The sequence below is a fragment of the Mycobacterium sp. 050272 genome, from assembly GCF_039023525.1.
In the GTDB taxonomy this organism is placed as follows: Bacteria; Actinomycetota; Actinomycetes; order Mycobacteriales; family Mycobacteriaceae; genus Mycobacterium.
On the sequence record NZ_JBCHKV010000001.1, the window covers coordinates 400,417 to 455,687 of the forward strand.

The 55,271-nt window shown below is 66.8% G+C and carries 61 protein-coding genes and 1 riboswitch (2 of these 62 only partly in view); of the genes, 36 read left to right on the forward strand and 25 right to left on the reverse strand.

Translation table 11 applies throughout. The features are described from left to right. The 5 genes from AAHS21_RS01990 to AAHS21_RS02010 form a co-directional block, all read left to right on the forward strand. On the forward strand, positions 1-1,043 hold the 3' portion of the coding sequence (locus AAHS21_RS01990) for a prolyl oligopeptidase family protein (RefSeq protein ID WP_342926036.1). The gene continues 994 nt to the left of window position 1, outside the view; only the last 1,043 of its 2,037 coding nucleotides appear in the window; its start codon lies off the left edge, out of view; it ends in the stop codon at positions 1,041-1,043. Then, positions 1,040-1,366 (forward strand): hypothetical protein, encoded by a 327-nt coding sequence (locus AAHS21_RS01995; RefSeq protein ID WP_342926037.1) that lies wholly within the window; start codon positions 1,040-1,042, stop codon positions 1,364-1,366. Before AAHS21_RS01990 ends, AAHS21_RS01995 begins: the two co-directional genes overlap by 4 nt. A 15-nt stretch (positions 1,367-1,381) precedes the next feature. Beyond that, the gene (locus tag AAHS21_RS02000; RefSeq protein WP_342926038.1) at positions 1,382-2,305 is read left to right on the forward strand and encodes a crotonase/enoyl-CoA hydratase family protein; all 924 of its coding nucleotides are present in this window, start codon (positions 1,382-1,384) and stop codon (positions 2,303-2,305) included. Positions 2,306-2,370: 65 nt separating this feature from the next. Then, positions 2,371-2,823, forward strand: coding sequence for a DUF5078 domain-containing protein (locus tag AAHS21_RS02005; protein WP_096284423.1), 453 nt, complete (start codon positions 2,371-2,373; stop codon positions 2,821-2,823). Positions 2,824-2,964: 141 nt separating this feature from the next. Next, entirely contained in the window at positions 2,965-3,243 is a 279-nt protein-coding gene (locus AAHS21_RS02010) for a hypothetical protein (RefSeq protein WP_342926039.1), read from the forward strand. Positions 3,244-3,247: 4 nt separating this feature from the next. Here the strand turns inward: AAHS21_RS02010 and AAHS21_RS02015 are convergent, their stop codons facing one another. From AAHS21_RS02015 to AAHS21_RS02025, 3 genes are all read right to left on the reverse strand, one after another. Continuing rightward, the gene (locus tag AAHS21_RS02015) at positions 3,248-6,202 is read right to left on the reverse strand and encodes an MMPL family transporter (protein WP_342926040.1); all 2,955 of its coding nucleotides are present in this window, start codon (positions 6,200-6,202) and stop codon (positions 3,248-3,250) included. After that, positions 6,199-6,642, reverse strand: a complete 444-nt coding sequence (locus AAHS21_RS02020; protein WP_342926041.1) for an MmpS family transport accessory protein — start codon at positions 6,640-6,642, stop codon at positions 6,199-6,201. Before AAHS21_RS02020 ends, AAHS21_RS02015 begins: the two co-directional genes overlap by 4 nt. A 66-nt stretch (positions 6,643-6,708) precedes the next feature. Beyond that, a complete protein-coding gene (locus AAHS21_RS02025) occupies positions 6,709-7,398 on the reverse strand; it encodes a TetR family transcriptional regulator (protein WP_342926042.1) in 690 nt (229 codons plus the stop codon). A 110-nt stretch (positions 7,399-7,508) separates the two neighbouring features. On the opposite strand from AAHS21_RS02025, the gene AAHS21_RS02030 reads away from it, so the two are divergent. The 7 genes from AAHS21_RS02030 to AAHS21_RS02060 are packed head-to-tail and all read left to right on the forward strand — an operon-like array spanning position 7,509 to position 14,678. Then, entirely contained in the window at positions 7,509-9,254 is a 1,746-nt protein-coding gene (locus AAHS21_RS02030; RefSeq protein WP_342926043.1) for a cytochrome c biogenesis protein DipZ, read from the forward strand. A gap of 47 nt (positions 9,255-9,301) precedes the next feature. Then, on the forward strand, positions 9,302-10,612 hold the full coding sequence (locus tag AAHS21_RS02035; RefSeq protein ID WP_342926044.1) for an FAD-dependent oxidoreductase: 1,311 nt from the start codon (positions 9,302-9,304) through the stop codon (positions 10,610-10,612). Further along, entirely contained in the window at positions 10,606-11,304 is a 699-nt protein-coding gene (locus AAHS21_RS02040) for a DUF1365 family protein (RefSeq protein WP_342926045.1), read from the forward strand. Before AAHS21_RS02035 ends, AAHS21_RS02040 begins: the two co-directional genes overlap by 7 nt. After that, entirely contained in the window at positions 11,301-12,569 is a 1,269-nt protein-coding gene (locus AAHS21_RS02045) for a class I SAM-dependent methyltransferase (RefSeq protein ID WP_342926046.1), read from the forward strand. Before AAHS21_RS02040 ends, AAHS21_RS02045 begins: the two co-directional genes overlap by 4 nt. Beyond that, a complete protein-coding gene (locus AAHS21_RS02050) occupies positions 12,569-13,372 on the forward strand; it encodes a DUF1295 domain-containing protein (protein ID WP_342926047.1) in 804 nt (267 codons plus the stop codon). Before AAHS21_RS02045 ends, AAHS21_RS02050 begins: the two co-directional genes overlap by 1 nt. A 44-nt stretch (positions 13,373-13,416) precedes the next feature. Further along, a complete protein-coding gene (locus AAHS21_RS02055; protein WP_342926048.1) occupies positions 13,417-13,980 on the forward strand; it encodes a sigma-70 family RNA polymerase sigma factor in 564 nt (187 codons plus the stop codon). After that, positions 13,977-14,678 carry an anti-sigma factor gene (locus tag AAHS21_RS02060; RefSeq protein ID WP_342926049.1) on the forward strand — a complete coding sequence of 234 codons (702 nt, stop codon included), beginning with the start codon at positions 13,977-13,979 and terminating at the stop codon, positions 14,676-14,678. Before AAHS21_RS02055 ends, AAHS21_RS02060 begins: the two co-directional genes overlap by 4 nt. Here AAHS21_RS02060 and AAHS21_RS02065 read toward each other — a convergent pair. Continuing rightward, complete coding sequence (locus AAHS21_RS02065; protein ID WP_342926050.1) at positions 14,675-15,520, reverse strand: hypothetical protein; 846 nt, start codon at positions 15,518-15,520, stop codon at positions 14,675-14,677. The genes AAHS21_RS02060 and AAHS21_RS02065 overlap by 4 nt on opposite strands. Before the next feature lie 9 nt (positions 15,521-15,529). Continuing rightward, complete coding sequence (locus AAHS21_RS02070; protein ID WP_342926051.1) at positions 15,530-16,045, reverse strand: mycothiol transferase; 516 nt, start codon at positions 16,043-16,045, stop codon at positions 15,530-15,532. Positions 16,046-16,177: 132 nt separating this feature from the next. Here AAHS21_RS02070 and AAHS21_RS02075 point away from each other — a divergent pair, with 132 nt between their 5' ends. From AAHS21_RS02075 to AAHS21_RS02085, 3 genes are read left to right on the forward strand one after another with little or no spacing between them, the layout of a single operon-like run. Beyond that, the gene (locus AAHS21_RS02075) at positions 16,178-17,908 is read left to right on the forward strand and encodes an amidohydrolase family protein (protein WP_342926052.1); all 1,731 of its coding nucleotides are present in this window, start codon (positions 16,178-16,180) and stop codon (positions 17,906-17,908) included. Positions 17,909-17,946: 38 nt separating this feature from the next. Further along, complete coding sequence (locus tag AAHS21_RS02080; RefSeq protein WP_096284400.1) at positions 17,947-18,786, forward strand: PPE family protein; 840 nt, start codon at positions 17,947-17,949, stop codon at positions 18,784-18,786. 31 nt (positions 18,787-18,817) lie between these two features. Next, positions 18,818-19,237, forward strand: coding sequence for a pyridoxamine 5'-phosphate oxidase family protein (locus tag AAHS21_RS02085; RefSeq protein ID WP_342926053.1), 420 nt, complete (start codon positions 18,818-18,820; stop codon positions 19,235-19,237). Here AAHS21_RS02085 and AAHS21_RS02090 read toward each other — a convergent pair. The 3 genes from AAHS21_RS02090 to AAHS21_RS02100 form a co-directional block, all read right to left on the reverse strand. Beyond that, positions 19,218-19,592: a heme-binding protein gene (locus AAHS21_RS02090; protein WP_342926054.1), complete on the reverse strand. Its 375-nt coding sequence runs from the start codon at positions 19,590-19,592 to the stop codon at positions 19,218-19,220. The genes AAHS21_RS02085 and AAHS21_RS02090 overlap by 20 nt on opposite strands. A 259-nt stretch (positions 19,593-19,851) precedes the next feature. Beyond that, the gene (gene groL, locus AAHS21_RS02095) at positions 19,852-21,477 is read right to left on the reverse strand and encodes a chaperonin GroEL (RefSeq protein WP_096284390.1); all 1,626 of its coding nucleotides are present in this window, start codon (positions 21,475-21,477) and stop codon (positions 19,852-19,854) included. A 209-nt stretch (positions 21,478-21,686) separates the two neighbouring features. Continuing rightward, on the reverse strand, positions 21,687-22,253 hold the full coding sequence (locus tag AAHS21_RS02100) for a helix-turn-helix domain-containing protein (RefSeq protein ID WP_342926055.1): 567 nt from the start codon (positions 22,251-22,253) through the stop codon (positions 21,687-21,689). A gap of 102 nt (positions 22,254-22,355) precedes the next feature. Between AAHS21_RS02100 and AAHS21_RS02105 the strand changes: the two genes are divergently transcribed. The 3 genes from AAHS21_RS02105 to AAHS21_RS02115 all read left to right on the forward strand — a co-directional run bounded on the left by AAHS21_RS02105 (position 22,356) and on the right by AAHS21_RS02115 (position 25,741). Beyond that, entirely contained in the window at positions 22,356-23,270 is a 915-nt protein-coding gene (locus tag AAHS21_RS02105) for an SDR family NAD(P)-dependent oxidoreductase (protein ID WP_342926056.1), read from the forward strand. 96 nt (positions 23,271-23,366) lie between these two features. Further along, positions 23,367-23,858: a cupin domain-containing protein gene (locus AAHS21_RS02110; RefSeq protein ID WP_342926057.1), complete on the forward strand. Its 492-nt coding sequence runs from the start codon at positions 23,367-23,369 to the stop codon at positions 23,856-23,858. A gap of 128 nt (positions 23,859-23,986) precedes the next feature. Beyond that, positions 23,987-25,741, forward strand: coding sequence for a CocE/NonD family hydrolase (locus AAHS21_RS02115; protein WP_342926058.1), 1,755 nt, complete (start codon positions 23,987-23,989; stop codon positions 25,739-25,741). Between the two features lies 1 nt (position 25,742). Here the strand turns inward: AAHS21_RS02115 and AAHS21_RS02120 are convergent, their stop codons facing one another. Together AAHS21_RS02120 and AAHS21_RS02125 are read right to left on the reverse strand one after the other, a co-directional pair. After that, a complete protein-coding gene (locus tag AAHS21_RS02120; RefSeq protein ID WP_342926059.1) occupies positions 25,743-27,185 on the reverse strand; it encodes an NAD(P)/FAD-dependent oxidoreductase in 1,443 nt (480 codons plus the stop codon). Continuing rightward, positions 27,176-27,655: a VOC family protein gene (locus tag AAHS21_RS02125; protein WP_342926060.1), complete on the reverse strand. Its 480-nt coding sequence runs from the start codon at positions 27,653-27,655 to the stop codon at positions 27,176-27,178. The genes AAHS21_RS02120 and AAHS21_RS02125 overlap by 10 nt, the downstream gene beginning before the upstream one ends. 75 nt (positions 27,656-27,730) lie before the next feature. On the opposite strand from AAHS21_RS02125, the gene glp reads away from it, so the two are divergent. Beyond that, positions 27,731-28,954 carry a gephyrin-like molybdotransferase Glp gene (glp, locus tag AAHS21_RS02130; protein ID WP_342926061.1) on the forward strand — a complete coding sequence of 408 codons (1,224 nt, stop codon included), beginning with the start codon at positions 27,731-27,733 and terminating at the stop codon, positions 28,952-28,954. Here glp and AAHS21_RS02135 read toward each other — a convergent pair. Continuing rightward, entirely contained in the window at positions 28,951-30,108 is a 1,158-nt protein-coding gene (locus tag AAHS21_RS02135) for an MFS transporter (protein ID WP_342926541.1), read from the reverse strand. The two genes, glp and AAHS21_RS02135, sit on opposite strands and share 4 nt — an antisense overlap. Positions 30,109-30,241: 133 nt before the next feature. On the opposite strand from AAHS21_RS02135, the gene AAHS21_RS02140 reads away from it, so the two are divergent. Genes AAHS21_RS02140 through AAHS21_RS02150 form a run of 3 tightly spaced genes read left to right on the forward strand, consistent with a single transcriptional unit; the run spans position 30,242 to position 34,037 of the window. Next, positions 30,242-30,973 carry a phosphatidylserine decarboxylase gene (locus AAHS21_RS02140; protein ID WP_342926062.1) on the forward strand — a complete coding sequence of 244 codons (732 nt, stop codon included), beginning with the start codon at positions 30,242-30,244 and terminating at the stop codon, positions 30,971-30,973. Beyond that, positions 30,970-31,863, forward strand: a complete 894-nt coding sequence (gene pssA, locus AAHS21_RS02145; protein WP_342926063.1) for a CDP-diacylglycerol--serine O-phosphatidyltransferase — start codon at positions 30,970-30,972, stop codon at positions 31,861-31,863. Before AAHS21_RS02140 ends, pssA begins: the two co-directional genes overlap by 4 nt. Next, positions 31,860-34,037, forward strand: a complete 2,178-nt coding sequence (locus AAHS21_RS02150) for an AAA family ATPase (RefSeq protein ID WP_342926064.1) — start codon at positions 31,860-31,862, stop codon at positions 34,035-34,037. Before pssA ends, AAHS21_RS02150 begins: the two co-directional genes overlap by 4 nt. Here the strand turns inward: AAHS21_RS02150 and AAHS21_RS02155 are convergent. Continuing rightward, positions 34,011-34,607: a helix-turn-helix domain-containing protein gene (locus AAHS21_RS02155; RefSeq protein ID WP_342926065.1), complete on the reverse strand. Its 597-nt coding sequence runs from the start codon at positions 34,605-34,607 to the stop codon at positions 34,011-34,013. The genes AAHS21_RS02150 and AAHS21_RS02155 overlap by 27 nt on opposite strands. Before the next feature lie 21 nt (positions 34,608-34,628). On the opposite strand from AAHS21_RS02155, the gene AAHS21_RS02160 reads away from it, so the two are divergent. Genes AAHS21_RS02160 through AAHS21_RS02170 form a run of 3 tightly spaced genes read left to right on the forward strand, consistent with a single transcriptional unit; the run spans position 34,629 to position 38,026 of the window. Continuing rightward, positions 34,629-35,450: a DUF2867 domain-containing protein gene (locus tag AAHS21_RS02160; protein WP_342926066.1), complete on the forward strand. Its 822-nt coding sequence runs from the start codon at positions 34,629-34,631 to the stop codon at positions 35,448-35,450. Between the two features lie 51 nt (positions 35,451-35,501). Continuing rightward, the gene (locus tag AAHS21_RS02165; RefSeq protein WP_342926067.1) at positions 35,502-37,040 is read left to right on the forward strand and encodes an MFS transporter; all 1,539 of its coding nucleotides are present in this window, start codon (positions 35,502-35,504) and stop codon (positions 37,038-37,040) included. Between the two features lie 53 nt (positions 37,041-37,093). Further along, positions 37,094-38,026 carry an SDR family NAD(P)-dependent oxidoreductase gene (locus AAHS21_RS02170; RefSeq protein WP_342926542.1) on the forward strand — a complete coding sequence of 311 codons (933 nt, stop codon included), beginning with the start codon at positions 37,094-37,096 and terminating at the stop codon, positions 38,024-38,026. Between the two features lie 25 nt (positions 38,027-38,051). On the opposite strand, the gene AAHS21_RS02175 is transcribed toward AAHS21_RS02170, so the two are convergent. From AAHS21_RS02175 to AAHS21_RS02205, 7 genes are read right to left on the reverse strand one after another with little or no spacing between them, the layout of a single operon-like run. Further along, positions 38,052-38,870: an enoyl-CoA hydratase-related protein gene (locus tag AAHS21_RS02175; RefSeq protein ID WP_342926068.1), complete on the reverse strand. Its 819-nt coding sequence runs from the start codon at positions 38,868-38,870 to the stop codon at positions 38,052-38,054. Then, positions 38,867-39,889 (reverse strand): TIGR03617 family F420-dependent LLM class oxidoreductase, encoded by a 1,023-nt coding sequence (locus tag AAHS21_RS02180; protein WP_342926069.1) that lies wholly within the window; start codon positions 39,887-39,889, stop codon positions 38,867-38,869. The genes AAHS21_RS02175 and AAHS21_RS02180 overlap by 4 nt, the downstream gene beginning before the upstream one ends. Before the next feature lie 47 nt (positions 39,890-39,936). After that, the gene (locus AAHS21_RS02185; RefSeq protein WP_342926070.1) at positions 39,937-40,560 is read right to left on the reverse strand and encodes an LON peptidase substrate-binding domain-containing protein; all 624 of its coding nucleotides are present in this window, start codon (positions 40,558-40,560) and stop codon (positions 39,937-39,939) included. Further along, positions 40,560-41,690, reverse strand: coding sequence for a glutamate--cysteine ligase (locus tag AAHS21_RS02190; RefSeq protein WP_342926071.1), 1,131 nt, complete (start codon positions 41,688-41,690; stop codon positions 40,560-40,562). Before AAHS21_RS02190 ends, AAHS21_RS02185 begins: the two co-directional genes overlap by 1 nt. Then, on the reverse strand, positions 41,680-42,375 hold the full coding sequence (locus tag AAHS21_RS02195) for a superoxide dismutase family protein (protein WP_342926072.1): 696 nt from the start codon (positions 42,373-42,375) through the stop codon (positions 41,680-41,682). Before AAHS21_RS02195 ends, AAHS21_RS02190 begins: the two co-directional genes overlap by 11 nt. 32 nt (positions 42,376-42,407) lie before the next feature. Beyond that, positions 42,408-42,890, reverse strand: a complete 483-nt coding sequence (locus AAHS21_RS02200; protein ID WP_342926073.1) for a LytR C-terminal domain-containing protein — start codon at positions 42,888-42,890, stop codon at positions 42,408-42,410. A 19-nt stretch (positions 42,891-42,909) separates the two neighbouring features. Continuing rightward, the gene (locus AAHS21_RS02205; protein WP_205876226.1) at positions 42,910-43,218 is read right to left on the reverse strand and encodes a DUF3263 domain-containing protein; all 309 of its coding nucleotides are present in this window, start codon (positions 43,216-43,218) and stop codon (positions 42,910-42,912) included. A gap of 233 nt (positions 43,219-43,451) precedes the next feature. Between AAHS21_RS02205 and AAHS21_RS02210 the strand changes: the two genes are divergently transcribed. The 4 genes from AAHS21_RS02210 to AAHS21_RS02225 all read left to right on the forward strand — a co-directional run bounded on the left by AAHS21_RS02210 (position 43,452) and on the right by AAHS21_RS02225 (position 46,231). Continuing rightward, on the forward strand, positions 43,452-44,045 hold the full coding sequence (locus tag AAHS21_RS02210; protein WP_342926074.1) for a peptide deformylase: 594 nt from the start codon (positions 43,452-43,454) through the stop codon (positions 44,043-44,045). After that, positions 44,045-44,815 carry a GNAT family N-acetyltransferase gene (locus tag AAHS21_RS02215; RefSeq protein ID WP_342926075.1) on the forward strand — a complete coding sequence of 257 codons (771 nt, stop codon included), beginning with the start codon at positions 44,045-44,047 and terminating at the stop codon, positions 44,813-44,815. The genes AAHS21_RS02210 and AAHS21_RS02215 overlap by 1 nt, the downstream gene beginning before the upstream one ends. Positions 44,816-44,817: 2 nt before the next feature. After that, a complete protein-coding gene (locus tag AAHS21_RS02220; RefSeq protein WP_342926076.1) occupies positions 44,818-45,624 on the forward strand; it encodes an exodeoxyribonuclease III in 807 nt (268 codons plus the stop codon). A 169-nt stretch (positions 45,625-45,793) separates the two neighbouring features. Then, positions 45,794-46,231 (forward strand): hypothetical protein, encoded by a 438-nt coding sequence (locus tag AAHS21_RS02225; protein WP_342926077.1) that lies wholly within the window; start codon positions 45,794-45,796, stop codon positions 46,229-46,231. Positions 46,232-46,241: 10 nt separating this feature from the next. On the opposite strand, the gene AAHS21_RS02230 is transcribed toward AAHS21_RS02225, so the two are convergent. Next, on the reverse strand, positions 46,242-46,496 hold the full coding sequence (locus AAHS21_RS02230) for an Rv1535 domain-containing protein (RefSeq protein WP_342926078.1): 255 nt from the start codon (positions 46,494-46,496) through the stop codon (positions 46,242-46,244). A 62-nt stretch (positions 46,497-46,558) separates the two neighbouring features. Between AAHS21_RS02230 and AAHS21_RS02235 the strand changes: the two genes are divergently transcribed. After that, complete coding sequence (locus AAHS21_RS02235; RefSeq protein ID WP_342926543.1) at positions 46,559-46,834, forward strand: hypothetical protein; 276 nt, start codon at positions 46,559-46,561, stop codon at positions 46,832-46,834. Here AAHS21_RS02235 and AAHS21_RS02240 read toward each other — a convergent pair. Next, on the reverse strand, positions 46,831-47,496 hold the full coding sequence (locus tag AAHS21_RS02240) for a PAS and ANTAR domain-containing protein (protein WP_342926544.1): 666 nt from the start codon (positions 47,494-47,496) through the stop codon (positions 46,831-46,833). The two genes, AAHS21_RS02235 and AAHS21_RS02240, sit on opposite strands and share 4 nt — an antisense overlap. Before the next feature lie 233 nt (positions 47,497-47,729). Beyond that, positions 47,730-47,840: riboswitch (TPP riboswitch) on the forward strand. Between AAHS21_RS02240 and thiC the strand changes: the two genes are divergently transcribed. The 3 genes from thiC to AAHS21_RS02255 all read left to right on the forward strand — a co-directional run bounded on the left by thiC (position 47,833) and on the right by AAHS21_RS02255 (position 50,964). Continuing rightward, the gene (thiC, locus tag AAHS21_RS02245) at positions 47,833-49,470 is read left to right on the forward strand and encodes a phosphomethylpyrimidine synthase ThiC (RefSeq protein ID WP_342926079.1); all 1,638 of its coding nucleotides are present in this window, start codon (positions 47,833-47,835) and stop codon (positions 49,468-49,470) included. (Overlaps the previous riboswitch by 8 nt.) A gap of 37 nt (positions 49,471-49,507) precedes the next feature. Further along, positions 49,508-50,347 carry a bifunctional hydroxymethylpyrimidine kinase/phosphomethylpyrimidine kinase gene (thiD, locus tag AAHS21_RS02250; RefSeq protein ID WP_342926080.1) on the forward strand — a complete coding sequence of 280 codons (840 nt, stop codon included), beginning with the start codon at positions 49,508-49,510 and terminating at the stop codon, positions 50,345-50,347. Beyond that, positions 50,344-50,964, forward strand: a complete 621-nt coding sequence (locus AAHS21_RS02255) for an alpha/beta family hydrolase (protein WP_342926081.1) — start codon at positions 50,344-50,346, stop codon at positions 50,962-50,964. The genes thiD and AAHS21_RS02255 overlap by 4 nt, the downstream gene beginning before the upstream one ends. 4 nt (positions 50,965-50,968) lie before the next feature. Here AAHS21_RS02255 and AAHS21_RS02260 read toward each other — a convergent pair whose 3' ends face one another. Beyond that, complete coding sequence (locus AAHS21_RS02260) at positions 50,969-51,247, reverse strand: hypothetical protein (protein ID WP_342926082.1); 279 nt, start codon at positions 51,245-51,247, stop codon at positions 50,969-50,971. 41 nt (positions 51,248-51,288) lie between these two features. On the opposite strand from AAHS21_RS02260, the gene AAHS21_RS02265 reads away from it, so the two are divergent. The 3 genes from AAHS21_RS02265 (at position 51,289) to AAHS21_RS02275 (ending at position 52,912) form a co-directional block, all read left to right on the forward strand. Beyond that, on the forward strand, positions 51,289-51,513 hold the full coding sequence (locus tag AAHS21_RS02265; RefSeq protein ID WP_342926083.1) for a hypothetical protein: 225 nt from the start codon (positions 51,289-51,291) through the stop codon (positions 51,511-51,513). A gap of 72 nt (positions 51,514-51,585) precedes the next feature. Further along, positions 51,586-52,023, forward strand: a complete 438-nt coding sequence (locus AAHS21_RS02270; protein ID WP_342926084.1) for a MarR family transcriptional regulator — start codon at positions 51,586-51,588, stop codon at positions 52,021-52,023. 16 nt (positions 52,024-52,039) lie between these two features. Further along, positions 52,040-52,912, forward strand: coding sequence for an LLM class F420-dependent oxidoreductase (locus AAHS21_RS02275; RefSeq protein WP_342926545.1), 873 nt, complete (start codon positions 52,040-52,042; stop codon positions 52,910-52,912). A gap of 12 nt (positions 52,913-52,924) precedes the next feature. Here the strand turns inward: AAHS21_RS02275 and AAHS21_RS02280 are convergent, their stop codons facing one another. The 3 genes from AAHS21_RS02280 to AAHS21_RS02290 form a co-directional block, all read right to left on the reverse strand. Then, positions 52,925-53,431 (reverse strand): DUF4190 domain-containing protein, encoded by a 507-nt coding sequence (locus AAHS21_RS02280; RefSeq protein ID WP_342926085.1) that lies wholly within the window; start codon positions 53,429-53,431, stop codon positions 52,925-52,927. A gap of 42 nt (positions 53,432-53,473) precedes the next feature. Continuing rightward, positions 53,474-54,970: a peptidase gene (locus AAHS21_RS02285; protein WP_342926086.1), complete on the reverse strand. Its 1,497-nt coding sequence runs from the start codon at positions 54,968-54,970 to the stop codon at positions 53,474-53,476. A 103-nt stretch (positions 54,971-55,073) separates the two neighbouring features. Continuing rightward, positions 55,074-55,271, reverse strand: the 3' end of a protein-coding gene (locus AAHS21_RS02290) for a M28 family peptidase (protein ID WP_342926087.1). Its footprint extends 1,272 nt past the window's final position; 198 of the gene's 1,470 nt are visible here — the last part of the coding sequence; the start codon falls outside the window, past its right edge — the gene reads right to left on this strand; its stop codon occupies positions 55,074-55,076.

The window sequence follows — 55,271 nt, forward strand, 5'->3', positions numbered from 1 at the left end:
GCGACCGGCTGTTGCTGGTCACGTTGGCCGACGTCGCCAGCCGGGTCGAAATCGTCACACCCGGCAGCTGGCGGCGCGAAGCGATCGCCGGAATCCCGCCGGCGACCAACACCGTGATCGCGGCCGCCGACGACACCGGCGACGAATTCTTCTTGGATTCAAGTGGGTTCGATATGCCTTCGCGGTTGCTGCGTGGCACCGGCGAAGGGCAACTCGAGCAGATCAAGTCCGCGCCGGCATTCTTCGATGCCGAAAACCTGGACGTGCAGCAGTATTTCGTGCCATCGAACGACGGGACAAGGATCCCGTACTTCGTGGTGCGGTCGCGCGCGATCGAAGGCCCCGGTCCCACCCTGCTCAGCGGTTACGGCGGTTTCGAATCCTCCAGGACGCCCGGGTACAGCGGGGTGTTGGGCCGGCTGTGGCTGGCTCGTGGCGGCACCTACGTGATGGCCAACATTCGCGGCGGCGGCGAGTACGGGCCGCGCTGGCACACCCAGGCGATGCGCGAGAACCGGCACAAGGTCGATGAGGATTTCGCCGCGGTGGCAGACGATTTGGTGAACCGCGGCATCACCAGTGTCGCGCAGCTGGGCGCCCAGGGCGGCAGCAACGGCGGCCTGCTGATGGGCATCATGCTGACCAAGTACCCGGAGAAATTCGGCGCGTTGGTCTGCGATGTGCCGCTGCTGGACATGTTGCGCTACCACCTGCTGCTGGCCGGCGCGTCATGGGTGGCCGAGTACGGCGATCCCGACAACTCCGACGACTGGGAATTCATCTCCAAATACTCTCCGTACCAGAATATTTCGGCGACACGCCGTTACCCTCAGGTGCTGTTCACCACGTCGACGCGTGACGACCGGGTGCATCCCGGCCACGCCCGCAAGATGGTCGCGGCACTGCAGGCCGCGGGTCACCAGGTTTGGTTGTACGAGAACATCGAGGGCGGGCACGCCGGTGCGGCGGACAATGAGCAAGCCGCCTTCAAATCGGCCCTGAGTTATTCGTTCCTATGGCGCACGCTGGGAGGCCAACCGTGAAGATCCTCGACATCATCGAATTCGGCATGGTCATTGCCGGTCTGATCCTGATCATCGCGGGGTGGGCGCAGGCACGATTTCGCTTCATCTCGCAACGCCGCAAGGCCCGATACTTCTACTGGGGGACCTCGGCTCTGGGCATCGTCCTTTTCGGCTTCGGGACCGGACAGCTGTGGCCGAACGCCGTCATCACGACACTGATCTTCTCCACACTCGTGCTGAGCACCGCCTATTTCACCACGCCCTACCTGAAGATCGGCGACCAGATCTACGCGTCGACTCCGGAAAACTGCGAACCCGACCCGCCCGTCGAGGACCGCTAGCCCACACTGGGGCCTATGTCAGATACCAAGCCCGACTTCGAGACCTTGCTGTACAGGACCTCCGGTCCGGTCGCGACCATCACGCTGAACCGCCCCGAGCACCTCAACACGATCGTGCCGCCGCCGATGCCCGACGAGATCGAGGCTGCCATCGGCCTCGCCGAGCGGGATGCGGGCGTCAAGGTCATCGTGCTGCGCGGCGCCGGCCGGGCGTTCTCCGGCGGCTACGACTTCGGTGGCGGATTCCAGCACTGGGGCGAGTCGATGATGACCGACGGGAAGTGGGATCCGGGTAAGGACTTCGCGATGGTCAGCGCCCGTGCGACCGGGCCCACAAGTAAGTTCATGGCGATCTGGCGGGCATCCAAGCCGGTGATCGCTCAGGTGCACGGCTGGTGTGTGGGCGGGGCCAGCGACTACGCGTTGTGCGCCGACATCATCATCGCCAGTGAAGACGCCGTCATCGGCACTCCCTACAGCCGGATGTGGGGGGCGTACCTGACCGGCATGTGGCTCTACCGCCTGAGCCTGGCCAAGGCCAAGTGGCATTCGCTGACCGGCCGACCGCTGTCCGGCGTCCAGGCCGCCGAGATCGAGTTGATCAACGAGGCGGTTCCGTTCGACCGCCTCGAGGCCCGGGTCGCGGAGATCGCCGCCGAGCTGGCACACATCCCGCTGTCGCAGCTGCAGGCGCAGAAGCTGATCGTCAACCAGGCCTACGAGAACATGGGACTGGCCTCCACCCAAACGCTGGGCGGCATCCTCGACGGCCTGATGCGCAATACGCCCGAGGCGCTCGGCTTCATCAACACCGCGCAAAGCCAGGGCGTCCGGGCCGCGGTGCAGCACCGCGACGGCCCGTTCGGCGACTACAGCCAGGCCCCGCCTGACCTGCGGCCCGATCCCTCGCACGTCATCGTCCCTGATAGCGATGGCTAATAAGCTGGACTAAAAAGTCGGCCAAGACTCGCCCGCAGGATGCCCGAAGTGCTACCGTTACATCTATGTCTCGGCTGAGTTCGTGCCTGCGAGCAGGCGCCATGTTCTTTGCAATGGGTATGGCCGCTGTGACCGTCCCGGCGACCGCGTCGGCGGACTCCACGGAGGACTTCCCGATCCCCCGCCGGATGATCAACACCACGTGTGACGCCGAGCAGATCCTGGCGGCCACCCGGGACACCAGCCCGGTGTACTACCAGCGGTACATGATCGACTTCAACAACCACCCGAACGTCCAGCAGGCGACGATCGACAAGGCGCACTGGTTCTACTCGTTGGCGCCGCAGGACCGTCGCGGCTACTCCGAGAACTTCTACGCGCCGGTCTCCGACCCGCTGTGGGTGGCCTGGCCCAACCACATGAAGATCTTCTTCAACAACAAGGGTGTCGTCGCCAAGTCGACCGACATCTGCAATCAGTACCCGCCCGGCGACATGTCGGTCTGGAACTGGGCGTAAGCCCCCGCACTCACCAATTAACCCCGGGCCCGGCCCGGGGTTAATTGCTTTTCGTCCCCCGATCGGGGGACAACCGAATCAGCCGTTGTCGGGCCGTTCGGTGGATGTTTGGTGACCAGCGCACCGGGAATAGTTGGGGCCATGCGCACCGCGACCCCAGCCACGATCCCAGCCGCAGCCCTCGACTGGCGTGATGTCGTCGGCGACTCTGACGCCCCGACCACACGCATCGTGCACGTGCACGCCCGCGAAGCCGGGCTGATCGTCGACATGCTGTGCGTGGTACGCGGACAGCACGTCGAGCCCGAGGCGCGGGTAAAGGTCGGCCGGCTTCGCCGCTACGCGAGCTCGCACTGCCGCACCTGCGGCGAGTCAGTGGAAGAGACCAACGACGTGCTGCCGCAAGTGGTTGCGCTGTAATCCGTTAGTAGTGCGCGGGGAAGCGATCCGTCATGGCCGCCTCCCCGTTGGGTGAGCGGCCATTGCCGGGGACCAGCACGGGCGCATTGAGCAAGGTGCGCACCGCCGGACGAGGCCCGTAGGGCCGCAGCATCTGGCTGGCCGGGCGGGTGCGCACCTGCGTCGGCCACCAGAACCAGCGCCCCATCAACGCCGCGACCGACGGCATCATGAACGACCGCACGATCAGGGTGTCGAACAACAGGCCCAGGGCAATGGTGGTTCCGACCTGCCCCATGACGCGCAGCGGGCTGATCGCGAACGTCGCCATCGTGGCGGCGAATACCAGACCGGCCGACGTCACCACCGCACCGGTGCCGGCCATCGACCGGATGATTCCGGTCTTCAGTCCCGCGTGGATCTCCTCTTTGAATCGAGATACCAGTAGCAGGTTGTAGTCGGATCCGACGGCCAGCAGCAGGATGACCGACATCGCCAGCACCATCCAGTGCAGTTGGATGCCCAAGATGTCCTGCCAGACAAGCACCGAGAGGCCGAAGGAAGCTCCCAACGAAAGCAGCACGGTGCCCACGATCGTGATCGCGGCGACGAGGCTGCGGGTGATGATCAGCATGATGATCAGGATCAGGCTGGCCGCCGATATCCCGGCGATCATCAGGTCGTACTTGGACCCGTCTCGCATGTCCTTGTAGACCGCGGCCGTGCCGCCCAGCCAGATCTTGGACCCCTCCAGTGGCGTCCCCTTGATCGCTTCCTTGGCCGCCAACTTGATCGGGTCGACGTGTGAGATGCCTTCGGGGGTCGCTGGGGGGACGTCATGGGAAATGATGAAACGGGCGGCGTGGCCGTCGGGCGACAGGAACATCTTCAGGCCGCGCTTGAAGTCGGGGTTGTCGAAAACCTCCGGCGGAATGTAGAAGGAGTCGTCGTTCTTGGCCGCGTCGAACGCCTGACCCATGGCCGTCGAGTTCTGGCTCATCACGTCCATCTGGTCGTACATCGAGTTCATCGAGCTGTGCATCGTCAGCATCATCTGCTTCATCGTCGACATCGTGGCGATCATCGGAGGCATCTGCGCCAGCATCTGCGGCAACAACGCATCCAGCTGGCCGATGTCATTCGACAGGTACTGGAACTTTTCGACGATCTGATCCAGGCCGTCGAGGGCGTCCAGGATGGATCGCAGTGACCAGCAGACCGGAATGTCGAAACAGTGCTTCTCCCAATAGAAGTAGCTGCGGATCGGTCGGAAGAAGTCGTCGAAGTTGGCGATCTCGTCACGCATATTGCTTGTGACGTCCAGCATTTCGTGCGTGAGGCCGTCCATGTGGTGAGTCACGGCGGCCATCTTCGACGTGATGTCGTACATCCGCTGCATCGTGTCGATGGACATCTGCATCGCGTCGGCCTGCGTGAGCATATCGGCCATCCGCTTCTTCATGTACTCCTGGTTTTCGACCTGCGTCGTGTTCTGCATGCTGATCTGGAACGGGATCGACGTGTGCTCGATCGGCGCCCCCAGCGGCCTGGTGATCGTCTGGACGCGGGCGACGCCGGGGATATGGAACACGCCCCGGGCAATTCGGTCCAGTACCAACATATTTGCCGGATTACGCATGTCGTGGTCGGTCTCGATCAACAGCAATTCCGGGTTCATCCGGGCGTTGGAGAAGTGCCGCTCCGCGGCTTCGTATCCGACGACCGCCTTCGTGCTCGGCGGAAGGTACTGGCGGTTGTCGTAATTGGTCTTGTACCCGGGCAGCGCCAGCAGGCCGATGAGCGCGATGCCGATCGACACCCCCAGGATGGGCCCCGGCCACCGGACGATCGCGGTGCCGACGCGGCGCCAGCCCTGGGTCCGCATCTTGCGCTTGGGGTCGAACAGATGGAACCGACTGCGGCTGCCCACCGCCAATATGGCCGGGCCGAGCGTGAGTGCGGCGAGCACGGCGACCAGCGTCCCCACCGCGCACGGGACGCCGAGGCTCTGGAAATACGGAAGGCGGGTGAAGCTGAGGCAATACATCGCGCCGGCGATGGTCAGACCGGAGCCCAGCACGACGTGCGCGGTCCCGTGAAACATGGTGTAGAAGGCCTGTTCTCGGTCCTCGCCGAGCGATCGCGCCTCCTGATACCGGCCCAGTACGAAGATCGCGTAGTCGGTACTCGCCGCGATCACCATCAACACCAGCAGGTTCACCGCGAAGGTCGACAGGCCGATGATCTCGTTGTGCGCCAGGAACGCGACCACCTGGCGCGCCGCGAACAGCTCGAGCACCACCATCACCAGCGTGATGAACATCGTGATGACCGAGCGGTACACCCACAGCAACATCACGATGATCACGGCGAAGGTGAGCAGGGTGACCAAGATGACGCCCTTGTCACCGGCCGCCGACTGATCGGCGGTCAGGGCCGCCGCACCGGTCACATACGCCTTCACCCCGGGCGGCGGTGGCGTCGAATCCACCAGCTGGCGAACCGACCGGACAGACTCATTGGCCTTGGTCTCGCCCTGATTACCCCGCAGATACACCTGCACATAGGCGGCCTTGCCGTCCGAGCTCTGGGAGCCGGCCGCCGTCAGGGGATCGCCCCAGAAGTCCTGGACGTGCTCGACGTGCGCCGTGTCCGCTTCGAGCTTCTTGACCAGCTGGTCGTAAAAGCGGTGCGCGTCGTCACCGAGCGGCTTGTCGCCCTCCAGCAGGATCATGATCGCGCTGTCACTGGTGAATTCGTTGAAGACCTTGCCGACGCGCTGCGTCGCCTGCATCGATGCCGCCTCTTTCGGGCTCATCGGCACCGTGTGTTGCTTGCCGACCGTTTCCAGGTCGGGAACGAACATGGACAGGCATACCACCAGCGCGACCCAGCCCACGACGATCAAGGGCGCGAATTTGTACACCGACCGCGCAAACAGCGGCATGTGGGGAAGCCCGGCGGCCTGGTTGTCGGTCATGCGGACTTCACTATGCAAAAGGTTTCGGCGTTCACTCCGGTGACCGACCTTTCGTCCTTGACTACGTCATTCACGATGATCTGGCAGCCGATCTGGCCTCCGTCGGTTTGTGCGACCACGTTGACGCTCACCGACGGCAGCGTGGTGGTGACCGAGAGCGTCCAGGGCAGTGGCACGTTGTCTATGCGCCGCGGCTGGGCGTTGATGTCCAGATAGTTGATATTGGCGGTGCTCCCCGACCCGTACACCTTGTAGACCACGTGCTTCGGGTTGAACGGCTTGATGTCGTCCAGGCTGCTGCTGCCGATCCCCGAAGTGTCGTGATTGCCGAAGAAGGAGCGCAGGCGAAGGACGCAGAAGGACGCGACGGCGATCACGACCGCGATGACGAGAACGATCCACAGTCGTCGCACCGCATTGGCAACAGGCGCCTTTGCCACCCACTTACCTCCCGCTCACCGAGCGACCGACCGCCCGTCCGAGTGCGATTCGAATTCGCTTGTTAGTCATGGCGATTCAGCGAGAAGGCCGATGCAAGTAGCGGTGAGCACCCGGGTGAGGGCGGGGCCGAATTCGATATTCCACTCCTCGGGCGGCACGGCCTCCGGCTGGTCGGCGTAGGCATTGGTGAGCCGCTCCGGCGGGTTGGCGATCTGCCAGAAGGCGGCCGCCAACGAATAGGCGGCGATCAAGCTGTCGAACGCTCCCGAGCGGCCGAGTTTGGGCAGCGCGCGCTCGATGGCGTCGGCGAGGGCGACCGCGGCGGCGGAGATCGTTCGCCGGATGTCGACCACCCGTTCCACCTCCACCTCATGTTCGAGGTGAAGGTGCAGGTTGGCGAGCAGGTCGCAGAACAGTGGATCGGCCGCCAGCCCGTTGGCCAATGTTTCGGCCACCCGCGCCGGCGACATGGGACCCGGCTCGGCCAGCTGCTCGCACACCGTGTCCGACCATCGCACCCACCCCTCGGCGGCGAGATGGAGCAGGACTTCTTTGTGCGACGTGAAGTAGCGGCGCACCGCCGAGTAGTGAATGCCGGCGCGACCGGCGACGGCGGTGAGCGTCACCGACGCAACACCGGTCTCGCGCGCCAGGGAGCGCGCGGCCTCGACGAGTGCGGCCGCACGTCGGCGCTTGTTCTCTTCCGTGCGGGCGCGCTGAAACGTGAGTTGCGCCACCGGCCGAGCGTAACGCACATCACGTGATTTGCATAACGCACATAGCGTGTTTTTCGCGGGCGGTTACCGTGGAGAGTCGTCAGCGTCTTGTATCCCGTCCCTAACCCCCGCCGTCTCGAATAACTCGTATGCACACAATTGCGCTCATCGGCCTTCTCGGTGGCTTGATCACCGGCATCTCGCCATGCATCCTGCCCGTGCTTCCAGTGATTTTTCTGTCCAGCATGGACGGCGGCAGCAGCAAAGCCAGCAGCCGCGGTTTGAGTTCGGCCATGCGTCCCTACCTGGTGATCGCGGGCCTGGTGTGCAGCTTCAGCCTGGCCACCCTGATCGGCTCCGCGCTGCTGTCGGCACTGCACCTGCCCCAGGACGCCATCCGGTGGACCGCACTGGCGGTGCTCACTCTGATCGGCCTGGGGTTGATCTTTCCGCCGCTCCAACACCTGATCGAACGGCCGTTCGCCTTCCTGCCGCAACGCCAAAATAGCGGCAGCACAGATGGTTTCGGCCTGGGACTGACGTTGGGCGCCCTGTATGTACCTTGTGCGGGGCCGGTACTGGCCGCGATCGTGGTCGCCGGCGGGACGACGTCGCTGGGACCGGCCACGTTCGTGCTGACCGCGACGTTCGCACTCGGCAACGCGATACCGCTATTGGCTTTCGCGCTGGCCGGACGGCAAGTCGCGCAACGGGTTACGGCTTTTCGCCGCCATCAGCGCCAGATTCAGATCGCCGGCGGAATCATGATGATCGTGCTGGCGGTAGCGCTGGTGTTCAACCTGCCCGCCCTGCTGCAGCGCGCCGTGCCCGACTACACGACTGCGATGCAAAATCGCCTGGGCGCCAACGATATCCAACGGTCACTGGTTCCGAGCCGCCCACCTGGGACCAGCACGGGCAGCGTGCTGGAACTGAGTCAGGGCAACACCAGTAACGGGCTGCCCACCAACTGCGCCGACGGCGCTACCGAGCTGCAACAGTGCGGGCAGGCGCCGGCCATCACCGGCATCACCGGATGGCTCAACACCCCGGACGGCAAACCGCTCGATTCGGCCTCGGTGCGGGGCAAGGTGGTGCTGATCGACTTCTGGGCCTACTCCTGCATCAACTGCCAGCGCGCCATCCCGCACGTCGTCGATTGGTACAACCGGTATCGGGACAGCGGATTGGTGGTCATCGGGGTGCACACCCCCGAGTACGCGTTCGAACGGGTCCCCGGCAACGTGGCCAGCGGTGCGGCCGGCTTGCACATCGACTACCCCATCGCGCTGGACAACGACTACGCGACCTGGAACGCCTTCAACAACATGTACTGGCCGGCCGAGTACCTGATCGACGGGAACGGAACGCTGCGGCACACCAAGTTCGGCGAAGGTGACTACGACGGCACCGAGAAGCTGATCCGCCAACTGCTGGTGGACGCCAATCCGAACGTCGCGCTGCCCGCGCCGGTCAACGGGGCCGATACCACCCCCAAGACCAACCTCACCCCCGAGACCTACCTGGCCCCCGACAAAGCCACCACCTACGGCGGTGACGGCGGCTACCAGGCAGGCACCGCCGGGTTCAGCTTCCCGTTACAGCTGGCTAACGACAGGTTCGCCCTGCGCGGCCGGTGGACCCTCGACGACCAGGGCATCACTGCCGAAAGCGACGACGCCGCGATCCGGCTGAACTACACCGCCAAAAATGTCTTCGTCGTCGTCGGCGGCACCGGAACCATCACGATGACCCGCGACGGGAAAACCACCACCACACCGATCAGCGGCGTCCCCACACTGCACGAGATCGTGTCCGACGGCGGCGCCCACCGCGATCAGTTCGACCTGCAAGTGAGCAAGGGCTTGCAGGTGTTTTCGTTCACTTTCGGCTAGACATCCGTAAGCGCGAAGCTGCCCATCCGCCAGCTGCGTGGCTACGAATGAAAATCGTGGACTCCTTACCCGCACGGTCGGTTGCCGTCATCGGCAGCGGCGTGGCCGGCCTGACCGCCGCCTACCTCCTGTCCGGCCGCGACCGCGTCACGCTGTATGAAGCCGACGTACGGCTCGGGGGCCATGCGCACACCCATTTCCTGGACGACGGCGACCGGGTGATCGGCGTTGACTCGGCTTTTCTGGTGCACAACGACCGGACTTACCCGACGCTGTGCCGGCTGCTGCGCGAGCTAGGGGTGGCTACCCAGCCCTCGGAGATGTCGATGTCGGTGCGCGCCGACGAGATCGGGCTCGAATACGCCGGCGCTCTGGGCCTGAGCGGATTGTTCGCGTGTAAGCAGTCGCTGCGGCCCCGCCACCTGCACATGCTCGCCGAGATCACCCGATTCCACCGCGCTGCCGCGCTGCTGCTGCGCGACGAGAGCACCGCGCCGGAGGAACTGGAGACGCTGGATTCCTTCCTGCGCCGGCACCGCTTCTCGTCGTATTTCGTCGACTTTTTCATCACCCCGCTCGTCGCGGCGGTGTGGTCGTGCGCCGGCGATGACGCCCTGCGCTACCCGGCGCGCTATCTATTCGTCTTCCTCGACCACCACGGCATGCTGTCGGTGTTCGGCTCTCCCACCTGGCGCACCGTGACCGGGGGTTCGGCGCACTACGTGCAGGCCATCGCCGCGCGGCTCGCCGAGGTGTCGACCGGGACCCCGGTGAATTCGCTGCGCCGGGTGCGCGACGGCGTGCGGCTGCAGGCGGGCGACCACCCGCCGCGGTTGTTCGACGCGGCCGTCGTCGCCGTGCATCCCGACCAGGCGCTGCTGTTGCTCGACGATCCGAACCCCTGGGAGCGCGCGGTGCTGGGCGCGATTCCGTACTCGACCAATCGGGCGCAGCTGCACACCGACGAATCGGTGCTACCGCGGCACCGCCGTGCGCGCGCATCATGGAACTACCTGGTTACCCCCGGGAAGGACCATGTCGTGGTCAGCTATGACGTCAGCAGACTCATGCGGCTGGATGGCGACCGCCGGTATCTGGTGACCCTGGGCGGTCACGACCGCGTGGATCCGGCGTCGGTGATCGCCGAAATGACCTACAGCCATCCCCTGTACACGCCGGAATCGGTTGCGGCACAGGCATTGTTGCCGACCTTGGATGACGATCGGCTGGTCTTCGCGGGCGCGTACCACGGCTGGGGTTTCCACGAGGACGGCGCCGCCTCGGGCTTGGCTGCGGCGCGGCGCCTTGGTGCCGACTGGCCGACAGCGAATCAGTGCGAGGCGGTGGCCCGATGCTGACGCCGGCGATCTACCGCACCACGATCCGCCATTCGCGACAGGCCCCGGTGCGCCACTCGTTCGAATACCGCAGCTACAGCTGGTATGTCGACGTCGACGAGTTGCCGCGGCTGCCCTGGTGGCTGCGACCGTTCGCCCGGTTCCGCGCCTGCGATCACTTCGCCACGGGACAGCCGGGCTCGTTGCGCGACCGGCTCGGTGCCTTGTTCGCCGACCGAGGTCTGGCCGCACCCGAGGGTCAGGTCACCGCGCTGCTGCAGGCGCGCGTGCTCGGGTATGTCTTCAATCCGCTGAGCGTCTTCTGGTGCCACGACCGCGATGGCCAACTGCGCCATGTGATCGCCGAGGTGCACAACACCTATGGCGAGCGCCACGCCTACCTGCTGCCCCCGGCCGACGTGCCGGTGGTCACCGAGAAGAAGTTCTATGTCTCGCCGTTCAATGCGGTGGACGGCTACTACCTGGTGCGGGCACCGCGGCCCGACGACGAGGTCGACATCACCATCGAACTGCGCCGCGACCGTCAGCCCGCGTTCGTGGCCAACATGCGCGGGAAGCGGCGGCCGGCGAGCGCCGGCCAAGTCGCGATCATGCAACTCATTTCGCCGCTGGCGCCGCTGGTGGTGGCCGTACGTATCCGAATTCAGGGGATCACACTGTGGTTACGTCGAGTTCCGCTGGTACGGCGATGACCGTATCGACCATCCGAAAACCTTCGGCGGCAATCGATTCCGAACGCTGGCCGGCAATCGCGAAGGTGCCGTCCGGGCCGGTGAGCGCGGCCACGGCCACCGCCGCCGACCGGCTGCTGCGAAGCGCTGCCGCTCGGCTCCCGCTGCGGGTGGCCTACCCGGACGGCACGGTGGTCGGTGCCGCCGACCCGACGGTGCCGACTTTGATTGTCCACCAACCGAAAGCGATGGCGCGCCGGATCGGGCGCTACGGCCTGATCGGCTTCGGCGAGTCCTACATGGCAGGAGAATGGTCGTCGGACGATCTCAGCGGGATGCTGACGGTGTTCGCCGGCTCGGTCGACGAATTGGTGCCGCGCTGGCTGCAATGGCTGCGTCCGATCGGGCCGGCCTTCCGGCCGCGGTGGGGCAGCGCCAGCCGGGATCGCACCCGGCGCAATATCGCCAAGCACTACGACCTGTCCAACGACCTGTTCGCCGAATTCCTCGACGAGACCATGACGTACTCCTGCGCGCTGTTCGACAGGTTGCCGGCGTCGGCGTCGGATCTGACTGCCGCGCAAGAGCGCAAGATCGATCGGCTGCTCGACCTCGCCGGGGTTCACCGGGGCAGCCGGGTGCTCGAAATCGGGACGGGCTGGGGCGAACTGTGCATCCGCGCGGCCACCCGGGGAGCCGAGATCCGCTCGCTGACCCTGTCGGTCGAGCAGCAGCAGCTGGCGCGGCTTCGGGTTGCCGCGGCGGGGCTGACCGACAACGTGACGATCGACCTCTGCGACTACCGGGACGTTGACGGAGTTTACGACGCGGTGGTGTCGGTCGAGATGATCGAAGCGGTGGGATTCCATGCGTGGCAGCGGTATTTCACCACGCTCGAACGGCTGGTGCGACCGGGTGGCCGCGTTGCGATCCAGGCGATCACGATGCCGCACTCGCGGATGATGGCCAGCCGCAACACGCGAACCTGGATCCAGAAGTACATCTTCCCGGGTGGACTGTTGCCATCCACCCAGGCCATCTCCGCAATCACCGAGCGCCACACCGGTTTACGCACGGTCGACATGACCTCGCTGCGCCCGCACTACGCCGAGACGCTGCGGCTGTGGCGGGAGCGTTTCCTGCAGCGGCGAGACCGGTTGGCGCACATGGACTTCGACGAAGTGTTCCAGCGCATGTGGGAGCTGTATCTGGCGTATTCGGAGGCGGGCTTTCGATCGGGATACTTGAACGTCTACCAGTGGACGTTCGCGCGCGAGGAGTGCTGATGACTGAGGTGAGCATCGTGGAGAACTTGGCCCAGGTGTGCGGCGCCTCGGTTGCGGTTCTGGCCGTGGTGCATTCGGTCACCTTCACCATCGGCAAGCGCATCGGCCGCTACAACGTTGTCGACGTGGCCTGGGGTATCGGCTTCATCGGGATCGCCGCCGTCGCCGCGGCGCTCGGCCAAGGCGACCCGGTGCGGCGCTGGCTACTGCTGGCGCTGGTGACGATCTGGGGCGCGCGGCTGAGCTGGCACATCCACCGCAAGACCGCTGGCAAGGGTGAGGATCCGCGCTATGCCGCCATGCTGGGCGATGCGACGCCCGGGCAGGTGGTGCGCAAAGTCTTTCTGCTGCAAGCGTTGATCACCTGGTTCGTCTCCTTCCCGCTGCAACTGTCGGCGGCGACCGGGCCCACCCCGAAACCACTGATCGCCGTCCTGGTGTTCGGTGTGGTGGTGTGGCTGGTGGGCGTCACCTTCGAAGCGGTCGGCGACCGGCAGCTGCGGATCTTCAAGGCCGACCCGGCCAATCGCGGTGTGGTGATGGACCGCGGCCTGTGGGGGTGGACGCGCCACCCCAATTACTTCGGCGACGCCGCCGTGTGGTGGGGCCTGTGGCTGATCACCGTCACCGGCTGGTGGTCGCTGGCCACGGTCGGCTCACCGCTGCTGATGACCTACTTCCTGGTCTATGTGACCGGGGTCCGGCTGACCGAGAAACTGATGGCCGGCCGGCCGGGCTACGCGGAATATCAGCAAAGGACCGCGTGTTTTGTCCCTAGACCGCCGAGACCAGCACGTCAATAGCCGTCGCCGAGGCGGCCCGGTGAACAGCGATAGGCTAACCGACAATGACCGGACTTCCGCAGCTGAGCAGCAACCTCGATGAGTTGCTGCCTGAAGTCGCGCGGGGAGACACCCAGGCCTTCGCCGCCGTGTACGACCTGACCAAGAGCCGGGTGTTCGGGCTGGTGATCCGGGTGCTGCGCGATGCCGGCTACAGCGAGGAAACGACGCAGGAGATCTATCTCGAGGTGTGGCGTTCGGCGTCGGACTACGACCCGGCCCGCGGCTCCGCCCTGTCCTGGCTGCTGACCATGGCGCACCGGCGCGCGATCGACCGGGTGCGCGCCGAGCAAGCCGGCAGTCGCCGTGAATCGCGCTACGGCGCGGCCAACGTCGACACCGACCATGACGTGGTCGCCGACTCGGCGATCGCCGGCGACGAGCGCCGCCGGGTGGCCGACTGCCTGGGCGGGCTGACCGATGCGCAGCGGCAGTGCATCGAGCTGGCGTACTACGGCGGACTGACGTACACGGAAGTGGCGCAACGTCTGGCCGCCAATTTGTCGACGATCAAATCCCGCATCCGCGATGCCCTGCGCGGGCTGCGTAACTGCCTGGACGTGTCGTGACCGAACCCAACGATTTCGAGCTGCTCGAGCTGGCGACGCCGTACGCCCTGCACGCGGTCTCCGACGCGGAGCGCGCGGACATCGACTCGCGCCTCACAGCCGCACCGGCGTCGGTCGCGTCGGCCTTCGCCGAGGAAGTCCGCGCCGTGCGCGAGACGATGGCCGTCGTCTCGGCTTCGACCATCGCCGAACCGCCCGCGCATCTGCGGTCCGCCGTGCTGGCCCTGGCCACACCAAGTGTTGCGAAGCGCCGAAACCGTTGGCGCACCACGGCATTGATATCGGTCGCGGCGGCGATCGTGGCGGGCCTGACCGCATTCGGTCTGCAGACGCTGTTGCGCCCGACGCCGACGCAGTCGGTGGCCGAGCAGGTGATGTCGGCCCCCGACGTCCGGACGGTTTCGCGCCCACTGGCCAACGGGACGGCCACGGTGGTGTTCTCCCGTGATCGCGGCGCCGGGATGCTGGTGATGAACAATGTGCCGCCGCCAAGTCCGGGCACCGTGTACCAGATGTGGTTGATCGACTCCAAGGGCCCGACGTCGGCGGGGACGATGGGCACCGCGGCCGTCTCGCCCTCGACGACGGCGATGCTGACCAACCTCGGCAAGTCGACGGCCCTGGCCTTCACCGTCGAACCCGGCTCGGGCTCACCTCAGCCCACCAGCCCGATCTTGGCGACCTTGCCGCTGAGTTAGGCCTTCTTCACCAGACTGCCGAGCACCGCGACGATCACGCCGACAACGACCAGCCCAGCGCCGGCGGCCAACGTCAGGTTCAGCCAGACCCGCATTCCTGCTTCGGCGGTGCGCATCATGACGTCGGCGATCTGGCGCACGTCGCCGCTGGTGCGATTGAGCGCGTCGTTGACGTAGCGGGCACCCACCTGGATGCCGACCCACCCGGCCGCACCGACCAGCAGCGCCGAGACGCCCAGACCGGTCAGCGCCTTGCCGCGGCGACGCGCGGCCAGCAGCGTCAGCAGTGCCAAAAACCCGCACAGTGCCACCGCCCCCAAGCTCGCCCACCTGCCCCACGCGCCCACCCGGCTCAACTCGCCCTGCCGCAGCGAGTGGGGCACCGACGCCGTCAGCGGGACGGTCAGCGTGGCGGGCACCGAGACGTTGTGCTCGCTCAAGATCTGCCGAAACGCCGGGTCGTTGAGCATTGGGGCCACGTCGACCGCCCAAGCATCATCGGACCCCGCATCGGCGAACAGCCAGCGGTGCGCGGCCCGGTTCGCCGTCGCGAACATCGGCGGGAAGGACGGACCGGCGGTGTATGCGCCGGCCGCGTCGCGCACCTGCGCGCTGTCCACCGGAGTGCGTCCACCGCCATGCTCGGCGATCAGCGTCATCGTCCGGCTGGTGAGTTCACCGGCCATCGCGGACTGCAGGGCGGGGTCACCCGCGGCTTTCCGGGCCAGCGCCGCGTAGCCGTTCTCGTCGACGAGATTGAGCTGCACCCATGCCCCGGCGACGGCCACCGCCAGCGCAATCGTGGTGGCGAGCCACAGCGTCAGCGTCGCGAGGAATCGCACGCCGTCAATCTACGGCGCGATGCCCCACACGTACGCGGCTTGCCCGAGGTGCTGGGCGCAGTCGTCGATGATGCTCACCAACCGGGCGCTGGCCGTCACCGGCGGATCCCAGTTGCTGTCGACGACCCGGGCCAACTCGTCGGCGGAGACGCCGGCGATGTACTCGCACGAAAGCTTGTGCACCGCGTGGTAGTAGCCGGACAGCAAATCGGCAGGCGCACGCACCTTCGCCACCTCCGCGGCGCCGTGGCCATAGCCGGTGTCGCGGCGCGGCAGATCCAGCGCGAAGCGGTCCACCCAGCCGTCGCGGGTCCAGACCTCCTCGACACCGGCGACGTGGGCCAGCTGGATGTCCTGCACCCGGGCGCTGTGCCAGATCAGCCAGGCGATGGAGTTGGCGTCCGGGGTGGGTCGGTAGTTGGACACTTCGTCGGTCAGTCCATCGGTGAGCTCGTCGACGTGTTCGATCAACCGGGTGAACGCGTCGCGCAGTAACTCGCGGGCGGCGGCGTCGGCATCTGACATACCGACGACACTACGGACCTGCGTGCCGAATCGCTCAGACGTTGTTGCCGTCCGGATAGCGCAGTTAATACCCACGTGGTCGATCCCGAATTGATCGTGGCACGACCCGGGGCGCGGTCGTAGATTGATCAGGTGAGCTACGACCTGCTGATTCGCAATGGCACCATCGTCGACGGGCTGGGGGGTGAGCCCTACGTCGGCGACGTCGGAGTGACCGGCGGCGTCATCACAGCCGTCGGGTCCGTCAACGGCGACAGCGCCGCGCGCGAGATCGACGCGACCGGCCTGCTGATCACGCCGGGATTCGTCGACCTGCACACGCACTACGACGGTCAGTCCATCTGGTCGGAGCGCCTGACGCCGTCCTCGGCGCACGGAGTGACCACCGTGGTGATGGGCAACTGCGGCGTCGGGTTCGCGCCCTGCCGTCAGGAAGACCACGACGTCCTCGTCGACGTGATGGCCGGGGTGGAAGACATCCCGGGCGTGGTGATGACCGACGGCCTGCCGTGGACCTGGGAGACCTTCCCCGAATACCTCGACGCGCTGGAAGCGGGCCGCCGCGACATCGATGTGGCTGCCTACCTGCCACATTCGCCGCTGCGCGTATACGTGATGGGCCAACGCGGCGCCGACCGCGAAGCCGCTACCGCCGACGACCTGGCCAAGATGCGGGCGCTGGCCAAGGAGGCCATGGAAGTCGGGGCGCTGGGCTTCGCGTCGTCGCGGTTGACCATCCACAAGACCGAAAGTGGTTCGCCTATACCGAGTTACGAAGCCGCTCGGGAGGAGATCGAGGAGATCGCCAAGGGCGTCGTCGACGGCGGCGGCGGGCTGCTGCAGTTCGTGCCCGATATTCCGGCCGGCGGCTACCAACCGGTGCTGCAGACGGTGTTCGACGTCGCCGAGGAGGTCGGCTTACCGGTCACCTTCACGCTCGTCGTCGCCAACGCCGGGGACCCGACGTGGCCTGACGCGATCAACATGATCGAGAAGGCCAACGCCGCCGGCGGCGATATCACCGCGCAGCTGCTGCCCCGCCCGATCGGGTTGATCATCGGGCTGCAACTGACCGCCAACCCGTTCGTGCTCTATCCCAGCTACCAGGAGATCGCTCATCTGCCGCTGGCCGAGCGCGTCGCCGAGATGCGCAAGCCCGAGGTCCGTGCCCGCATCCTGGCCGACAAGCCGGGCGAAGGGCACCCGATTCTCTACGTCGCGCAAATGTGGGACTGGATCTTCCCGCTGGGCGAGCACCCCAACTACGAGCCGGACCCGGCGGACAGCATCGGGGCCCGGGCTAGAGCCCGCGGCGTGCACCCGATGGAGGAGGCCTACGACCGGCTGCTCGACGACGACGGCCGCGCCATGCTGCTGGTCGCGACCAGCAACATGGAGCGCAACTCGCTGAACACGGTCGGCGAGCTGCTGCACCGCGACGACGTGGTGCTCGGGCTGGGCGACGGCGGCGCCCACTACGGGATGATCTGCGACGCCAGCTACTCGACGTTCTTCCTGGCGCACTGGGCGCGGGACCGGGCGTCCGGACGGTTCACGGTTTCCGAGGCCGTCCGCGAGCTGACGTCGGTACCGGCCCGGGTCGCCGGGCTGGCCGATCGCGGGCGAATCGCGGTCGGGTACAAGGCCGATCTCAACGTGATCGACCACGCCGGGCTGCGCCTGCACAAGCCGGTGATCACCTATGACCTGCCCGCCGGCGGGCGTCGACTGGACCAGACCGCGGACGGCTATGTGGCCACGATCGTGTCCGGTGAAGTGATCGCCGAAAACGGCAAACCCACCGACGCGCGTCCCGGCAAGCTGGTCCGCGGCCGCCAAACGGCGCCCGCACCCACGCCATAACGCCACGAAGAAGGCCCTGTCCCGGTTAAGTTATTGCAGTGACGAGCCCGCATTACGCGTGGTTGCCGCCAGAGATCAATTCGGCCCTCCTTTACGCCGGTCCTGGATCGGCGCCGCTGCATGCTGCCGCGGAAGCCTGGGATGGGCTTGCCGAGAACCTGGCCTCGTCCGCGTCCTCGTTTTTCTCCGTGGCCTCCGATCTGGCCAACGGTTCGTGGCAGGGTCCCTCGGCATCCGCGATGCTGGCCGTCGCGACCCAATACGTGAGCTGGCTCAAGGCGGCGGCCGCCCAGGCCGAGGCGACCTCCAGCCAGGCCTCGGCGATCGCGGGCGCCTTCGAGACCGCGCTGTCGGCCACGGTGCAGCCAGCGGTGGTGACGGCCAACCGCGCGTTGGTGCGGGCGTTGGCTTCGCAGAACCATCTGGGCCAAAACGCCCCCACGATCATGGACATCGAGTCCGCCTACGAACAGATGTGGGCCACCGACGTGGCAGCGATGTCCGGCTATCACGCCGACGCCTCGGCGGCCGCCGAACAGCTGGCGCCCTGGCAGCAGGTCATGCAGAACCTCGGTGTGCAATTCAACAACGGCGACCTGATCTTCGGACCCCACTCGGGCACTGGAAGCCTGGCGCACCACATCAACACACTGGCCAGTCTCGATCACACCGGCGGCCACATCGGGTCCTGGCTGACCGATACCCCCGGCACCGGGTTCGCCCATACCGTGCCGAGCAGCTCGGCTTCGGCGGACTTCAGCGCGAGCCTGCTCAACTCACCGACCGCCGGCACCGGTTTCAACCCGGGAACCGCAAACCTGGGCCTGCTCAGCAATCTGGGGTCGGGCACCATTCCGACGGGGTTGACGGCGGACTGACCACACGCCCGCGGCGCCTATCCTCGACATTATGCGCACCAAGAAGAGGGTGGATCTGGACAGGCTGGCCGCCGCCCTGCCCGACTTCCCGTTCGCGTACCTGATTACCGTCGACGACGAGTACCGCATTCACACCGTGACGGTCGAACCGCGGCTGCGCGACGGCGTTGTTCTCGATGTCGGACTCATCGGCGGGCGCACCCGCGAAAACCTCAGCAGGCGCGGCGATGTCACCCTGCTGTGGCCACCGCGCGAGCCGGGAGGCTATTCGCTGATCGTCGACGGCCACGCCGAAGTCGCCGAGTCCGACTCCGAGACAGTCCGATTGGATGTGGTGCCGACCCGCGCGCTCCTGCACCGCGACGCCGATCCCGGCTCCGCGGCCACCGGCACCCTGCACGACTGCGTGGTGTTCTCCCTGCCGGCCGCGACTACTCCGACAATGCGTTGAACAGCGCCGCGAGCTGATCGGGCGACACCGACGCGTTGCATCTGCTGCGCAGGTCGAGCAGCGGCTGCGCGATGCCCTTCAGTTCCAGCGCCTCACCCGGATGACTGAGGAAATAACCACGAACGGATGCCTTTGCGTCGGCGGGGGGCTGGTTGACCGCCGCGGTCAGCACGTTGTTGGCATCGGGATGACCGTCGAGATATCCGCTCGCCGAGTTCAGGACACCGCTCGCGGTGGCGGCGACCCCGCTCGCCGAGCACGGGTCGGGCGCGGCAGCTGCGGTCGGCGCGATCCCGACGCCGACCACGCCGGCGGCGATCAGTCCCAAAACCGCGCCCCGTGACGATTTGCTCATTGCGTAGCCCCCTTCGTACTCAACTGTCCGAACCTTGGATAGATCAGTACCCAAAATGCGGAAAGATGCCCCGACGGGATGAGACCGGGACGATGGCCGACTTGCCCGCCTCACAGCGATTTGTCGCTCGGAGGCGGGCAAAACATGGCAGGCGGCCCGCCGGAACGGGTGGGGCGGACGACTGCCTACGTCTCGAGCAGCCCTGACACACGAAAAAGCCCGGCCCCCAAGGGAACCGGGCTTCTTCGTACTCAGGGACTTAGAAGTCCATACCGCCCATGCCACCGGTCGGGTCGCCCACCGGGGCGGCGGCCTTCTCCGGCTTGTCGGCCACGACGGCCTCGGTGGTCAGGAACAGCCCCGCGATGGACGCGGCGTTCTGCAGCGCCGAACGGGTCACCTTGACCGGGTCGGCCACGCCGGCCTTCAGCAGGTCCTCGTACTCGCCGGTGGCCGCGTTCAGGCCGGTGCCGGCCTTCGAGTTGCGGACCTTCTCGGCGACAACGCCGGGCTCCAGCCCGGAGTTGAAGGCGATCTGCTTCAGCGGAGCCTCGAGCGCCACGCGGACGATGTTGGCACCGGTGGCCTCGTCGCCCTTGAGCTTGAGCTCGTCCAGGGCCGGGGCCGACTGCAGCAGGGCCACGCCACCACCGGCGACGATGCCCTCCTCGACGGCGGCCTTCGCGTTGCGCACCGCGTCCTCGATACGGTGCTTGCGCTCCTTGAGCTCGACCTCGGTGGCAGCTCCGGCCTTGATCACCGCAACACCGCCGGCCAGCTTGGCCAGGCGCTCCTGCAGCTTCTCGCGGTCGTAGTCGGAGTCGCTGTTCTCGATCTCGGCACGGATCTGGGCCACCCGGCCGGCGATGGCGTCGGTGTCACCGGCGCCCTCGACGATGGTGGTCTCGTCCTTGGTGATCACGACCTTGCGGGCCTTACCGAGCAGCGAGATGTCGGCGGTCTCGAGGGAGAGGCCGACCTCTTCGCTGACGACCTGGCCACCGGTGAGGATGGCCATGTCCTGCAGCATCGCCTTGCGGCGGTCACCGAAGCCGGGGGCCTTGACCGCCACCGACTTGAAGGTGCCGCGGATCTTGTTCACGACCAGGGTGGACAGCGCCTCGCCCTCGACGTCCTCGGCGATGATCAGCAGCGGCTTGCCGCCCTGAATGACCTTCTCCAGCAGCGGGAGCAGGTCCTTGACGGTCGACACCTTGGAGCTGACCAGCAGGATGTAGGGGTCCTCCAGGACCGCTTCCTGACGCTCGGCGTCGGTGACGAAGTAGCCCGAGATGTAGCCCTTGTCGAACCGCATGCCCTCGGTGAGCTCGAGCTGCAGGCCGAAGGTGTTGGACTCCTCGACGGTGATGACACCCTCGTTGCCGACCTTGTCCATCGCCTCGGCGATCAGGTCACCGATCGACTGGTCGCCCGCCGAGATGCCCGCGGTCGCAGCGATCTGCTCCTTGGTCTCGACGTCCTTGGCCGACTTCAGCAGGGTCTCGGTGACCTTCTCGACGGCCTTCTCGATGCCGCGCTTGAGGCCCAGCGGGTTGGCGCCGGCCGCGACGTTGCGCAGGCCCTCTTTGACGAGCGCCTGAGCCAGCACCGTGGCCGTCGTCGTGCCGTCACCGGCGACGTCGTCGGTCTTCTTGGCGACTTCCTTGACCAGCTCGGCGCCGATCTTCTCGTAGGGGTCCTCCAGCTCGATCTCCTTGGCGATGGACACACCATCGTTGGTGATCGTGGGAGCGCCCCACTTCTTCTCCAGGACGACGTTGCGACCCTTGGGCCCCAACGTCACCTTTACCGCGTCGGCGAGGGCGTTAAGACCCCGCTCGAGGCCGCGACGGGCCTCTTCGTCGTACGCAATTGTCTTGGCCATTGCGAAGTGATTCCTCCGGATTGGGAATGAAACGGAGGCCACCGGATGGCGGCAACCCCGTTACTTACGCTGGCCGGGCGCAGTGCCCGCGACGGACGACCAGAGCTGGCCTCACCGTCCCGACCTAGCACTCGCACACTGCGAGTGCCAACGTCATTCTTAGCACTCGCCTATGCCGAGTGCAAGAACGGGGCCGCGGTTGTCGAGGGCTATCGCTCAGCGCGTAAACCGTCGACGACGACGTCGGTGACCCGCTCGGCCAACTCCGCGTTGTAGGCCTCCATGGCCTGACATCCGACCATGATCGTCTTCACTTCGCGCACGCCGATGTCCGGCCGCGCCGTGCCCGCCCGCTGCGCGGCGCGCAGCAGCTCGTCGAGCATCGCCAGGAAGGCGTCCTCGGCGTCCGGCGCGGCGGCAGCGATGTCGATGCCGAAACCGGCCAGCGCGTCCACCAGGCCGCGATCCGCCGCGCCCCACCGCAGCACCAGCGACCGCAGGTAGGCGAACAGCGCCTCGCCCGGTCCGGCGGATTCCAGCAGGGCGTGCCCCTCGTCGACGAGGTGCTGCATGCGGTCCTCGATGACCGCCTGGAACAGTGCTTCCTTGGTCGGGAAGTGCCGGTAGACGGTGCCGGCCCCGACGCCGGCCCGACGGGCGATCTCGTCGATGGGCACCGACAGGCCCTCGGCCGCGAAGGTGTCATAGGCGACTTCCAGCACCCGCGCCCGGTTGCGGGCCGCGTCGGCACGCAACCGACGGTCAGGCTGCGCCATCTATTCACCACCCATCGGTTGACAAAGCGGGGCGCACGTTCCGTATAGTACGAAACAACCGGAGCGCTCGCCCCGTTTAATTTACTCGTAAAGGAGCTTGCCATGGCCAAGTGGACAGCAGCGGACATTCCCGACCAGAAGGGCCGCGTCGCCGTCATCACCGGAGCCAACACCGGCCTGGGCTACGAAACCGCCGCCGCGCTCGCCGAGCGGGGCGCCCACGTAGTGCTCGCGGTGCGCAATCTCGACAAGGGCAAGGACGCCGCCGCACGGATCACCGCGAAGAGCCCGCACGCGGACGTCGCCCTGCAGGAACTGGACCTGGCGTCGCTGGACTCCATCCGCGCGGCGGCCGAGCAGCTGCGCTCCGCGCACGACCGCATCGACCTGCTGATCAACAACGCCGGCGTCATGTACACGCCGAAGGAAACCACCAAAGACGGCTTCGAGATGCAGTTCGGCACCAACCACCTCGGCCACTTCGCGCTCACCGGCCTGCTGCTGGACCGGCTGCTGCCCGTCGCCGGCTCTCGGGTCGTGACCGTCAGCAGCATGGGCCATCGCATCCTCGCCGACATCCACTTCGACGACCTGCAGTGGGAGCGCCGCTACAACCGCGTCGCGGCGTACGGACAGGCCAAGCTGGCCAACCTGCTGTTCACCTACGAACTGCAGCGACGGCTGGCGCCGCGCGGGACGACGATCGCCGCCGCCGCCCACCCCGGCGGGTCGAACACCGAGCTGGGCCGCTACACGCCCGCGTCGTTCCGGCCGCTCGTCAACGTGTTCTTCAACGTGATCGCGCAGGACGCGGCGATGGGCGCGCTGCCGACGCTGCGTGCCGCAACCGATCCCGGCGTGCTCGGCGGCCAGTACTACGGACCCGACGGTTTCGCCGAAACCCGCGGCTACCCAAAGATCGTCGCGTCCAGCGAGAAGTCACATGACGTCGATATGCAGCGCCGGTTGTGGACGGTCTCCGAGGACCTCACCGGGGTGGTCTACCCCGTCGATTAGGGCAGATCGAGCAACTGCCCGTAGCAGCCGGGCGCGCTACTCGCACGCCTTCCGGGGAGCTCCACTCTCGCGATGCTAAGTGGCAGGCTGGATTCCATGTCCCTCGTCGTGCCGCCGTATCCACCGCCCCGCTACACCGCCGACCAGCCGGAAGTCAGCGCCTGGCTCAAACGAGGTGACGCGCCACCGGATTACGAGACAGCCGGGGTCAACTACCACTACCTGGCCAATCAGCAGGCCACCGACGGCGACTACGGCCTGTACCGGGTCGATATCGCCCCGGCCGGCGGCGGGCCCCCGGCGCACTATCACCGGGCCATGTCCGAGGCCTTCTTCGTGCTGTCCGGGACGATCAAGCTCTACGACGGCACCGAGTGGGTCGACGGCCGCGCACACGATTTCCTCTATGTCCCGCCGGGCGGAATCCACGGCTTCCGCAACGAGGCCGACGAACCCGCGTCGATCCTGATGCTGTTCGCGCCCGGGGCGCCGCGGGAGAAGTACTTCGAAGGTTTTGGCGCGCTGGCCGACATGACCGACGACGAACGCAGCGAGTGGTTCGTCCGGCACGACAACTTCTGGGTCTGACGCGCCAGCCGTTAGCGCCTTCTTCACGTCAAGTTTCACCAGGGCGTGAATTTCCTGTTGCGTTGAGACTAGTTTCACCGTAGCGTGAGGATAGTTTCAACGATCCGTGAAAAACAGGAGAGCAGGCCATGGTCATCACCTCGAAGCGCGTCGCCGGAATCGAGCCGGGCCAGCGCCGGCTGAACGGACCACAGACCTCGGGGCGCGAATTCCGCAACCTGAGCGAGCCGAAGTACGGCACGCGTCGGCACCTCAACGTCAAGATCCCGATGCGCGACGGCATCGAGTTGATCGCCGACATCTACCGCCCGGACGCCGACGGGCCGTTTCCGGCACTGGTGGCCGCATCGCCCTACGCGCGGCAGATACAAGACCTCGGCGCCCCGGCCGGCTTCATCGAGGCGGGCGCCACCGACTTCTGGGTGCCGCGGGGCTATGTCCACATCATCGTGAACCTGCGCGGAACCGGCGGCTCCGGTGGGACTTTCGGCTTCTTCGACAGCCAAGAGCGCCGCGACATGCACGACGTGATCGAATGGGTCGCCGAACAACCCTGGTGTGACGGCAATGTCGGCATGCTGGGCATCAGCTACTTCGCCATGACCCAACTCGAGGCCGCCGTCGAGCGGCCCCCACATCTCAAGGCCATCTTTCCGTTCGCCGTCACCAGCGATCTCTACGATGGCGCGACGCACCACGGTCTACCCAGTACGAAATTCGTCAGTTCGTTCTTGTCGATGCTCGGGCTGACCGCGCCGAAGAGTGACCGGTTCTACCGAAGCACTCCTTTCGCCATTGGCCGCCGCCTGCTGAATCTGGCGCCGATACACAAGAAGTTCGCCACGATGAACGGCGAATCGGCCAATGGCATGCTTAACCTGCTGATGAAACTGCCCCATCCGCCGCGGCCATGGGACGAGCTGTGGCAGAACGCCGTCGTCAGACATCCGATACGCGACGAATGGTGGGACGAACGCGACCTGACTGGGCTGCTCGAAAACATCGATATACCAGTCTATTTGGGATGCGATTGGGAGAACGTGCCGCTGCACCTGCCGTCGACCTTTTCCACGCTGCGCAACCTGACCAAGAGCCCTTGCGTCCGGGTCGCGATGCTCGGCAAATACGGGCTCACCTGGCCATGGGAGAGCATGCACATCGAAGCGCTCGCGTGGTATGACCATTGGCTCAAGGGACAGGACACCGGAATTCTCGAGGGTCCCGCGTTCCGCTACTTCCTGCCCGTGGCCGAGGAGTGGAAGGCGCAGGAATCATGGCCTCCGCTCGACAGCTCACATGTCGAGTTCGCTTTGCGCGCCGACGCAGGTCTCGCCGTCGACGAGGGCGAACCGGGCAGCCGCGAATACTGGTCCCTGGGAACAGGACTCAACCGCGCCAAGCCGAGTGAGATCGATCCGCCGTCGCTGCTGACCTGGACCACCGCGCCGCTGGACGAAGACTTGGATGTGGCGGGCAACATCGAACTGCGACTGGTCGCCTCGGCGACGGCGCTGGACACCGGATGGATCGTGACCGTGTCCGACATCGCCGAAGACGGCTCGACTGTCGAGCATCTCACCAGTGGTTGGCTTCGGGCCAGCCTGCGTGAGGTCGACGAAGATGCCAGCCGACCCGGCGCGCCGGTGCTACCGTGCCGGACCGCAGTCGGAATACCGATCGGTGCGGACGTCGTGTACCGAATCCCCTTGCTGCCCAACGCCCGAAGATTTCGCCGCGGGCACCGTATCCGGTTGACACTCACCAGCGACGACCAGAATCCCGACGTTCCGGCCATCATGGACTTCCGGCATGCGCCCGTCGGGACCAGCACGGTCAACACCGTTCGATCGTCATCGCGGCTGCTGCTGCCGGTGCTCGGGTAGGTTACCCGCGCAGCTCGTAGTCCTCGTCCACCATCGTGCGGGTGCGCTCGAAGAAGGTCCGCCCGCTGTAGGGCAGCTGGGTGACAACCTTGCCGCTGGGATGGCGAAAATAGTTGGTACAGGCCAGCCAGACCTTGCCCTGCATCGCGGCCTGAATCTCGTCGTTGTAGCGGCGCTGTGCATCCCGGGTGACCTCGATGGTGTGCGCCCCGCGATCACCCATCACGTCGAGCATCTGACGGATGAAGGTCGTCTGCGCCTCGTGGATGTAGATGATCGAGTTGACGCCGTTCGTGTTGGGGCCGTAGAGCGTAAAGAAGTTCGGATATCCGGCGATCAGGGTGCCGAGGTAGGCTTGCGCGCCGTCACTCCAGTCGTCGCTCAGCGCACGGCCGCCGCTTCCGTACACGTCGATGCTGGCAAGGTAGTCGGCGGCTTTGAAGCCGGTGCCGTAGATGATGGTGTCGACGCGGTGCTCGACGCCGTCGGCGGTGCGCACCCCGCGCTCGGTGATCTCGGTGATCGCGCCGGTTTCCAGGCTGACGTTCGGCAATCCGAACGTCGGGTACCACTCGCGCGACATCAGCGGCCGCTTGCAGCCCACCGGGTAGTCCGGCGTCAGCTTGGCGCGCAGCGCGGGATCGGCGACCTTGCGCATCAGGTAACTGCGGGCGAGCTCGGTGGCCTCGCGTGTCTGATTCGCATCGACGTCGAAGCTGGACGACTCGTAGGCGTCGAATGCCTCGTCGCGCAGCTTCTGCACGGCCGCCGGATCGCGTTCGAACTCCGCGTGTTGTTCCGGCGTGAACGGAAAATCGAATCGGGGCGAGATCCAGATCGGGGTTCGCTGAAACACGGTGAGATGTGCGGTTTTCGGGGCGATCGCCGGAACATACTGGATCGCGCTGGCGCCCGTGCCGATGGACGCGACCCGCTCACCTGCCGTCGACTTGCTGTGATCCCACCGCGCGGAGTGGAATTGCCTGCCACGAAACCGTTGCGCCCCAGGGATATCCGGAATGTTGGGCACGTCGAGCATTCCGACGGCGCTGACCACGGCGTCGAACTCGTGCTCATCGCCGTCGCCGGTGACGAGCGTCCAGCGCCGGCGGCTGTCCGACCACCGCACGGTGGTGATCGAGGTGTGGGGCCGCAGGTGCGGGCCCAGCCCGTACTGGGTGGCCACCCGTTCCAGGTAGGCCAGGATCTCGGGCTGGTTCGCGTAGGTCTTGCTCCAGCGCGGGTTCAGCGCGAACGAGTACGAGTACAGATGCGACGGCACATCGCAGGCCGCCCCGGGAAAAGTGTTGTGCCGCCAGGTACCGCCGAATCCGTCGGCGCGGTCGAAGATGGTGAAGTCGTAGCCGCCCTCGGCGAGCTGGATTCCCATCGCGATGCCACCGGCGCCCGCGCCAATGACCCCGACGCGCGGCTTCAGTCCCATTGCGCGAAGTAGGGTCGCTCGGGCCGGCTCTTCTCCACCAGGATGAACACCACACCCCACGGATCGACGAACCAGCTGGTACGCACTCGCGCGACGTCGGCGATGCCGCTGACCAAAAACCGGACGCCCTTGCCCTCGAGCTCGGCGCGGGTGGCCTCGAGATCCGCACAGATCAGCCCGACGTGCGAGAGCCCGTGATCGGTGAGGGCCGCAGCGGCCCGCTGATCCCCGCCGTCGACGTTGAGGTACTCGATCACCTCGAGGACGCGATCGCTGCCGTCGCCGAAGCCGACGATCGCGGCCTTCATCGTGGGATCGGCCACCAGCTCACCCATGTCGTTGCGAATGGCGTTACCGCCCATCACATACGGCGGCGACAGCACACGCAGGCCCAATACGTCACGGTAAAAGGCCACTGCGGCCTCACAATCCGGTACGCACACGCCGGTGTGGGCCAACCCGGTAATCACGTTCTCGACTCTACGTCGGCGCACCCCGAGGCGGGCAGTACCAGCTGCGGAATCCGGCAGGCCGATAATGGCCGGGTGCGGTCAGTCGAGGAACATCAGCGCGTCGTAGCTGCCATGATCGGCGCCCGCCCCGCCGTGACGGTGCCACTGACGCAGGCGCAGGGCCTGGTTCTGGCAGATGACGTGGTTGCCGAGCTGGCGCTGCCGGTTTTCGACAACTCCGCGATGGACGGATACGCGGTGCGCGCCGAGGAGACCGAGGGCGCCACACCCGATCGGCCGGTGGTCTTGCCGGTCGCCGAGGACATTCCGGCCGGGCGCACCGATCAGTTGACGCTGCGACCCGCAACCGCGCACCGCATCATGACCGGCGCGCCGATGCCGGCCGGGGCGACGGGCGTTGTGCCGGTGGAGAACACCGACGGCGGGGTGGACTCGGTGGCGATCCATGCACACGCGGAGCCGGGCAAGCACATTCGCCGGGCGGGCGAAGACGTGGCGCCGGGCACCACCGTGCTGCGCAAGGGTCAGGTCGTCACGCCGGCGGTGCTGGGCCTGGCCGCGGCGCTGGGATTGCCGGGGCTGCCGGTGATCCCGCGACAGCGCGTGCTGGTGATCTCGACCGGGACGGAGCTGGTGGCGCCGGGCACCCCGCTGCAGCCCGGGCAGATCTACGAGTCCAACTCGATCATGCTGGCCGGGGCCGTGCGTGAGGCGGGCGCCGACGTGATCGCCGTCGCGACCGCCGAAGACGATGTCGCGCAGTTCAGCTCGATTCTGGACAAGCACGCGGCCCCTGAAAACAAAGTCGACCTGATCATCACCAGCGGCGGAGTCAGCGCCGGCGCCTACGAGGTCGTCAAGGACGCGTTCGGCCCGGACGGCATGCAAGGCGGTGAAGGGGTGGCATTCGTCAAGGTGGCAATGCAACCCGGAATGCCGCAGGGCATCGGGCGGGTGGCCGGCACCACGATCGTCACCCTGCCCGGCAACCCGGTCAGCGCGCTGGTGTCCTTCGAGGTGTTCATCCGTCCCGCGCTGCGCACGGCGATGGGCCTGCCGGATCCGCACCGGCCGCGCCGGCCCGCGGTGCTCGCCGAGTCGCTGACCTCGCCGAAAGGTAAGCGCCAGTTCCGGCGCGCGATTCTCGACACCGCCAATGGCAGCGTGCTCAGCTACGGCCCACCGGCCTCGCACCATCTGCGGTGGCTGGCTTCCGCGAACGCCCTGCTGGACGTCCCCGAGGATGTCGTGGAAGTGTCCGCCGGAACAGAGCTGCAGGTCTGGGATCTGAGCTAAGCCTGCCGGTGGAACTCGTCGGCGGCGTTGAACGCGGAGGTGCAGCGGATCGCGATTGCGGCCACGCAAACCATCACCGGAATGGTAGCCAATGCCGCCGACAACCCGATCCAGTCGGCGAGATGGCCGATCAACGGCGGTCCGAGCAGGTAACCCAGCCAGCCGCTGGCGGCCACGATCGTGATGGCCGAGCCGGCGTTGCCGGCCGAGTAGGCGGAGCTGAACGCGGTGGGCACCAACAGCGCCACCCCGGCGCCCAGGCAGGCGAACCCGATCACCGTGACGATGGGGTTGCCCAGCGCCAGCGTCACGCACATCGCGATCGCCGCGAATACCGCTAGAGCCGGCAGCAGCCGGCGCGCCGAGAGCCGCGCCTGCAGACGGGTGGCGCCCAGCCGGGTGACGACCATCAGCAACGTGTACGCGGCGTAGCTCAGCGCGGCGACGCCCGGGCTGGCCCCCACGACGTTGCGCGAGTAGGTGGCCGACCAGTCGGCCGCGGCACCCTCGGACAGGAATGACGCGAACGACACCAACGCCAGCACGGCGACGGTGACCGTCAAGCCAAAGCGCTTGGCGGAGAACGTATCCGAACCGTCGGCCGTTGCCTGATCCGGTACCAGGTAACGCAGGAACGGTACCGCGACAACCAGCGCGACCACCCCCACCGCCACCAGCAGCGAGGCAAGGCCGACTCCGGCTCCCACACACGCCGCCCCAGTGCTGGCTCCGAGCAGTCCGCCGCTGCTCCACATGCCATGGAAGCGGGCCATGATCGGCGCCCGGGCGAGTCGCTCGACGGTGCCGGCCTGGGTGTTCATCGCGACGTCCAGCGCACCCTGAAAGACACCCCACACCGTCAGCGCCAAGAACAGCGGCAGCTCACCGGAAGCCAGCCCGATGGCCGGTCCGGCAAGTGCGTAGCTGACGAGAGTGGCGGGCACCAGCCGGTGGCTGCCCCACCGGGGCAGTGCCCAATGACAAAAGATCATGGCGGCCACCGAACCGAGCGGCACACCGAACAGAGCGGTGCCCAGCGCCGCATTGGACAGCCCGAGCTGTGCTTTGACTTGCGGGATATACGCGACCCAGGCCGAGGCCAGCACCGCGTGAGCCGTGAAGACGATGGTGACGGTTGTTTTTGCGCGGCGCAGCCGCGTCGCCGCGCGGTCACGAGTCTGCGATCGAGTCGAGATTCGGACACCCCCTAGGCGCGTGAAAGACCAATGCTTCCATTGCTGGCCCACACGAAGCGGGCCGCCACCCGGGCTCCGTAAGATGACGCGGGTGGCACGACGCCCCCGCCAGTCCGCCGACGAAGGCCTGTCCTACCAGGGCCCGACCGTCAGCCCACGGCACATGCTGCAGCTGGTGTGCGAAACCGTGCCGCCGGTGCATCCCGCGGGGCTGCCGTTCATCTCCGCCGGCTTGGCCCTCGCGCTCGTCGGTCGCCACCACCGGTGGCCGCGCCGGGTCGGCCTGCTGGCCGCGGGAGCCTGCGCGGCGTTCTTCCGGCACCCCCCCAGGGTGCCGCCGACGCGCCAGGGCGTCGTGGTCGCCCCCGCCGACGGCGTCGTCTGCCTGGTGGACTCCGCGGCCCCGCCCGCGGAATTGAGCATGGGCGACGCGCCGCTACCGCGGGTCAGCATTTTCCTGTCGATCCTGGACGCCCACGTGCAACGCGCCCCGGTCGGCGGCGAGGTGATCGCCGTACAGCACCGCCCCGGCCGATTCGGGTCGGCCGACCTGCAGTCGGCGAGCGACGAGAACGAGCGCACCAGCGTGCGGATCCGGACCGACAGTGGCGCCGAGGTGGTCGCGGTGCAGATCGCCGGGCTGGTCGCGCGCCGCATCGTCTGCGACGCGCACGTCGGGGACAAGCTGTCAATTGGTGAGACCTACGGCCTGATCCGATTCGGCTCGCGGTTGGACACCTACCTGCCGCCGGGCAGCCTGCCGATCGTCGCGGTCGGCCAGCGTGCGGTGGCCGGCGAGACGGTATTGGCCGATCTGCGATGAGCAACAAGATTCGGGGCCGGGCGGTCAACCTGCAGATCCTGCCCAGTGCGATGACGGTGCTGTCGATCTGCGCGGGTCTGACATCGATCAAGTTCGCGCTCGAACATCAGCCGAAGGCGGCGATGGCGCTGATCGCCGCGGCGGCCATTCTCGACGGACTGGACGGCCGGGTGGCCCGCATCCTGGACGCGCAGTCGCGCATGGGTGAGGAGATCGACTCGCTGGCCGACGCGGTGAACTTCGGGGTGACTCCGGCGATCGTGCTCTACGTGACGCTGTTGTCGACGTCGCCGGCCGGCTGGATCGTGGTGCTGCTGTACGCGGTCTGCGTCGTGCTGCGGCTGGCCAGGTTCAATGCGTTGCAGGACGACGGATCCAAGCCCGCCTACGCGCACGAGTTCTTCGTCGGAATGCCGGCGCCGGCCGGTGCGATCTCGATGATCGGCCTGATCGGGCTCAAGCTGCAGTTCGGCGATGGCTGGTGGTCGTCGACGGTATTCCTCTGCCTCTGGATCACCGGGACGTCGATGTTGATGATCAGCAAGATCCCGATGCGCAAGATGCACGCCGCGGCGGTGCCACCGAACTGGGCGGCGCCGCTGCTGGCCATCCTCGCGATCTGCGCGGCGGCCGCGGTGCTGGCTCCTTACGTCCTGATCTGGGTCATCATCGTCGCCTACCTGTGCCACGTTCCCTTCGCGGTGCGCAACCAGCGCTGGCTGGCCGCGCACCCCGAGGTATGGGGCGAAAAGCCTGAGCAACAGCGCGCCGTGCGGCGAGCCAACCGCCGCGCACAGCCCCACCGGCGCCCGATTGTCCGGCTGGGACGACCCGGCGGACGATCGATGGCGCGGCTGGGCCTGCGTAAGCCAGGTGGACGCTTGCCATGACGGATCCCGGCGCGGGGTCCGGACACCTGACGCTGACCGCCCGGCTGAACACCTCAGCCGTCGACTCGCGCCGCGGCGTCATCCGAATGCACCCGAATGCTGTTGCTGCCCTTGGCATTCGGGAGTGGGATGCGGTATCGCTGACGGGGTCACGAACCACCGCGGCGGTGGCGGGGCTCGCCGATCAGGCGATCCCGGTGAGTACGGTGCTGCTCGATGACGTGACGCTGTCCAACGCGGGCCTGCGCGAGGGCACCGCGGTGATCGTCAGCGCGGTCACGGTGTACGGCGCGCGATCGGTGACGCTGAGCGGTTCTTCGCTTGCCATCCAATCGATTACCTCAGCCACGCTGCGACAGGCTCTGCTCGGCAAGGTGATGACCGTGGGTGACGCGGTATCGCTGCTGCCCCGCGACCTCGGGCCCGGCACCTCGACGTCAGCGGCCAGCCGGGCGTTGGCGTCGGCGGTCGGGATCAGCTGGACCTCGGAGTTGCTCACCGTCACCGGCGTGGACCCCGACGGGCCGGTGAGTGTGCAACCGAACTCGTTGGTCTCCTGGGGCGACGGGATTCCGGTCGGCGCCGCCGCGGCCCGGCCGGAACCGGTCGCCGCTGCCGATCCCGCCATCGGAGTCGACGATCTCAAGGGTTCCCAAGTGCAGGCCGGCAAGCTCAGCGAATGGCTCAAGCTGGCGCTCGACGAGCCCCACCTGCTGAAAACCCTTGGCGCCACTACTAATTTGGGCGTGCTGGTGTCGGGCCCGGCCGGAGTCGGCAAGACGACGATGGTCCGGGCGGTGTGTGCCGGCCGCAGGCTGATCCGGCTCGACGGGCCCGAAGTAGGCGCGCTGGCGGCCGACGACCGGCTCAAGACGGTGGCCGCCGCGGTGACCGGGATTCGCGGTGGCGGCGGCGTGCTGCTGATCACCGACGCCGACGCGCTGCTGCCGGCGACCGCCGAGCCGGTGGCCGCCCTGATCCTCGCCGAGCTGCGCACCGCGGTGGCCACCGATGGCGTGGCCCTGATCGCCACGTCCGCGCTGCCCGACCAGCTCGATCCGCGGCTGCGCTCTCCGGACCTGTGCGACCGGGAGCTCGGCCTGACACTGCCCGACGGCGCGACCCGCAAGGCGCTGCTGGAGACACTGCTGAAATCCGTCCCGACCGGCGAGCTGAACCTGGATGAAATCGCGGGCCGTACACCGGGTTTCGTTGCCGCCGACCTGGCCGCGCTGGTCCGCGAGGCGGCGCTGCGGGCGGCGTCGCGCGCCAGCGCCGAAGGCCGGGCGCCGACACTGCATCAAGACGATCTGGTGGGCGCGCTGACGGTCATCCGGCCACTGTCCCGTTCGGCCAGCGAGGAACTGACCGTCGGAAACGTGACGCTAGACGACGTCGGCGACATGGTCGAAGCCAAACAGGCGCTGACCGAAGCGGTGCTGTGGCCGCTGCAACATCCCGACACCTTCGCGCGGCTGGGCGTCGATCCGCCACGCGGCGTGCTGCTCTACGGGCCACCGGGCTGCGGCAAGACGTTCGTGGTCCGGGCGCTGGCCAGCACCGGGCAGCTGAGCGTGCATGCGGTCAAGGGCTCCGAGCTGATGGACAAGTGGGTGGGCGCCTCGGAGAAGGCGGTCCGTGAATTATTCCGGCGGGCAAGGGATTCGGCGCCGTCGCTGGTCTTCCTCGATGAGGTGGACGCGCTGGCACCCCGGCGTGGGCAAAGCTTCGACTCGGGCGTCACCGATCGGGTGGTGGCCGCGTTGCTGACCGAGCTCGACGGCATCGACCCGCTGCGCGACGTCGTGGTCCTGGGCGCGACCAACCGGCCCGATCTGATCGATCCCGCGCTGCTGCGCCCGGGCCGCCTGGAGCGGCTGGTGTTCGTCGAGCCGCCCGACGCGGCCGCCCGTCGCGAAATCCTGCGCACTGCGGCCAAATCCATCCCGCTGAGCGCGGATGTCAATCTTGACGACATCGCCGCCGAACTCGACGGGTACAGCGCGGCCGACTGCGTGGCCCTGCTGCGCGAGGCCGCGCTCACGGCGATGCGGCGTTCCATCGACGCCGCCGACGTCACCGCCGCCGACCTCGAGGCGGCCCGCAAAACCGTACGGCCGTCCCTGGATCCCGTCCAGGTGGCGTCGCTACGCGCGTTCGCCAAAGCTTTCTAGCACCGCGCGCACCGACACCGCGACATCGGCCTCCAGCCAGGACGGCATCGGATCGTCGCGCGCGTGTCGCCGGACGACGGCATAGGGCAGGTCGACGATCGCGCGCGAGACAGCGTCAACAGACCGGGAATCCTTGCGCCCGTACAATTCTCGGGCCAGCACGCCGACCCGCTCGATCAGCGGTGCATTCATCGCGGCCACCGTCTCCTGGAATTGCGCGTCGGGCTCGTCGTCGAGCAGGTCGGCCGGACGGATGGTCAGCAACAGCCGCGCGTCCGCCGGGAGTTCGCGCGCGAAGCCGATCGCGGACACTGCCATCGCCACCGCGACTTCTGTCGGGGTGGCGGCAACTGCGGACATCGCCCGGGACTGGAAGCGTTGCAGCGCGCGCAACCACGCCGCGGTCAGGATGCCGTCGCGGTTGCCGAAGCGGTGATACAACGTGCCGGCCGGCGCGCCGCTGGATTTCGCGATCGCCGCGACACTGGCCGCGCGCGGTCCGCCGTCTAGCACCAGCGCTCGGGCCGCGTCGAGGATCACATCGGTTTCATGCTTCCGCGGAGGTGCCATGATCTAGTACATTCCTTCTATATGGAACGATTACTCTATATCGATGAGCATGCCATAACCATCGACGCGGATCGGTCAGACACGTGGTCGGCGCTGTTGCGGGTGATGTGTCGCGATCCGCACGACCCGGCCGGCGTGCCAATCGGATTCGTGCTCGACGAAGCCCGCGAGCCCGAACGCTTCGCACTCGCGGGCCGCCACCCGTTCGCGGCGTACCGGTGGGTGTTCGAGCTGGAAGCCGAAGCCGCGCGCCGCACCCGAATGCGCGCGACCACGTGGGCAGCCTTCCCGGGGGTGCACGGAAGGATCTATCGCGCCCTGGTCATCGGCACCGGCGCACACCGGGTGGTGACGCGCGGGACGCTGAAACGCATTGCGGCCGCGGCACTGCGCGAGAAGAACGAGAGCGGCAAGACCGCATCCGACTACACGGACGTCTTCGAGGTCCCGATCACACCCGACGACACGCGCACCGCCGAACAGATGTTCCGTGACGCACTCGGCAAGCAACGCGGTGGCGGCGCGGTGTCGTGGATCCACCGCCACGTCTTGCGATTTCAGCTGGACGGGGATTCCTCGACCGATCACCTGATCGGCTGGCAGATCGGGCATTCGGATCCTGACGAGCTCGTGCTGACCGCACGCGGTCCGCTGATGCGCGGGGAGCTGACGCTGCGGCGCCAGGACGGTCGGCGGGCCACGCTCACCACGCGAGTGCACTATCGCCGCAGACTGTCCGCACGCATGGTCTGGGCAGTGATCGCCCCGATGCATCGGGCCGTGGCACCGCGGCTGATGCAGCGCGCCGCCGAGCCCGATGCACGCCGAGCGGCGGTCGTATGAGTTCGGCCTGAACGTTTCACAGCGCTGGTCCGTAACCACTTCGCATACATCATGCTGAAGAGGCCGCCGGCCCAACACGTTCCGGCGTGCCTCGAGGAGGACTCGGATGAGCAACCGCCCCGCGAGGCCGTCGTGCTCGTGACCCAGCCGTCTCGCGCGGCGATGCGACCGGCACCCCAGGCACGATGGCTCGCGAAACTGCGCGAGACGGCGCCCACCACCCGGGTCATGGTGGTGGCGGTCATGGTGTCGATGGTGGCCTTCCTCGACAGCACCGTGGTGAACCTGGCACTGCCGGCCACCGAGCGCGAACTCGGCGGCGGGCTGTGCTTGCAGCAATGGGTCGTCGACGGCTACCTGCTGGCCCTGGCGGCCGCGATCCTGCCGGGCGGTTCCATCTCCGATCTGTTCGGCCGAGTGCCGGTCATGCGTTTCGGGCTGGCCACCTTCGGGGCCGGCTCGGTGCTGGCGGCCGGCGCGGCCTCGCCGGTGATGCTGATCGCGGGCCGTGTCATCCAAGGTCTGGGGGCGGCCTTTTTGGTGCCCGGGTCGCTGGCGATGATCAACTCCACGTTCGCCCCCACGGACCGTCACCGAGCCATCGGAGCCTGGACGGGCTGGACCGGCACCGCCTTCGCGATCGGTCCGCTGCTGGGCGGTCTGGCGGTGGACCTGCTGAGCTGGCGATGGATCTACGCGCTGTCGGCCGTCCCGATCGTCATCGGTTTCGCCTTGACGTTCTGGTTGTGCCCGGTGCCGCGACCGACCCACCGCGCCAGCCTCGATGTCCGCGGGGCGGTGTTGGCCGCGATCGGGCTGGCCGCCACCGTTGATGCACTGATCGAGGCCGGTCAGCACGGCTGGTCGGGGCGCATCATCGCCACGCTGATCGTTGGGATCGCGGCACTGCTGGCGTTCGTCGGCTGGCAACGGCGTGCCCCGCACCCACTCATACCGCTGCGCCTGTTCACGGTCCGTAACTTCGCCGCCGCCAACCTGGTCACCGCCTTCGTCTACGGCGCCATCGCGATGGCCTCCCTCGCCGTCGCGCTCTACACCCAGGAGGTCGCGGGCTACTGCGCGACCGTCGCGGCCTTGGCCACCCTGCCCAACCCGATCCTGTCGTTTCTGTTCGCCAAGCGCATCGGCGGTTTGGCCGCGCGCATCGGACCCCACGTGTTCCTGACGGCGGGCCCGATCCTCGCCGGACTGGGACTGCTGCTGATCCGGCCCGGTGCCGGATTCAACATCGTCACCCATCTGCTGCCCGGGACGACGGTGCTGGCCATCGGACTGCTACTGACCACAACGCCGTTGGGCGCGTTGAACCTGTCTTCGGTTGACGCGACGCGCAGCGGGATCGCGGCGGCCATCCAAAACGCGGTGGGCCGGACTTCGGCGCTGACCTCCGTGGCGAGCGTCGGACTGATCGCCGCGGGAACACTCACCGATGCCAGTTTCGCCCGGTTGCTGCAGATCGCCGCGGCCCTGTTCTTCATCGCCGCACTGATCGCCACCGTCTGCGTCGTCAATCCACGCCACGGCGCCGATTCCGCTCTCGCCGAGGCCGAAGCCGCCGCGGTGGCATGACTGAAGCCTTGTTCTAGGCTGGCGCGATGACGAGTACGGCAGCACACCCGCCGATGAGCGAACGCCGGACCGCTATGCAAGTCGTCGAGGGAATCGACCTGTCCGGCAAGGTATGTGTGATCACCGGCGCCTCGTCGGGTCTGGGCCGGGAGTCGGCACGAGCGCTGGCCGCCGCGGGCGCCCACGTGATCCTGGCCGCCCGCAACAGCGATGCCCTGGCCGACACCACCCGCTGGGTGCGCGACGAAGTACCGGGCGCGACGACGTCGGCTGTCGAGCTCGACCTCACCGCGCTGTCCAGCGTCCGCGCGGCGGCCAGCGCGATCGGCGACATCGCCCCGGCGGTGCACATATTGATGAACAACGCCGGTGTCATGTTCACCCCGCTCGGCCGAACCCGGGACGGGTTCGAATTGCAAATCGGAACAAACCATTTCGGACACTTCGAGTTGACACGACTGCTGGTCCCGCAGCTGAGGGCCGCGCGGGGCGCCCGAGTGGTGATCCTGTCTTCCGGGGGCCACGTGATGGGCGACGTCGATTTCGTCGATCCGAACTGGGAGCATCGCGACTACGACAAGTTCGTGGCGTACGGCGCCTCCAAGACGGCGAACGTCCTGCACGCGATCGAGGCTGATCGACGGTTGCGCGACTTGGGTATTCGCGCCTACGCCGTGCATCCCGGCACCGTTGCCACCGCGCTGGCGCGATACATGTCACGCGAGGACTTCTCCGACCTTCGCAAGCTCGTCGTGGACAACAGCGCACAGCGCGGCCAGACCAGCGACGGCCGTCTCGACTTCTCCACCCCCGAGCAGGGTGCGGCCACCCAGGTGTGGGCCGCGGTAAGTCCCGAGCTCGCCGAGCGCGGTGCGCTGTACCTGGAAGACTGCCGAATCAGCGACAACGTTGCCCCGTATGCGAGCGACGAGCAGCGCGCGGCCGAATTCTGGCTGCTCTCCGAAAAGATCTGTGCCATAACATAACCCGGGCTACATTTCGCCCGACCACTCACGGCTGCGGCAGCGCCTTCCAGTCCCGGGACAGCTGCGAGCCGAACCGCGGGGCCCGTCGCTCGACGAACGCGGCGACTCCTTCGGTCGCATCGGGGGTGCCCATCACCCGGTGGTGCAGCTGCGTCTCCAGCGACGCGACCTGTCGCGGCGTATAGCCGTGAATCGCGCTGTCCCACAACAACCGCTTACACAACGCCGCCGACATCGGTGCCACATTGACCGCGATGTCGCGGGCCATCTCCAGCGCGGCGTCGAGCACCTGCGCGGCGGGCACCGCCCGATTCGCGATACCGTACGCAACGGCCTCGGGCCCGTCGAACGTGCGCCCGGTCAGCAGCACCTCGGCCGCCACACCGAGATTGGTCAGGTGCGCCAATGTCCAGTGCGCCATGCAATCGGGTATCACTGCGCGGCGCACCTGCACCACACCGTATTTGGCGTCCTCGGCGAGGATGCGGATGTCGGCCTGCAGCGCAATCGTCAACCCGATGCCGATGGCGTGCCCGTTGACGGCGGCGATCACCGGTTTGCGCAATTCGAAGGCCGGCGGGTCGATGGGCGACGCGGAAAATCCCGCAACGTCTTGCGGGCTGTCGAATGGCGTTGCGCCGCCGGAGAAATCGGCGCCGGCGCAAAAGGCCCGGCCCGCCCCGGTGACCACGACGGCGCGGACGTCGTCGTTCTCGTCGCACTCCCGGTACGCCCGGCTCAGCAGCGCGCCCATCTCGGCGGTGTAGGCGTTGAGCTGCTCGGGCCGATTGAGGGTGAGCACCGCCACGCCCGCGTCGACGTCGACCACCACGTCGCTGCTCATCGTCGCGCGGGCCTTCGGTGCAGGGCGTCGATCAGGCCGGCCAGGTCGGCGTTGACCGGTGTGTAGTAGGGAAAATAGCAACACACTTCGTCGACGTGATCGCCGAACCGCTGCGCGATCTGCTGCGCGCATTGCTCAGGTGTCCCGACGATTCCGATCCGGGCCACCATGTCGTCGGTGATCAGGGCACGCATCTCGGCAAAGCGCCCCTGCTTGGACAGCGCGTTGAGCTCCGGTTGGACATCCGCCCAGCCCTCCACCTCGAGCACCGGCAGGTAGGCCGGTGTGGAGCCGTAGAAGGCGATCAGCGACGCGACGCCGTCGACCGCCGCCGCCAGGTCCCCCTCGTTGCTGCCGACCGCGACCATGGCCTGGGCGATCACCTGAAAGTCGTTGGCGCAGCGCTGCGAACGGCGCAGTCCCTCGTTGATCGCCGGGACGGTGCGGTCGGCGAAGTGACGGGCGCTGTTGAACGGCATGACCAACAGGCCGTCGGCGACTTCGCCGGCGGTGCGCGTCATGATCGGGCCCAGTGCCCCCATCAACACCGGCGGCGGCCCGAATGGGTTGGGGCCAGGGTTGAAGTTAGGTGCCATCAGGGTGTGGGTGAAGAACTCACCGCGAAAGTTCAACGGGGACTGGCCTTCCCAGGCCGCGAAGATCGCCTTGATTGCGGCGATGGTTTCGGCCATCCGCGCGGCCGGCCGATGCCAGGTGCTGCCGTAGCGCTTTTCGATGTGGACCTTGATCTGCGAGCCCAGCCCGAGCCGGAACTTGCCGCCGCTGTAAACCTGCAAATCGTAGGCTGCGTGCGCCATGTGCAGCGGACTGCGCGGCGCGGCGATCGCGACATTGGTCATGATGTCCAGGTTGGTCTCTTTGGCCGCGATGAGCAGCGGAAAGAACACATCGTGCTGGCCCTCGAAGGTGAACAGGCCGTCGGCACCGGTCTCGGCGATCTCGGCCGCACTCGCCGACGCACCGGTGGGCGATCCGTTTACCTGCAGATGTACTTTCACTCAACCGTCCAGTCGCGCAATCAGTTTCCCTATAGAAAAGCACACCCCTACTCCGACAACTGGAACTCCACCATCTCGGCGATCGCGTCGACCGCCTCACCCAGTGCCGCAAGCCGGTCGGCCGCCGACGGCGCCGCGAGCACCGAGTACCGATCGGCCGCGCCGATCGGGATACGAGTGGCCAACGTGTACAGCCGCTGTCCCGCGTCGGCTTCGTCGGGGCCCAGCAGCGCCTCGCGCTCCGGCAGCATGGTGCCGCGGGCCTCGGCGATCCGCTCGAACAAGGCCATCATCCGGTCTTCGATGTCGACGAGCTGCGCCACGGTGACCGCGACGCCGGGTTCGTCGGGCCACGGCTGCACCGACGCCCGCGGGTAGGGATCGTCGGCCAGCCACTCGGACACCCGAATCCGCTCGCCGGTCCGGCAGCGCACCGAGTACCGCTCTGCGCCCTGCTCGACGCAATCCTCGATCGTGCACAGGACGCCGACGTCGCAACGCGAATCGCCGCCGCCGACCTCGCGACCACGCGAGATCAGCACCACGCCGAACGGTTCGCCGGTGTCGAGGCAATGCCGCACCAGTGCGACGAAGCGTGGCTCGAAGATGCGCAACGGCAGATCCTGGTTCGGCAGCATCGCCGCCTCCAGCGGAAACATCGCCAGCTCCATCAGATCTCCAGCTCTCCCACCAACGCATCGACGACTGCACGCAGATCGCCGTCGTGCTCTTCGGCCACCCGCCGCTGTCGCTGATAGGAAGCACCATGGCGCCAGATGTCCTCCACCGCCGCGAGTTCGTCGGTGCAATGCAGCAACTTGGCGACCGGCTCCAACCGGTTCAGCACATCGACGAGGTCGTCGGTGACCAGGCGCTCGTTGCTGTCGGCGTCCTGGATGATCACCGCGTCCAGGCCGTAGCGCGCCGCGCGCCATTTGTTCTCCTGGTTGTGCCAGGGCGGCATGGTGGGCAAGGTCTCGTCGGCTTCCAGCCGGCGATCCAGGTCGACCACCAGGCAATGTGTCAGCGCGACCAGCGCGCTCAGCTCACGCAGGTTGGACACTCCGTCGCAGACTCGCACCTCGAGTGTGCCCAGATGCGGCGAAGGCCTTATGTCCCAACGGACTTCGTCGACGTGGTCGATGATGCCGGTCTTCTTCTGGTCGTAGACGAAACCTTCGAATTCCGGCCAGGTCTGAAACTGGAACGGCAGCCCGGCGGTGGGCAACTGCTGAAACATCATGGCCCGGTTGCTCGCGTAACCGGTGTCCACACCCGTCCACCACGGTGACGACGCCGACAGCGCCAGCAGGTGCGGGTAGTAGCGCAGCAGTGACGTCATGATCGGCATCACCTTGTGCGCCGAGGAGATTCCCACGTGCACGTGCACACCCCAGATCAGCATCTGGCGTCCCCACCACTGGGTGCGTTTGATCAGCTCGGCGTAACGGGGCGCATCGGTGAGCTGCTGGGTGCTCCACTGCGCGAACGGGTGTGCCCCGGCGCAGAACAGTTCCATGCCCCGGGCCCGGACGATCTGACGCGCGGGACCCAACGTCTCGCGCAAATCCTCGATCGCCTGCCCGGTGCAATCGCAGATGCCGCTGACCACCTCGACGGTGTTACGCAGCAATTCCTTGTGCACACGCGGGTTTTCGCCGATCTCGGCGATCACGGAGGTGGCCTCGTTACTCAGATCGCGGGTCTGCGCGTCGACGAGGGCGAACTCCCACTCCACGCCGAGCGTCGGCCGCGGCGACCGGGCGAAATCGATATGCGCGAGAGGTCTGTTAGCCGGCACCAATGACACCGCACGCCACTCGCTTGCCGGCGTCGCCAGTGCTCATCGTCATCGCGTCCGGACCCGGCGCCCCGTTGGTCTGGCTGTATCGCTCCGGCGGGATGTTGGCGAAGTTGTCCGCACCCGCGTGGATGATGATCGCGGTCTTTTCACCGGTCAACAGGTCCTCCATGGCGAAGGCGTCGGTGGTGGTCACCAACGTCCCGGCACCGTCTTTACGAACTTCCAGCGAGGTGAGGTCGCCGCTGGCAGGCTCGGCTGCGTGGCCGGGTGCTTGGAAGTGGCCGCCCGCCGACAGGAAGTCGCCGGGCGCACCGCCGGTGGGGCCAACCGAATTGGCCTCGCACTTGCCGACTTTGTGGATGTGCACGCCGTGGAAGCCGGGCGCGATCTGGCCCACCCCGGTCGTCGCGATCGTGATGGTGGCGTAGCCGTTGGCGAAGTCGAGCGTCGCGGTCGCGACCTGTGTGCCGTCGGGCGCGCGCAGATGGGTCGTAATGCTGCGCTTGCCCTCGCTCGCGGCTCCCGCGGTTGCCGACGGCGCGGGTGATCCCGTCCAGATGGCAGGCGTGGTACCCGGGACGGACGACGCGTGTTGGGGCGAGGAGCACGCACTCAGCAAAACGACACTGGTGGCTGCGGACAGGGTGACAACGACATTGCGATGACCGGCAAGCGTAGGCATAGCGAGAGCCTAACCCGGCTCGCGACTCAGAGTCAGCCCGCGACCAAGACGATTACGCCGGGCGGTTCCCCGCTAAGCGCGGGGATGCGCGCTTCGACCGGCGCGTTCAGGTTTTTGCCGACCGCGTCCGCGGTGGCGTGCTCGCTACCGGCGTCGGTGAAGTACACGGTCGTGACGGTCACCTCGGGCAACGTCAGGTTTCCGACGTCGACGACCTTGAAGCCGCCGGCCTTGAGTTGGTCCGCGGTCTTCCCGGCGACACCTTCCTTGCCGGAGATGTTGAACACGTGGACGTCGGCATCGGTGGCCGCGGGCTTGGTGCTCGTCGCGGTTGACGAGGCGGTGCTGCTGGTGCTGGTCGCGCTCGAGGCCGCCGAGGCCGAGTCGTCGTCGGATTTCCCGGAGGAGCTCAGCGCCTGCCACCCGAGCAGCAAAAAGATGACGCCGAGAAACAACAACACCATCACCATGGCCCGCAGTGGGAGCCCCGTGGAATCGGGAACACGCTCTTTCATCGAGCCCTACTGTAGCTAGTCAGGTCACCTCGAAGCCGAGGCGCCGGGCTGCACGCGCCTTCTGGCGGCTGGCCCGCAACCGCCGCAACCGCTTCACCAGCATCGGGTCGGCGGCCAGCGCCTCTGGCCGATCCACTAGCGCGTTCAGCACTTGGTAGTACCGCGTTGCCGACATCGAGAACAACTCTTTGATCGCGTCTTCCTTGACACCGGCGAACTTCCACCATTGACGCTCGAAGGCCAGTATGTCGTGTTCGCGTCGGGTCAGCCCATCGGCGACTTCAGCATCGTCCCCCGATCGATTTGCCCGCGCCATGGCGCTGTCCATATCGCTTCCCCTGGACCCTTCCGCCGAATTCCCTGTAGCTCTGCTGACTTGACTTACACCGGGGCATGTTTCGGCGAATATTGAATCACGCCGCGAACCCTCAAGCCCTCATCCAGACCCGCGAGTCGGCGGATTGCCTTCATTGCTTACTTCGCGGCCCTGATTCTGATTGCCCACCTTCTCAGCCCGCCGCTTTGCGGCGCGCATCGTCGGCGGGCTTAAGCTAGCCGACCATGGCAGTCGTACCAATCCGCATCGTGGGCGATCCGGTGTTGCACACACCGACCAACCCGGTGCCCGTCGGCGCCGACGGTTCGCTGCCGGCCGATCTCGCCGCGTTGATCTCCGACATGTACGACACCATGGACGCCGCCCACGGCGTCGGGCTGGCCGCTAATCAGATCGGACACGGCCTGCGGGTGTTCGTCTACGACTGTGCCGACGACCGCGGCATGACCGAGCGCCGCCGCGGCGTGGTCGTCAATCCGATCCTGGAAACCTCCGAGATACCCGAGACCATGCCCGACCCGAGCGACGACGACGAGGGGTGCCTGTCGGTTCCCGGTGAGTCGTTTCCCACCGGGCGCGCGAACTGGGCGCGAGTCAGTGGGCTGGACGCCCACGGCAAACCGATCACCATTGAGGGCACCGGACTGTTCGCCCGGATGCTGCAGCACGAGACCGGGCACCTGGATGGCTTCCTCTACCTGGACCGCCTGATCGGACGGCACGCCCGCGCCGCAAAGCGCACCGTCAAATCCCACGGCTGGGGTGTGCCGGGGTTGTCCTGGACGCCCGGCGAGGGACCGGATCCGTTCGGTCACTGATGGTCTCGTGGCCGGACCTCGGAACCCGGGTGACGGTTCGTTACCGGCGTCCGGCCGGCTCGGTTCCGCCACTCTCGGATGCGGTCGGACACCTGTTGGCGGTGGATCCGGTGGTGCGGGTGCAGACGAAAACAGGGGCGGTCGTCGAATTCGCCGCCGCCGATGCGGTGGCCCTGCGGGTGCTGACCGACGCACCGGTGCGCACGTCGGCGATCCGTGCGCTGGAGTACGCCGCCGCGGCGGCCCGGCCCGGCCCGGAAGACGCCTGGTTGGACGGCTGGCTGCTGCGATGGGGGCATCGCCCGGCCGAGGGGGACGGCGACGAGGCCGGCTTTGCCTCGAATTCGGCAGTGCCACTGGATATTTCCGCCCGGTTGAGCTCCGTCCCGGCGATCGTCGCCTGGTACGAGCATCGCGGCCGATCCCCGCTGCTGGCCATCCCGGACCGCTTGCTGACCCCGCCGCGCACCGCGGTGGCCGATCGCACCGAGCGCGTGTTGGTCCGCGACGTGCCGAGCATCGCCCCAGCGCCGGGCACGGGCGAGGGGGCCGCCGTGACCGATGCGCCCGACGGCACCCGCTGGGTAGGACTCTCGGCGCCGCGAGAAGACCAATTGGCCTGGGGGGCGCGCCGCGGCGCCACCCGCGCATACATCGCCCTTGCCGAGAGCGATATCGCGACGGCCGGCCTCGCCGACAACCTCGGCTTCCGACTGCACCACCGCCGTCGCTATTTCGAGGCCCGGTCGGCCGGCTGGGATACCGTCTAGCTGTGCGACTAGCGACCTGGAACGTCAACTCGATTCGCACTCGCCTGGACCGCGTCACCGATTGGCTCGCCCGCGCCGAGGTCGACGTGCTGGCCATGCAGGAGACCAAGTGCTCCGACAGCCAGTTCCCCGCCCTGCCGTTCGTGGAACTCGGCTACGAGGTCGCCCACGTCGGCTTCAACCAGTGGAACGGCGTGGCAATCGCGTCGCGCGTGGGCCTGGAGGATGTACGGGTCGGATTCGACGGCCAGCCCACTTGGAGCAGCAAGCCGGAGGTGGCTGCAACCGCCGAAGCCCGCGCCTTGGGCGCGACCTGCGGTGGCGTGCGGGTGTGGAGCCTCTACGTGCCCAACGGCCGCACGCTGGCCGACCCGCACTACACCTACAAGCTGGAATGGCTTGCCGCCCTGCGCGATACGGCCGCCGGCTGGCTGCGCGACGATCCCAGCGCACAGATCGCGATGGTCGGCGACTGGAACATCGCACCGACCGACGACGACGTCTGGAGCACCGAATTCTTTGCCGGCGCCACGCATGTGTCCGAGCCGGAACGCCGGGCGTTCAATGCGATTGTCGAGGCGCAATTCACCGACGTGGTACGACCTTTCACCCCGGGTCCCGGCGTCTATACCTATTGGGATTACACCCAGCTGAGGTTCCCGAAGAAGCAAGGGATGCGCATCGACTTCATCCTCGCCTCACCGGCGCTGGCCGGGCGGGTCGCCGATGCGCAGATTGTCCGGGACGAACGCAAAGGCAAGGCGCCCAGCGATCACGCTCCGGTATTAGTCGACTTGAATCCCGGGTGACCGAACAATTCCACGCGGCTTCGCGTTGTGAGTACGTTCCCGACGTGGCAGCATTTTGCGTTGTTAGATACGTGCACAATTTTCGTTGCTGCTGTTAACCGCCCGTTCGGCGGGTATACATGTTGCTACGCGGTTGCAACCAGAGCGACCAAGGATCCAGGGAGTCATCATGGGTGTCGTCGGAGGGGCAGTCCGCAACGCGGGTAAGACTGTCAATCGCGCGGCGGATGCCACCACCGCCGCTGCGGGCGCCGTCGGAGGCGCGGCAATCAATGGAATCGTGGGTGGGGTAACCGGAGCGGCCGAGGGCATCAAGCGCGGGATCAACTCGGGCAGTCACTCGACCCCGGCGGCCGCACTGGCCATCGGCGCGTTGGGCGTGGCCGGGCTGGTTGAGTGGCCGTTGCTATTGGCGGTCGGCGGCGGTGCGCTGGTCTTGCACCGGCTCAACCGCAAGCCCCAGGGCCCGGCGAAAGCCCAGCTCAAGCCGGTACCAACCGGGTCGACGCCGCCAAAGTCGGCACCGTCGAAGTCCGCTGGTAAGGCTCCCGCCAAGAAGACGGCCGGACGTCGCGCCGGCGCCGCGCCGTTGCGCAGCACCAACTAGAGGTACTTGACTACGCCGACGCGCGTTGTGGCCGGCCGTGCGGCCGCCCGGCAGCGTGTGCTGACGGGTCGGGGCAGATCGTCGCCCGGGGTCGCGAAATCACTCGCGACGAAAAGCGCGGTGGCCTGCGATGCGTCCGATCGGTCTGGACGATCTCCACGATCCCGACGCGCCACAGCAGCGCATAGAGTTCGAGCAACGGCACGCGTAGCACCGAAGCAACAGACGAAAATATCGGATCGGCCAGGGAGTCGGTCGTCGACATAGACCGACGGTGACCAAGTCACTAGGCGAGTTGGGAAACCCTTCGTTACTGAAAGGCAAATGATGGCGGAAAAGAAAACTCGCCGTGCAACATCTCAACGCGAAGCGGTAGAAAAAATTCGCGCGGGCGAAACCTTCGTGGTGAAGCTGCCCGTGGTCGGGCGGACCGAGATTCCGCGACCCGAACAGCTGGCCTACTACGGCGGCCTCGCCGCCCTGGCCGCGCTCGAATTGATCGACTGGCCCGTCGCCCTGGTCATCGCCGCCGGACACATCCTGGCCAGCAACCACCACAACAAGCTGCTGGAAGAAATCGGCGAAGCGATGGAAGAGGTCTAGCGATCGCCTTCGGCGGGGATGCGCTCGTGGATCGTCAACAGCAGATGGTCGACCTGGCTCTGCACCACCGCTGACATCGGCGGCAGGTCGCTGACCTCCTGGATCAGTTGCCTGGCCAGCGCGCGCAGCTTGATGTTGGTTTCTTGCGAACGCCACTGCAGCACCCGAAACGCCTGGTCGGCGCTGACCCGGTAGATGGCCATCATCACGCCCTTGGCCTGCTCGATAGCCGCCCGGTTTTCGAACAGATCCGGCAGCGCCTCGTCGAGAACTTCCTGGCGGCTTTCGTGACGGGCTTGGTCGATGCCGCTCAGGTCGATGTAGTAGCCCGCCGTCCCCCGCACCGCACCCGACTCGTCATCGACGATCCGGTCCGCCACGACGATCGCGTCGTGCACCGCGCCGGATGTGTCGACAAAGCGGTGCCGACTGGAGAAGGACTCCCCGGAGTGCAACGCATGGTGGAGTAGATCGCGGACGTGCTCGCGGTCGTCGGGATGTTTGTGGGACAACATCAGTTTCGTCGTCGGCGCGACCGTCCCGGGTTCGTAGCCGTGCATCCGCGCGACCTCGTCGGACCACTCCCAGCGTTGATCGTCGAACCAGAACTTGAAGCTGCCGACGTTCAGGTAGGAAATCGCGGCGCCCCCGGTCCCCTTCATCGGCTGCTTCCGAGTCCGGGTGAATGTCGCGGCACCCGCTTGCTTGGGCTGCTGCACGTCCTTCATCATCGCACTGCGGGAAATTCACGGAAGAGCAATCCGCTGATTGGAACCCGTTTTCCTTCGTTGACGGGGTCGGTATTTTCGCAATCTGGACCGCTTGAGCGCTGCCGTGCGGCGCGGATGGCCCGGGGTGGGGGTAACGTCGCGTGCGGGCGTTAGCCACCGAACAAGTAAACAACCGCGGGAGCGCACGCCGAGTGTGCTGAGAGGACGGCTTGGGGCCGTCGACCGTACGAACCTGACCGGATAATGCCGGCGTAGGGAGATGAAAATATGACCGTAACCGTCGAACCGTCCGTGACCACCGGGCCGATCTGGGGCAGCACGAAGGTGTATCGGGAGCTCGAGGGAGTTCCCGGCGCCCGGGTGCCGTTGCGCCGGGTGAACCTCTCCAACGGCGAGCACTTCGATCTGTACGACACCTCCGGGCCCTACACCGATCCGGACGCCACGATCGATCTGAGTGCCGGGCTACCGCCGCGACCCGGCGTGGTCCGCGACCGCGGCACCCAACTGCAGCGGGCCCGCGCCGGTGAGATCACCGCCGAGATGGCGTTCATCGCCGCGCGCGAGGGCATGCCCGCCGAGCTGGTGCGCGACGAGGTCGCCCGCGGACGCGCGGTCATCCCGGCCAACCACAACCATCCCGAGATCGAGCCGATGATCATCGGCAAGACATTCGCGACCAAGGTCAACGCGAACATCGGCAACTCGGCCGTGACGTCATCGATCGCCGAAGAGGTCGACAAGATGGTGTGGGCGACCCGCTGGGGTGCCGACACCATCATGGACCTGTCCACCGGCAAGAACATCCACGAGACGCGCGAGTGGATCTTGCGCAACTCGCCGGTTCCGGTGGGCACCGTGCCGATCTACCAGGCGCTGGAAAAGACCAACGGCGACCCGACCGAGCTGACCTGGGAGCTCTACCGCGACACCGTGATCGAGCAGTGCGAGCAAGGCGTCGACTACATGACGGTGCACGCCGGCGTGCTGCTGCGCTATGTGCCGCTGACCGCCAAGCGGGTCACCGGCATCGTGTCCCGCGGCGGGTCGATCATGGCGGCCTGGTGCCTGGCTCACCACCGAGAGTCGTTCCTGTACACCAACTTCGAAGAACTCTGCGACATCTTCGCCCAATACGACGTCACCTTCTCCCTGGGCGACGGGCTGCGGCCGGGATCCATCGCCGACGCCAATGACGCCGCGCAGTTCGCCGAGCTGCGCACCCTGGGCGAGCTGACGAAGATCGCGAAAGCCCATGGCGTGCAGGTGATGATCGAGGGCCCCGGGCATGTCCCGATGCACAAGATCGTCGAGAACGTGCGGCTCGAAGAGGAGCTGTGCGAGGAGGCCCCGTTCTACACGCTGGGCCCGCTGGCCACCGACATCGCGCCGGCCTACGACCACATCACCTCGGCGATCGGCGCGGCGATCATCGCCCAGGCCGGCACGGCGATGCTTTGCTACGTCACGCCGAAGGAGCACCTCGGGCTGCCGGACCGCAAGGACGTCAAGGACGGTGTGATCGCCTACAAGATCGCGGCCCACGCGGGCGATCTCGCCAAGGGGCATCCGCACGCGCAGGATCGAGACAATGCGTTGAGCCAGGCGCGTTTCGAGTTCCGGTGGAACGACCAGTTCGCGCTGTCGCTGGATCCCGACACCGCGCGGGAGTACCACGACGAGACGCTGCCCGCCGCACCCGCCAAGGCCGCGCACTTCTGCTCGATGTGCGGGCCGAAGTTCTGCTCGATGCGCATCACCCAGGATGTCCGCGACTACGCCGCCAAGCACGGCCTGGAGACCGAAGAGGACATCGAAGCCATGCTCGCGAACGGCATGGCCGAGAAGTCACGCGAGTTCGCCGAGCACGGCAACCGGGTGTATCTGCCGATCACGCAGCCGTGAGGCGGATGCGCAGGCCGGGTCGCGGCGCTCCGGCACAGTGAACTACCTGCCCCTGGCGCCGCCGGGTGCGACGCCGCGCCGCGTGCTGTCCATCGCCGGATCGGACTCCGGCGGTGGTGCGGGCATCCAAGCCGACATGCGCACCTTTGCGTTGCTGGGCGTGCACGCCTGCATCGCGGTTACCGCGGTGACGGTGCAGAACACGTTGGGAGTCAAGAGCTTTCACCAGGTTCCCGAAGACGTGGTCGCCGGTCAGGTCGAAGCGGTAGTCAGCGACATCGGTATTCAGGCCGCCAAGACCGGGATGCTGGCATCACCGCGCATCATCGACACCGTGGCCGCCACCTGGCACCGGCTCGGATTGACGGTGCCCCTGGTTGTCGACCCGGTGGCGGCGTCCATGCACGGCGATGCGCTGATGGCGCCCGCGGCCCTGGATTCGCTTCGCACGCAACTGTTTCCGTTAGCCACGCTGGTGACGCCGAATCTCGACGAGGTGCGGCTGCTGGTCGGACTCGACGTGGTGGACGCCGAGTCGCAGCGCGCGGCGGCCAAGGCACTGTACGCGCTGGGCCCGCAGTGGGTGCTGGTCAAGGGCGGCCACCTACGCTCGTCGCAACGCAGCTGCGACCTGCTCTACGGTGGCCCTTCCGGAGGCGCGGATTTCTACGAGTTCGATACCGAGCGCATCGCGACCGGCAACGACCACGGTGGCGGTGACACGCTGGCCGCCGCGATCGCCTGCGCGCTGGCCCACGGGTTGACCGTTCCCGAGGCCGTCGCATTCGCAAAGCGCTGGGTCACCGAATGCCTGCGTGCCGCCTACCCGCTGGGCCAGGGCCACGGCCCGGTCTCGCCACTGTTCCGGCTGTCGTGAATCTCGACCAGATCGCGGGTATCGCGCACCAACCCGACGGCGTCGCGCACGGTGTCGTGGTGCTCACGCACGGTGCCGGCGGCAACCGCGAATCGGAGCTGCTGCAACGGATTTGCGACGAATGGGCGCGGCGCGGCTGGCTGGCTGTTCGGTACAACCTGCCCTACCGGCGACGCCGTCCCAAGGGGCCGCCGTCCGGCTCGGCGGCCACCGACCGCGCCGGAATCGGCGAGGCAATCGCCTTGTGCCGCACCCTTGCCGACGGACCGCTGATCGCGGGCGGACATTCCTACGGCGGCCGGCAGACGTCGATGGTCCTCGCCGAGGCAGACCCGCTCCAGGTGGCGGTGTTGACGTTGTTTTCCTATCCGGTCCATCCACCAGGAAAGCCGGAACGACTCCGCACCGAACACCTGCCCGCTATTCGGGTGCCCACCGTGTTCACCCACGGCACGTCGGATCCCTTCGGCACGCCGGCCGAGGTGCGCGATGCCGCGGCGTTGATACCCGCGACGACCGAGGTCGTCGAAATCGCCGGCGCGCGACACGATTTGCGCTCGAAGACGCTCGACGTACCCGCGCTCGCGGTCGATGCGGCGCTGCGCCTGTTGGGCTGAGGGGTTACTGCCCCGGCAGGGTGCAGGTGGTGGGAAGCAGCAAGATCGCGGGCCACAGCGCGGCGGCTTCGCCGAACGCGACCAGGTCCGGACTGATCGGGGTCACTTTCCCCCATTCGGCTTGCAGTTCGCGCACCCGGTCGGGGTGGATGGTGGCCCAGAAGAAGCCGATCAGCAGGTAGGGCAGGGCGAGCCACAGGCCCAACTCGATGAGCGCCTGGACCGAGACCCGACGCGCGAGCCCGCTGCGAATGCGGGCCATCCCTGCCGCCAACGCTGCCATATGCGCAACGATAAGCCAGGTACCCGGAAGGAGTCGGTCGATTGATCGCCAAGCTGCGGCAGTTGTTGAACTACGAGATGACGGTGGCCGAGTGGATCGCACTCGCGGTGCTGCTGGGCATTCCTTACTCGATCGTCGGGCTGATCTGGTCATCGACGCACACCAACCATCTTCGCGGCATGCAGGGCGCCGACCTGGTGGTGTCGTTTCTCGGCTCGATCGCGTCCAGGCCGGTGTTGCTGTTCTCCAACGTCTGCTTGACCTGACCCGCTTCCGCGATAGCACTATTTAGACAGTTGAAACTGGACAGTTTGGACTGTCTAGTTTACGGTGGTGGCATGGATGGCATCGGCGAGTCCGCTGCAACCGCCGCGCGGGACATTCGCGTGGTGTTCACCCGGTTACGACGTCGACTGCGAGATGTCGAGGTCCGCAACGATCTGACCCCGTCACAGACAGCGGTGCTCACCCGGCTCTGGAAGGAAGGCGCGTCATCGGCCAGCGTGTTGGCCGGTGCCGAGCGGGTACGTCCTCAGTCGATGGCAACCATCCTGGCCGCCCTGGGCCAGCGCGGATTCATCGAGCGCACACCCGACCCCGAAGATGGTCGGCGTCAAGTGGTCTCGTTGACCAAGGCGGGCCGTCAGCGCGCCGAAAGCGATCGCCAAGTGCGGGAGGAGTGGCTGGCACGCGAGTTGCAGGACCGTTACTCCGAAGCCGAACGCCGCATCATCGTCGATGCGCTGGCACTGCTTGAACGATTGACCGAATCCTGAAAGGGCATTAGTGGCAATGGAAATAGGTGTGCACTTTATCGATTTTCTACCCGGCGACCCCACGGAGCTGGGTCCGACATTGACCAACGCGGCCAAGGCCGCCGAGCAAGCGGGCGCGACCATGTTCACCTTGGCCGATCATTTCCTTCAGATGGAGAACACCGGGCGCCCGGCCGAGGACCCATTCCTCGAGGGCTACACATCGCTGGGTTTCCTTGCCGGACAGACCAGCACGATCGACCTCACCCTGTTGGTCACCGGAGTCACCTATCGCCACCCGGGCGTGCTGGCCAAGACGGTCACCACCTTGGACGTGCTGTCGCAGGGCCGCTCGATGCTGGGACTGGGCGCGGCGTGGTACGACCGCGAACACGCAGCCCTGGGCATTCCCTATCCGCCACTGAGCCAACGCTTCGAGATGCTCGAGGAGACGCTGCAGATCTGTCGACAGATGTGGAGCGACGACAACGGGCCTTACGCCGGCAAGCACTATCAGCTGGCCGAGACAATCTGTGAGCCGCAACCGATTCGACGCCCGCCGATCCTGATCGGTGGCGACGGCGAGAAGAAGACGCTGCGAATGGTCGCGCAGTACGCCGACATCTGGAACAGCACGGTTCAAGAGGCCGACGTGTTGCGGCGCAAGGTCGACGTGCTCAACCGGCACTGCGACACCGTGGGCCGGGACGCCGGCGACATCCGCAAAACCGTTGGCGTTCTTGCCGACCCGTTCGGTGACGTCGACGCTTACCTGAAGAACGTGCAGCGGTACGCCGAGCTGGGATTCACCATGATCAACATCGGCCCGCTGCCGGGAAATCCCGATCCGGTCGGCTACATCCGACGCTTCGGCGACGAGCTGGTTCCGCGACTCGCCGAAATCGGTTGAGCACCAGTCTGTTTAGGCAGCCAGACCCGGGACGGCCGACAAGTCGACGTTGTCGATGTAAACGGTGGCGGGAGCGCCTGAATATCTGTCGTGATACCGATCCCGCTCCACTGTCCCGGTGATCGCGCTGAGGATCCCGATGACAATACCGACCACGATCAGGACCGCGCCGATCGCGATTCCGGCAATGGCCAACCCCCGGCCACCTTCACCGGTCTGCTTGATCTTGCCCAGGGCGATGATGCCGAAGATGATGCCGAGAATCGGCCCGATGCCGCAGAGCCAGCCCAACAACGAGCAGACCAGCGAGGCGATGGCCATGCCGTTGGTGCCGGCTGCTGCGGGTGGGTAACCGCCTCCGGGCGGGGGCGGATAACCCGGCGCCGGCGGCGGTGGCGGGTAACTTCCTCCCGGTGGCGGATAGCTCGGCCCCGGCGGAGGCGGCGAATAACCCTGCCCCGGCGGCGGATACCCGGATTCGCCTGGTGGGGGCGGATAGCTAGGCGGTTCTTCCGTCACGACGCCTCCTGAGGTCAAGTGGTTGCATACTCTACGCCTTGGTTAGCCGGGGTACCGCGTGTAGCAGGCGTCCATGTCACCGGCCACGCCGCCGCGGAACGCCGCTATGCGGGTGAAGCCGGCCGGCACACTGGTCCCGTCCGCATCGCTGGCGACCATGTGATTGGTGAGCAAGCCGGCGACGGCCTCGTCGAGGTCACCCGCAGTCAGCAGCAGCTCCTTATGGGAGGGGGTGTCGATCGGCTCGGCCATCTTGCGGTGCACCACACCGGTCAGGCACGCGGTCCGCAACGCGGTCCACGGGCTCTGCATCGGTAGACCGCGTTCGTGTTGTACCGCAAGCGCGTATCTCGACATGACGATCGACAATGCGGTGTCATCACCTTGCGGAAGGGTGTGTTCCTTCTCGTCGGAGACCTTGGCCATCGCTGCCAGGCCGGCCAGGTCGACCATGATGGTGTTGGTGGCCGGGCAGTAGGACGCGGGCGGACTGGGTTTGGCATCCGGGCAAGCGCTCGTGTGGAAGGACAAGGTCGGCGCGCTCTTCGGCGAGAACACCTTTCCCAACAAGTCCATCAGTGTCGACAGCGTGTCTTCGTTGATCGGGACCTCGCCGGTCTCGGGGTCTCCGTTGGGATCGGTCTGCAAACCCTTGGGCAAGTCTCCGCGGCGTTGTGCGATTTCCTGCTGGTTGATTCCCGCGCACGCCGACGCGCCGCTGATGAAGCCCATCTGGAAGGCGCCGACCCGATCCAGCGCCGACCCGTGCTCGTCGTCGTTCTCGGTCTCGGCATCCATCACCGGGTCACGGGTGACGATGATCCCGGCCAGCACGTGGTCCAGGCCGTCGGCGGTGCTCAGCGTGAAACGCGGCGACTTGCCGGCGGCCACCCAATACAGATAGACCCCCGCGAAGCAGTCGGCCTGTTGCTCACGCACGATGGTCGGGTCGCGCTTGGTCACCAGCTTCGCCATCTGCTGCAAGGCGTGGCCGAACTCGTGCGCCAGCACGCCGGTGACCGACATGTCGCCGAAATACTTTTGCGCGACTGGCATGAACACCGCGCGGTCCCAGGCGATCAGGTTGCATCGGGACGTGAAAAAGGCGTTGACGAGCTTGTACGTTTCGTTGTGGCAAACGATCGGACTGCTCGGATCGTTGGAGTCGTAGGAGACCAGTTTCGCGACGGGCAGGAACGTGCCCTGCAACGACTGGCTGTACGCCGATTTCCAGTAGTCCTCGATGTCGGTAACCGACAGCAACGACAGCTTGTCGATCAGTCCGTTGTCGGTGTTGATCACCGTGCCGCTCGGTGGCGCCGGGTTCTCGCGGATTCCGCTGTGGCCGTCGGTGGCGAGCAGATCGCTTACCCGGAACGGGTCGTTGAGCATCGACAGGGGCCGCCCGTCGAGGACTGTCGTACACCCCGCTACCACGAACACCGTCGCTGCACAGGCAATTGCCGCCCTCAGCGAACCGCTGATGACGCCCCTGCGACTGCCCTGCAGCCGAAGTCGACCTTGCCCGCGGTTCATCATGCCCAACCTCATCCCGACCGGCTGCACGGCAGCATCAAAGGGTTCTCATTCTAGGTCCGCTGGTTGAACAGCGTAGCGAAAACCAGCGTCCCAGCAAACGCCACTAGGGCAACCGGGTCCGATGCCGTTTGTCGTGGAGCGGGACGCCGTTGACACCGGAAATGGACATGGCGTAGCTGCCTGCCGCGTATGCCACGCCAGAACCCATGACGGCCAATGCTTCCCGGTTGATGTTGTCGATCGTGTCCCGGGGGCTTTGAAAATTGGGGTCGTATCCGACTCCGGCCCTGCCGCCCCACAG

Bases quoted from the DNA above. Each gene is read 5' to 3' on its own strand.
- AAHS21_RS02235 (WP_342926543.1), top strand. From the start codon at position 46,559: ATGGCGGAAAAGAAAACTCGCCGTGCAACATCTCAACGCGAAGCGGTA.
- groL (WP_096284390.1), bottom strand. From the start codon at position 21,477: ATGGCCAAGACAATTGCGTACGACGAAGAGGCCCGTCGCGGCCTCGAG.
- AAHS21_RS02040 (WP_342926045.1), top strand. From the start codon at position 10,606: ATGCTGACGCCGGCGATCTACCGCACCACGATCCGCCATTCGCGACAG.
- AAHS21_RS02150 (WP_342926064.1), top strand. From the start codon at position 31,860: ATGACGGATCCCGGCGCGGGGTCCGGACACCTGACGCTGACCGCCCGG.
- thiC (WP_342926079.1), top strand. From the start codon at position 47,833: ATGACCGTAACCGTCGAACCGTCCGTGACCACCGGGCCGATCTGGGGC.
- AAHS21_RS02205 (WP_205876226.1), bottom strand. From the start codon at position 43,218: ATGGACAGCGCCATGGCGCGGGCAAATCGATCGGGGGACGATGCTGAA.
- AAHS21_RS02200 (WP_342926073.1), bottom strand. From the start codon at position 42,890: ATGAAAGAGCGTGTTCCCGATTCCACGGGGCTCCCACTGCGGGCCATG.
- AAHS21_RS02115 (WP_342926058.1), top strand. From the start codon at position 23,987: ATGGTCATCACCTCGAAGCGCGTCGCCGGAATCGAGCCGGGCCAGCGC.
- AAHS21_RS02275 (WP_342926545.1), top strand. From the start codon at position 52,040: ATGGAAATAGGTGTGCACTTTATCGATTTTCTACCCGGCGACCCCACG.
- AAHS21_RS02100 (WP_342926055.1), bottom strand. From the start codon at position 22,253: ATGGCGCAGCCTGACCGTCGGTTGCGTGCCGACGCGGCCCGCAACCGG.
- AAHS21_RS02045 (WP_342926046.1), top strand. From the start codon at position 11,301: ATGACCGTATCGACCATCCGAAAACCTTCGGCGGCAATCGATTCCGAA.
- pssA (WP_342926063.1), top strand. From the start codon at position 30,970: ATGAGCAACAAGATTCGGGGCCGGGCGGTCAACCTGCAGATCCTGCCC.
- AAHS21_RS02085 (WP_342926053.1), top strand. From the start codon at position 18,818: ATGCGCACCAAGAAGAGGGTGGATCTGGACAGGCTGGCCGCCGCCCTG.
- AAHS21_RS02110 (WP_342926057.1), top strand. From the start codon at position 23,367: ATGTCCCTCGTCGTGCCGCCGTATCCACCGCCCCGCTACACCGCCGAC.
- AAHS21_RS02195 (WP_342926072.1), bottom strand. From the start codon at position 42,375: ATGCCTACGCTTGCCGGTCATCGCAATGTCGTTGTCACCCTGTCCGCA.
- AAHS21_RS02230 (WP_342926078.1), bottom strand. From the start codon at position 46,496: ATGTCGACGACCGACTCCCTGGCCGATCCGATATTTTCGTCTGTTGCT.
- AAHS21_RS02035 (WP_342926044.1), top strand. From the start codon at position 9,302: ATGAAAATCGTGGACTCCTTACCCGCACGGTCGGTTGCCGTCATCGGC.
- AAHS21_RS02165 (WP_342926067.1), top strand. From the start codon at position 35,502: ATGCTGAAGAGGCCGCCGGCCCAACACGTTCCGGCGTGCCTCGAGGAG.
- AAHS21_RS02120 (WP_342926059.1), bottom strand. From the start codon at position 27,185: ATGGGACTGAAGCCGCGCGTCGGGGTCATTGGCGCGGGCGCCGGTGGC.
- AAHS21_RS02070 (WP_342926051.1), bottom strand. From the start codon at position 16,045: ATGTCAGATGCCGACGCCGCCGCCCGCGAGTTACTGCGCGACGCGTTC.
- AAHS21_RS02225 (WP_342926077.1), top strand. From the start codon at position 45,794: ATGGGTGTCGTCGGAGGGGCAGTCCGCAACGCGGGTAAGACTGTCAAT.
- AAHS21_RS02270 (WP_342926084.1), top strand. From the start codon at position 51,586: ATGGATGGCATCGGCGAGTCCGCTGCAACCGCCGCGCGGGACATTCGC.
- AAHS21_RS02285 (WP_342926086.1), bottom strand. From the start codon at position 54,970: ATGATGAACCGCGGGCAAGGTCGACTTCGGCTGCAGGGCAGTCGCAGG.
- AAHS21_RS02005 (WP_096284423.1), top strand. From the start codon at position 2,371: ATGTCTCGGCTGAGTTCGTGCCTGCGAGCAGGCGCCATGTTCTTTGCA.
- AAHS21_RS02105 (WP_342926056.1), top strand. From the start codon at position 22,356: ATGGCCAAGTGGACAGCAGCGGACATTCCCGACCAGAAGGGCCGCGTC.
- AAHS21_RS02015 (WP_342926040.1), bottom strand. From the start codon at position 6,202: ATGACCGACAACCAGGCCGCCGGGCTTCCCCACATGCCGCTGTTTGCG.
- AAHS21_RS02050 (WP_342926047.1), top strand. From the start codon at position 12,569: ATGACTGAGGTGAGCATCGTGGAGAACTTGGCCCAGGTGTGCGGCGCC.
- AAHS21_RS02090 (WP_342926054.1), bottom strand. From the start codon at position 19,592: ATGAGCAAATCGTCACGGGGCGCGGTTTTGGGACTGATCGCCGCCGGC.
- AAHS21_RS02175 (WP_342926068.1), bottom strand. From the start codon at position 38,870: ATGAGCAGCGACGTGGTGGTCGACGTCGACGCGGGCGTGGCGGTGCTC.
- AAHS21_RS02155 (WP_342926065.1), bottom strand. From the start codon at position 34,607: ATGGCACCTCCGCGGAAGCATGAAACCGATGTGATCCTCGACGCGGCC.
- AAHS21_RS02160 (WP_342926066.1), top strand. From the start codon at position 34,629: ATGGAACGATTACTCTATATCGATGAGCATGCCATAACCATCGACGCG.
- AAHS21_RS02010 (WP_342926039.1), top strand. From the start codon at position 2,965: ATGCGCACCGCGACCCCAGCCACGATCCCAGCCGCAGCCCTCGACTGG.
- AAHS21_RS02055 (WP_342926048.1), top strand. From the start codon at position 13,417: ATGACCGGACTTCCGCAGCTGAGCAGCAACCTCGATGAGTTGCTGCCT.
- AAHS21_RS02240 (WP_342926544.1), bottom strand. From the start codon at position 47,496: ATGAAGGGGACCGGGGGCGCCGCGATTTCCTACCTGAACGTCGGCAGC.
- AAHS21_RS02210 (WP_342926074.1), top strand. From the start codon at position 43,452: ATGGCAGTCGTACCAATCCGCATCGTGGGCGATCCGGTGTTGCACACA.
- AAHS21_RS02185 (WP_342926070.1), bottom strand. From the start codon at position 40,560: ATGGAGCTGGCGATGTTTCCGCTGGAGGCGGCGATGCTGCCGAACCAG.
- AAHS21_RS02170 (WP_342926542.1), top strand. From the start codon at position 37,094: ATGAGCGAACGCCGGACCGCTATGCAAGTCGTCGAGGGAATCGACCTG.
- AAHS21_RS02215 (WP_342926075.1), top strand. From the start codon at position 44,045: ATGGTCTCGTGGCCGGACCTCGGAACCCGGGTGACGGTTCGTTACCGG.
- AAHS21_RS02260 (WP_342926082.1), bottom strand. From the start codon at position 51,247: ATGGCAGCGTTGGCGGCAGGGATGGCCCGCATTCGCAGCGGGCTCGCG.
- AAHS21_RS02000 (WP_342926038.1), top strand. From the start codon at position 1,382: ATGTCAGATACCAAGCCCGACTTCGAGACCTTGCTGTACAGGACCTCC.
- AAHS21_RS02030 (WP_342926043.1), top strand. From the start codon at position 7,509: ATGCACACAATTGCGCTCATCGGCCTTCTCGGTGGCTTGATCACCGGC.